At 45.3% G+C, this 57,671-nt stretch carries 40 protein-coding genes and 1 tRNA gene (2 of these 41 running past the window's edge); 32 read left to right on the plus strand and 9 right to left on the minus strand.

Going from position 1 to position 57,671, the window contains the following annotated elements; all coding sequences use genetic code 11:
* The 12 genes from DF182_RS28620 to DF182_RS28675 form a co-directional block, all read left to right on the plus strand.
* Positions 1 to 1,255: the final stretch of a T9SS type A sorting domain-containing protein gene (locus tag DF182_RS28620; protein ID WP_113619176.1), read on the plus strand. Its footprint begins 4,130 nt before the window's first position; 1,255 of the gene's 5,385 nt are visible here — the last part of the coding sequence; its start codon lies beyond the left edge, outside the window; it ends in the stop codon at positions 1,253 to 1,255.
* Positions 1,256 to 1,337: 82 nt separating this feature from the next.
* Positions 1,338 to 7,889, plus strand: coding sequence for a fibronectin type III domain-containing protein (locus DF182_RS28625; RefSeq protein WP_161964306.1), 6,552 nt, complete (start codon positions 1,338 to 1,340; stop codon positions 7,887 to 7,889).
* Positions 7,889 to 8,953: a hypothetical protein gene (locus tag DF182_RS28630; protein WP_113619178.1), complete on the plus strand. Its 1,065-nt coding sequence runs from the start codon at positions 7,889 to 7,891 to the stop codon at positions 8,951 to 8,953. Before DF182_RS28625 ends, DF182_RS28630 begins: the two co-directional genes overlap by 1 nt.
* Before the next feature lie 127 nt (positions 8,954 to 9,080).
* The gene (locus tag DF182_RS28635) at positions 9,081 to 9,617 is read left to right on the plus strand and encodes a YceI family protein (protein ID WP_113619179.1); all 537 of its coding nucleotides are present in this window, start codon (positions 9,081 to 9,083) and stop codon (positions 9,615 to 9,617) included.
* A gap of 5 nt (positions 9,618 to 9,622) precedes the next feature.
* Positions 9,623 to 10,033, plus strand: a complete 411-nt coding sequence (locus DF182_RS28640) for a hypothetical protein (protein ID WP_113619180.1) — start codon at positions 9,623 to 9,625, stop codon at positions 10,031 to 10,033.
* 81 nt (positions 10,034 to 10,114) lie between these two features.
* The gene (locus tag DF182_RS28645) at positions 10,115 to 10,540 is read left to right on the plus strand and encodes a hypothetical protein (protein WP_113619181.1); all 426 of its coding nucleotides are present in this window, start codon (positions 10,115 to 10,117) and stop codon (positions 10,538 to 10,540) included.
* A 48-nt stretch (positions 10,541 to 10,588) separates the two neighbouring features.
* On the plus strand, positions 10,589 to 15,613 hold the full coding sequence (locus DF182_RS28650; protein ID WP_113619182.1) for a DUF4132 domain-containing protein: 5,025 nt from the start codon (positions 10,589 to 10,591) through the stop codon (positions 15,611 to 15,613).
* A gap of 142 nt (positions 15,614 to 15,755) precedes the next feature.
* On the plus strand, positions 15,756 to 16,238 hold the full coding sequence (locus DF182_RS28655) for a hypothetical protein (RefSeq protein ID WP_113619183.1): 483 nt from the start codon (positions 15,756 to 15,758) through the stop codon (positions 16,236 to 16,238).
* Between the two features lie 25 nt (positions 16,239 to 16,263).
* Positions 16,264 to 16,869: a pseudouridine synthase gene (locus tag DF182_RS28660; protein ID WP_113619757.1), complete on the plus strand. Its 606-nt coding sequence runs from the start codon at positions 16,264 to 16,266 to the stop codon at positions 16,867 to 16,869.
* A gap of 95 nt (positions 16,870 to 16,964) precedes the next feature.
* Positions 16,965 to 19,268 carry a family 20 glycosylhydrolase gene (locus tag DF182_RS28665; protein ID WP_113619184.1) on the plus strand — a complete coding sequence of 768 codons (2,304 nt, stop codon included), beginning with the start codon at positions 16,965 to 16,967 and terminating at the stop codon, positions 19,266 to 19,268.
* A 202-nt stretch (positions 19,269 to 19,470) separates the two neighbouring features.
* Complete coding sequence (locus DF182_RS28670; protein ID WP_147243573.1) at positions 19,471 to 20,811, plus strand: hypothetical protein; 1,341 nt, start codon at positions 19,471 to 19,473, stop codon at positions 20,809 to 20,811.
* Between the two features lie 299 nt (positions 20,812 to 21,110).
* Positions 21,111 to 23,114, plus strand: a complete 2,004-nt coding sequence (locus tag DF182_RS28675) for a glutaminase family protein (protein WP_113619186.1) — start codon at positions 21,111 to 21,113, stop codon at positions 23,112 to 23,114.
* Positions 23,115 to 23,157: 43 nt separating this feature from the next.
* Here DF182_RS28675 and DF182_RS32415 read toward each other — a convergent pair whose 3' ends face one another.
* A complete protein-coding gene (locus DF182_RS32415) occupies positions 23,158 to 23,325 on the minus strand; it encodes a hypothetical protein (RefSeq protein ID WP_153260022.1) in 168 nt (55 codons plus the stop codon).
* A 249-nt stretch (positions 23,326 to 23,574) separates the two neighbouring features.
* Here DF182_RS32415 and DF182_RS28680 point away from each other — a divergent pair, with 249 nt between their 5' ends.
* From DF182_RS28680 to DF182_RS28770, 19 genes are all read left to right on the plus strand, one after another.
* The gene (locus DF182_RS28680) at positions 23,575 to 24,282 is read left to right on the plus strand and encodes a FadR/GntR family transcriptional regulator (RefSeq protein WP_113619187.1); all 708 of its coding nucleotides are present in this window, start codon (positions 23,575 to 23,577) and stop codon (positions 24,280 to 24,282) included.
* 560 nt (positions 24,283 to 24,842) lie between these two features.
* Entirely contained in the window at positions 24,843 to 27,998 is a 3,156-nt protein-coding gene (locus DF182_RS28685) for a SusC/RagA family TonB-linked outer membrane protein (RefSeq protein ID WP_245957583.1), read from the plus strand.
* A 10-nt stretch (positions 27,999 to 28,008) separates the two neighbouring features.
* Positions 28,009 to 29,865 carry a RagB/SusD family nutrient uptake outer membrane protein gene (locus DF182_RS28690; RefSeq protein WP_211327234.1) on the plus strand — a complete coding sequence of 619 codons (1,857 nt, stop codon included), beginning with the start codon at positions 28,009 to 28,011 and terminating at the stop codon, positions 29,863 to 29,865.
* A 33-nt stretch (positions 29,866 to 29,898) separates the two neighbouring features.
* On the plus strand, positions 29,899 to 30,303 hold the full coding sequence (locus DF182_RS28695; RefSeq protein ID WP_113619190.1) for a hypothetical protein: 405 nt from the start codon (positions 29,899 to 29,901) through the stop codon (positions 30,301 to 30,303).
* Between the two features lie 22 nt (positions 30,304 to 30,325).
* Positions 30,326 to 31,345, plus strand: a complete 1,020-nt coding sequence (locus DF182_RS28700; RefSeq protein WP_113619191.1) for a DUF4466 family protein — start codon at positions 30,326 to 30,328, stop codon at positions 31,343 to 31,345.
* A 171-nt stretch (positions 31,346 to 31,516) separates the two neighbouring features.
* Positions 31,517 to 33,454, plus strand: coding sequence for a heparinase II/III domain-containing protein (locus DF182_RS28705; RefSeq protein ID WP_113619192.1), 1,938 nt, complete (start codon positions 31,517 to 31,519; stop codon positions 33,452 to 33,454).
* Between the two features lie 92 nt (positions 33,455 to 33,546).
* Positions 33,547 to 33,619, plus strand: a tRNA-Lys gene (locus DF182_RS28710).
* A 252-nt stretch (positions 33,620 to 33,871) separates the two neighbouring features.
* Complete coding sequence (locus tag DF182_RS28715) at positions 33,872 to 35,134, plus strand: site-specific integrase (RefSeq protein ID WP_113619193.1); 1,263 nt, start codon at positions 33,872 to 33,874, stop codon at positions 35,132 to 35,134.
* A gap of 84 nt (positions 35,135 to 35,218) precedes the next feature.
* Positions 35,219 to 35,500, plus strand: a complete 282-nt coding sequence (locus DF182_RS28720) for a hypothetical protein (RefSeq protein ID WP_113619194.1) — start codon at positions 35,219 to 35,221, stop codon at positions 35,498 to 35,500.
* Between the two features lie 830 nt (positions 35,501 to 36,330).
* Positions 36,331 to 40,017: a hypothetical protein gene (locus tag DF182_RS28725; RefSeq protein ID WP_113619195.1), complete on the plus strand. Its 3,687-nt coding sequence runs from the start codon at positions 36,331 to 36,333 to the stop codon at positions 40,015 to 40,017.
* A 315-nt stretch (positions 40,018 to 40,332) separates the two neighbouring features.
* Positions 40,333 to 41,592: a hypothetical protein gene (locus tag DF182_RS28730; RefSeq protein ID WP_147243574.1), complete on the plus strand. Its 1,260-nt coding sequence runs from the start codon at positions 40,333 to 40,335 to the stop codon at positions 41,590 to 41,592.
* A gap of 158 nt (positions 41,593 to 41,750) precedes the next feature.
* Positions 41,751 to 42,029: a helix-turn-helix domain-containing protein gene (locus DF182_RS28735; RefSeq protein ID WP_113619197.1), complete on the plus strand. Its 279-nt coding sequence runs from the start codon at positions 41,751 to 41,753 to the stop codon at positions 42,027 to 42,029.
* The gene (locus tag DF182_RS28740; RefSeq protein WP_113619198.1) at positions 42,029 to 42,919 is read left to right on the plus strand and encodes a hypothetical protein; all 891 of its coding nucleotides are present in this window, start codon (positions 42,029 to 42,031) and stop codon (positions 42,917 to 42,919) included. The genes DF182_RS28735 and DF182_RS28740 overlap by 1 nt, the downstream gene beginning before the upstream one ends.
* Positions 42,840 to 43,523 (plus strand): P-loop NTPase family protein, encoded by a 684-nt coding sequence (locus DF182_RS28745; RefSeq protein ID WP_113619199.1) that lies wholly within the window; start codon positions 42,840 to 42,842, stop codon positions 43,521 to 43,523. Before DF182_RS28740 ends, DF182_RS28745 begins: the two co-directional genes overlap by 80 nt.
* An 18-nt stretch (positions 43,524 to 43,541) precedes the next feature.
* The gene (locus DF182_RS28750) at positions 43,542 to 43,913 is read left to right on the plus strand and encodes a hypothetical protein (protein ID WP_113619200.1); all 372 of its coding nucleotides are present in this window, start codon (positions 43,542 to 43,544) and stop codon (positions 43,911 to 43,913) included.
* Between the two features lie 314 nt (positions 43,914 to 44,227).
* Complete coding sequence (locus DF182_RS28755; RefSeq protein WP_113619201.1) at positions 44,228 to 45,976, plus strand: type VI secretion system Vgr family protein; 1,749 nt, start codon at positions 44,228 to 44,230, stop codon at positions 45,974 to 45,976.
* The gene (locus DF182_RS28760) at positions 45,960 to 46,856 is read left to right on the plus strand and encodes a hypothetical protein (protein ID WP_147243575.1); all 897 of its coding nucleotides are present in this window, start codon (positions 45,960 to 45,962) and stop codon (positions 46,854 to 46,856) included. The genes DF182_RS28755 and DF182_RS28760 overlap by 17 nt, the downstream gene beginning before the upstream one ends.
* A 26-nt stretch (positions 46,857 to 46,882) precedes the next feature.
* The gene (locus DF182_RS28765) at positions 46,883 to 48,361 is read left to right on the plus strand and encodes a hypothetical protein (RefSeq protein ID WP_147243576.1); all 1,479 of its coding nucleotides are present in this window, start codon (positions 46,883 to 46,885) and stop codon (positions 48,359 to 48,361) included.
* 23 nt (positions 48,362 to 48,384) lie between these two features.
* Complete coding sequence (locus DF182_RS28770) at positions 48,385 to 49,260, plus strand: hypothetical protein (RefSeq protein ID WP_113619204.1); 876 nt, start codon at positions 48,385 to 48,387, stop codon at positions 49,258 to 49,260.
* Between the two features lie 249 nt (positions 49,261 to 49,509).
* Here DF182_RS28770 and DF182_RS28775 read toward each other — a convergent pair whose 3' ends face one another.
* The 6 genes from DF182_RS28775 to DF182_RS28795 form a co-directional block, all read right to left on the minus strand.
* Positions 49,510 to 50,085, minus strand: a complete 576-nt coding sequence (locus tag DF182_RS28775) for a hypothetical protein (RefSeq protein WP_147243577.1) — start codon at positions 50,083 to 50,085, stop codon at positions 49,510 to 49,512.
* A gap of 95 nt (positions 50,086 to 50,180) precedes the next feature.
* Positions 50,181 to 52,439, minus strand: a complete 2,259-nt coding sequence (locus DF182_RS28780) for a ThiF family adenylyltransferase (RefSeq protein ID WP_113619206.1) — start codon at positions 52,437 to 52,439, stop codon at positions 50,181 to 50,183.
* A 9-nt stretch (positions 52,440 to 52,448) separates the two neighbouring features.
* The gene (locus DF182_RS28785; RefSeq protein ID WP_113619207.1) at positions 52,449 to 53,639 is read right to left on the minus strand and encodes a ComEC/Rec2 family competence protein; all 1,191 of its coding nucleotides are present in this window, start codon (positions 53,637 to 53,639) and stop codon (positions 52,449 to 52,451) included.
* 1,486 nt (positions 53,640 to 55,125) lie between these two features.
* Positions 55,126 to 55,284: a hypothetical protein gene (locus tag DF182_RS32420; protein WP_153260023.1), complete on the minus strand. Its 159-nt coding sequence runs from the start codon at positions 55,282 to 55,284 to the stop codon at positions 55,126 to 55,128.
* The gene (locus DF182_RS28790) at positions 55,271 to 55,741 is read right to left on the minus strand and encodes a PIN domain-containing protein (protein ID WP_113619208.1); all 471 of its coding nucleotides are present in this window, start codon (positions 55,739 to 55,741) and stop codon (positions 55,271 to 55,273) included. Before DF182_RS28790 ends, DF182_RS32420 begins: the two co-directional genes overlap by 14 nt.
* Positions 55,742 to 55,971: 230 nt before the next feature.
* Positions 55,972 to 56,187 (minus strand): SymE family type I addiction module toxin, encoded by a 216-nt coding sequence (locus DF182_RS28795; protein WP_113619209.1) that lies wholly within the window; start codon positions 56,185 to 56,187, stop codon positions 55,972 to 55,974.
* Positions 56,188 to 56,386: 199 nt separating this feature from the next.
* Here DF182_RS28795 and DF182_RS28800 point away from each other — a divergent pair, with 199 nt between their 5' ends.
* The gene (locus tag DF182_RS28800; RefSeq protein ID WP_113619210.1) at positions 56,387 to 56,698 is read left to right on the plus strand and encodes a helix-turn-helix domain-containing protein; all 312 of its coding nucleotides are present in this window, start codon (positions 56,387 to 56,389) and stop codon (positions 56,696 to 56,698) included.
* An 86-nt stretch (positions 56,699 to 56,784) separates the two neighbouring features.
* On the opposite strand, the gene DF182_RS28805 is transcribed toward DF182_RS28800, so the two are convergent.
* Both DF182_RS28805 and DF182_RS28810 read right to left on the minus strand, forming a co-directional pair.
* Positions 56,785 to 56,997 (minus strand): hypothetical protein, encoded by a 213-nt coding sequence (locus tag DF182_RS28805; protein ID WP_113619211.1) that lies wholly within the window; start codon positions 56,995 to 56,997, stop codon positions 56,785 to 56,787.
* A 50-nt stretch (positions 56,998 to 57,047) separates the two neighbouring features.
* On the minus strand, positions 57,048 to 57,671 hold the 3' portion of the coding sequence (locus DF182_RS28810; protein ID WP_113619212.1) for a hypothetical protein. 159 nt of this gene lie beyond the right edge of the window; only the last 624 of its 783 coding nucleotides appear in the window; the start codon falls outside the window, past its right edge — the gene reads right to left on this strand; it ends in the stop codon at positions 57,048 to 57,050.

Here is a 57,671-nt window from a genome sequence, read left to right on the forward strand (position 1 = left end):
ACAACAGCCGGCAGCGCCGCTGTCACTGGTTATTTCGAACATCGCACACCTGCCCTGTGGTGGCAGCCCTACCGGTAAAATCACTCTGCAAGCGGCAGGAGGTACCTTGCCTTATCAATATACACTCAACAATGGAGCTCCACAGCCTAACGGTGTATTTACAACATTACCAGCGGGGAACTATGCCCTTCAGGTTAAAGATGTGAACGGTTGTGCCGCATCGGCTACCACCGCAGTAACAGCCATGTTCCCACCAGTAACAGCCACAGCTACGGTAACGCCTGTACGATGCAACGGTGATGGCAATGGGTCTGTAGTGTTACTGCCGGCGGGTGGAGATGGCAGTTACAGTTACCAGTGGAGCAGCGCCGGGCTGAATGGTGCACAGGCACAACAGCTCAAAGCCGGCAACTATAGTGTGAAAATCACAGATGGTAAAGGTTGCAGCCAGTCCTACAGCTATGAAGTAACCCAGCCGCCGTTGCTCGCATTCACAGTGACAGGCTCCCGGATATGCGATGGCATAGACGATGGCACGATCACCACCACTGTACAAGGTGGTACCACTCCTTATCAATATGCCCTGGGCAGCGGTGGCTGGGGCAGCGATAATGTCTTCGGCAATCTGACAGCCGGGGACTATACCGTCAAGGTACAGGATGCAAAAGGTTGCGGCAATAGTCAGCCAACTTCCATTACAAAACTGAATGTTAAGCCGGATGCCAACTTCCTGGTTGCCTCCCGCAAAAATGCCTACGATACCCTGGTGATCAAGGAAATCAGCCTGCCGGCGCCCGACTTTGTCAGCTGGACCTTCGACCCGCAGGCCATACTGCTGGGCTATGACCGCGGTACACCACTGATAAAATTCACTAATCCCGGAACCTACTGGGTGGAAATGAAGGGTACTTTCGGCGAGTGCAGCTATAAAGTGCGCAAAGATATCCAGATCAGCGACTACGACCCGCTGGCAGGCCCGTCTAACAGTCTGCCGGTTCGTGTAATCGATACCGTGATGCTGTCACCCAACCCTAATGATGGCAATTTCCGTTTCCAGATTAAAATGAGCCGTAAACAACAGGTGATCGTATCGGTATTTGATCTGAATGGCAGGGTGCTGGCCAAACAACAGTATAGCCCTGCTTTGATGATAGATGACCGTTTGGCATTGGGGAATGCTAATTCCGGCATCTATATCCTGCGTGTGGTGGCTGAAAACGAGAGTAAGGATATACGCTTTATAGTAAACCGTTAATTTTTTATCAATCAATAATTCATCCGAGATGGGCATGACTCCAGTTTTTCGTTTCCTGTTATGTATGACGCTTTTGATGTTCATGCAAAAGCCGACCCACGCCCAACAGTATCCTGTTACTGCCAGCACACAGATCATTCCTCCTTACAGTGTATATCTGCCGGACTATGCAGTGCCAGGCAGTGACAAGCTACGGGTGATACTGGTACAGAACGACCTGACCAAGCCCTCTTACGACGTGCGGCTGCAGATGACCGTGGAGCGCAACGGCACGCTGATCATGCGAACAGCACCGGCGTTTAATCCACGCCCGCTGACACTCAGTGCCGGCGTGCCCACCATCATCAGCGGGGCCGACCTGGCGGATTATCTCAACACCAATAATATAGAGTTCAGCGGTGGTTTTAGCCGGGACAGCTACGAGCGTACCCGCTCCCTGCCGGAAGGTTCCTACCGCATTACCTTCACAGCTTTTGATTACCGCCGTCCGCAGGTACAGGTAAGTAACACCGGCGCCAATATCTTTTTCTTCCAGAAAAATGACCCGCCGCTGCTGAACATGCCTATCTGCGGCAGCCGCGTGGAGAAAAGAGATCCGCAGTTCCTGACATTCAGCTGGAGCAGTCGCAATACGCCCAACCCACTGGAAGGAGGCGGCACAGAATATATCTTCTCTCTCTATGAAATAAAACCCAAAAACAGCAACCCCGATTATATCGTCCGCAGCACCCGCCCGATCTATACCATCACCACCGAACAGAATACCATCGCCTACGGCCCTGGAGAACCGGCGCTGACAGACAGTATGGAGTACGTATGGATCGTACAGGCACGCGACAAGAGCGGCCGTGATATGTTCAGCAATCAGGGACTGAGCCAGAGTTGCCGGTTTACCTACCTGGGCAACAATCCTTTTGAAACTAACAAAATTGGTAAACCCACCCTTTCTGGTCAGGCTACCGGTGAAAGAACGATCAGACTTTCCTGGCAACTGGCTCCTGATAATGTGAATTATAGGGTAGATGCCTACCGCGTACAATACCGCGCCGCCAAAAAAGACGGTGTGGAATATGACTGGCGTACAGCTGAATCTCCGCGTGATACCGTCCTTAATGTAAACAGTCTCGAGCCGGGCCGCAGCTACGAAGCCCGCCTGCAATGGCTCGTAGCCGGCGTGTACGGCCCCTTCAGCGACATAGTAACGGTAACGACTAAACCCTCCCGCACTTTCACCTGCGGTGATCCGGCATTATTGCAGACACCACAGAATAGTACACCACTACCTACAGCCATGGCCGGTAGTATCTTCCGTATCGGCCACTTCGATGTGATGCTCACTGAGGTGACTGGTGGCGATGGCGTTTTCAGCGGCCGCGGTAAAGTGATTACACCTGGCTTTGGCACCGGTATGCTGCTGCAGTTCAACAGGATATCTGTAAATACTGACCTGGTAGTGACCCGCGGTGAGATGCAGGCCGTAACAGACGGTATCGACAAATTCGTAAGTGACGCTGTTAAACATCAACGTGGCGGCGACGAAGTAGGGCAGGTGAAAACCGGAGACCTCGTTCCGGACATCACTACCAAACTGCATCTGTTCACCAAAGAAAACATTGTAGTAGACACCGACAAAGGCACCATCACCCTGAAGGATTCCAATACCGGACAGGAGGAAGTGATCAACTATAAAGAGAAAGGAAAAACTTTGCCGCTGGTAATAGAAGATACTGATGGTAACCTTTATAATGTCGATAAAAGTGGTAAGGTAACGTCAGCGGGTACACGTGATAAAGGACTCGCAGGCAACCCGGAAGCACTGGCAGCTTTGAAAAAACTGGACCTGAGCAACGGTATGATCACCTTCTCAGTGAAAGACAGCAAATATGCCTTCGACAGCTGGAAAGACAGCTACTTTGGTAAACCGGTGCTCGACAGTAGTTATGAAAAACTGGCCGATGGCCGTTATCGCGTAAGTGCTAAAGCCATCGTTCCGGGTGAGCAGGATCAGGTGATCGCTACATTGGTCAATACAAAAGACATCGACAGAAGTAAAATAAAGTTTGTAAGTGGCAAGGGTATTGTCTATCCTGCCGATTCCACTAAAGATGGTTTTGTTATCACGCTGACTGGCGGCCCTGCCAGCGATGCGCAGGAAGTGTATGCCGTATACACCAAAGGCGGTAAATACATCAGCATGGGTAAACTGCTGGTGGCCAGTTATGCGCCCAAACAAAAACGAGTGGTACTGGTGCCGGTAGGTTACAGCACTGATGTGCCGGTAGATGCCATCAGCAAAGCCCTGAAAGATGCTTATGAAAAGATTGGTGTCACCTATACGGTGGTAAAAGATGAAAGCTTCCGCGCTAATAAAGACTGGGACCGGAACAAGGATACCATACTGCAGGACAGCAAAAGTGGTTTCCTGGGCAATGGTTTCACCGGTGAGGAAAAAGCCATGCGCAAGGCTTACAGCAAAAATCACGATATAGATAAAGATGCCACTTACTTGTTTGTGGTCAATGAAGTTGCGTTGACAGATGGTGACCTGTTGGGTAAAATGCCCCGTCAGAGTCAGTTCGGTTTCATCTTCACAAAAAATGCCACTCCGGAAAATATCGCCCGCACTGTAGCACACGAAACCGGCCACGGCGCCTTTACGCTGGAACATACGTTCAGCGCAGGTATCGGACTGGATAAAGGTAGCACCGACAACCTCATGGATTACAATAATGGCTACAGTCTGTTGAAATACCAGTGGGACGTAGTACATGACCCGGGCCATGTATGGGGCATTTTTGAGAATGAGGAGGAACAGGAAAGTATAGGCTTCGATAGTATCGGTGTATTTAAAGACCTGAGAAATGAGGCGACCAACACCTATACATTTATCACACCGGCAGGGACCTACATCACTTTACCGGCCACAGCTTCCAACCTGAAATTCTCTACGCTGGACAGAACTTTCTATAAACTGAATGGCGTAGTGAATACTAATCAGCCATCAGAAGATCTTATGCCATTGGGCGCTTTGTTGTCCTTTAGTCTTAATGAAAAGACATATACGGCTGATTTTAAGGGAAAAACATTTAATGGCTATGGTATAGGTGGCAAAGACTTCTATGAAGATGTGTATACCGGCCAGGAGCACCCCAGAAGCGGTATTGCCGTGTTTATGGGAGTAGGAGAAGATCCGGTGACAAGGGACCGCAGGTTTATTTCCTATGCTTCCAGATTCGGTGCATTACAGGCCACTATCAGTGTACCATCTACCTATTATGGTGCAGGTACCTTTAACAATAATCTGGCGGTTACAGATATCAATTTCATTGATGCCTTCCTGAATATGGAAGAGATGCTGAAAAGCAAAGCCGGCGAAAACAAATTGCTGGTATTGCCGATGAAGAATCTGTATCTGACTAATGCCAAAACAACATTCCCTTATAAAGGCGGCCAGACCGTCAACATCACGGAGTTCCTGTTGAGTGTACTCGCTCCCGACAGTCCGGTAAAAGACTATATCACCTTCTATACAGTGGCCAACTTCAAAGCCAATGAGCTGGAAGGGTTTAAAGACTGTATGGGAATGGGGATCCGGATAGAGGACTTTATTCAGTCTTATCGCAAAATGCAGCTGCAGACAGTTGATCCGTCTTATGGGCCGCGGGTGTTTGCAAAAGTGAAAGAGCTGACGATGACAGAGCTGGCGATGGCTGCAAAAAGCAATGTCAATCTGGTGACGGACCTGCATACAGCAGTCCTGGCCGGTAAATCAGCTGCTGATATTCATACCATTCTGGTCAATAATTACAGCAAGTGTGCAATGAATGCGCTGGAGCTGAAAGACAGGTTGTACATTCTGAATCAGCTGCTTGGAAAGGTAATGAACAATGATCTGTGGTATACGGATCCACACTGGTATACTTCCAATGATGGTTATTTCATTGTAAGGGATCTGCTGCAGACGACTCCGCAGAAAGACCAGCTGGAAATACTGAAGAATGGATTGATGGCCAACAATTATCAATGGCTGCGCACTTTATGGAGAGAAGGCAATAAATGGCTGAATGGCGTAGGGTACGATGATGTAAGGGGAGTTTTTGATCTGATCAACCCATGGGTGCTGGAGAACTATGCTGAGCTGGGCATTCAGCCGACTCAGAAAACAAGTACTGACCAGATGAGCGGTATGGGCCCTGTAAAATATTATCCCGGAGAAGAGGAGTTTTTGATAGGTGCAAAACCTGTAGAGCTGTACCATGTCAACAAGTTTTTTGACTACTGGACAGATTACAGCGGAACCACAGCGGAATTCAATGATAACGGAAAAGTAGTGCTGGCGCAGGAATATACAATGCGGGAATTACCCAATACTTTCCTGGATAAATTACTGGACGAGGCACCCCGTAATACCATCGTGAAAGTAGAACTGAACGAAGCCTTTAATCCGCTGGAACCGGTAACGATCACGGCTGTACGTAATTTCTATGAGAATGGATTTGAGATAGGAAAACGTCATGTTGTGCCTGCCTATATGGCCATGGTGTATGATACTGATGTGAAAAGAACTTTGAAAAGCAGAGCGATCAGGGAAGTCCTTGATTTTGTGGCGGTAGCAACAGCAGTATTGGCCGCTCCGGAAACAGGTGGTGGTTCCCTGGCGGCTTATTCGGCTTTTGCCATAAGGGCGGCCGCAGTAATCAGCTCCACAGATGTGTTAATACAGCGGTCAAGGAATGATCTCACACCTGCCAATTATGACAAGTATAAGGGCTTCTATGAGAGATGGGATATGGTGAAAGCCGCTTCCGATTATACGTCATTAATGGCAGCCGGAGCCAACGGATTGGCCTGGGGGGCCAGTAAGCTGAGAGGTTTCCAGTTATTTAACCGTACGATCGCAGAGGTAGGGCCTGTACTGGATGGTACACCAACGGCTTTAGGGGACTTGTCAAATGGATGGAGTACCATCAGAAATATTCCAAAAGACCCACCTCCCGGCGGTTGGGGCTTCTCGTTGGATAATTCCAGGCTGTTTAATAAAGCGTCCGGACTGAAGCTGGAAGGTGTAGCTGGGCAGGCAAAGATGGCCAGAGTAGCAGGTTTTGCTGAAGAAGCGCATGTAAATGCGTTCTTCTCCATGGGTGCAAGAGAAGGAGGGGTGGCAGAAGATTGGGTGATGATGTCTGAGCCGGGCAGCAAGTTGCTTGTTTCGAAGGCTGGCGTTCTCACAAAATATGTAGATGAAGTTGGAGATGCAGTCGGTGAAGTAACTGGAACAATGATAGGTAAAGGAGAGCTGGTGGAAACAGCAGGCGGGATGCGGGTAACGGTCGCTAATGGGCAGGGAGGTGAAAGCGTGGGTACGCTGACACCAACCATTTACAATGGTACCGCCACTGTTACCGGTTACGCTATCGCAGGATCTGCTTCAAACGGCATGGCTGATATCCTGGTGGCAACAAGGCCCAACTATGCGCCACAGCTGCTGTATGCTTCTGCCAAAGCATATGAGCTGATACTCACAAAGGTGAAGGAACAAGGAAAGTGTATCGCCTGTAAACGTTTTACAGAAGAGATCTGTAAGAAGTTTGATGCGCTTTATAAGAAAGCCGGAATTACCAACAGTGGAGGAATCCGTGAATTGTGTGCGAGGTTGAATCCCAAAAATGTGAGTAGCGTGCTGGATTACCTGCTGGCTATGCCACTGACAGATCTGACCTCCTTCCTGGGAGACATTAATGTAACATCTGATAATACAAATCATATCAGTCAGCATGTGGAAGAGCTGGACACCCAGTTACTGGAAGCCTGGATGGTGGTGGCTACAGCCAGAAGAGAAGTATCGGTCAACTATCAGGCCGACTTCCCCGCACTGAAAGAAGTTAAACTGGCCAGGGCATCATCCAGCTTCATGACCAACATTGGCCAGGACGAAGGTTTTATTGAAGCGTTGTCTCCCATAAAAGGAATGCCATGTAAGACCTGTAAAAATCCGTCCAAACCAATTAATCAGTATCTGAGTGAGTATGTCAAGGATTTCAAGTATTTTTCGGATAATTATAATTTCGAAGGGCTCTGGAAGGATCTGAAACAAGACTGGGTTGGTATTGTGTATGGCGCAGCTTTTCAGTTACGTGTCCTGAGAGCCCATCCCGAACTGTTTAATGGTAATGTCGTTTTTGACGCAAACCTGGATGAGACAGAAGATGGACTTGAAGGAGATGACGCGGATGGAGGAACGAGAACCAAATGTCGTTTTGATATCAAAGTCACTACACCCACGGGTATCAAATACATGGAATTTAAGAGCTGGGGCGCCAGTACCTTGAGAGACTTTTTAGCGAGTGCCAGCAAACGATCTCAATTTGAGAAACAGTTAGGCGTTTATCTCAAAAATGTGAGTAGTCTGAATCAGTTGTCCTGTATTTTTGATTCCAAAAAACTTACACTCGATAAGGCAAAAGGAGTGGTACAGGCGGCATTCAGAGACCGGTTCGCTGAATGGTACGATAGTGATGACAGTGGCCTGGGAGATACAAAAATGCAACAGCTGTTTGGTCTGAATAAAAGGGCTTTTCAAGCTGCTATAAATGACCTTAACAGTCCGATTTATCAATTCGTCATAATATTATAATGTTTATATTAAAAGAGCAACTAAAAGGATATACAGTTAAGAATGATAGCAGAGACGAGCTCTATTATCGTCATCATAAATCAGTGTTTTCACTGAACAAAGAGGGTTTGGACGTAAGGAAACTACAGGATAATGTTTCCAATTACAGCAAAATTTTCCGGTATCAGGATGCTTACCTGTTTAATTGCAACGGGGAGCTGCTGATGGTTGCTGTTGATGGAACAGAAACCAGATTGGGGAAAGAGCTGTATCCTGCCATGATACAGGAAACGAACATCATTGTTACCAGTCAGGCCGGCCCGGAAGATACACTCGCCAGAATAGATGCGGCAGGAAATGTCCGTTGGGAAGTGCCGGTGTCTCTGGGTAATCAGCACTTGCAGTATAAGGATATGCTGTACTATATACGGATTGATGATGTGTATAAGGTGAGAACAAGTATCATTAATAAAATGTCTCTGGACAATGGTGAATATAATGTGCTCATTGATTTTAATGATTATTACCGGGGAGATTTGGTTGGAGTGAATGCTCCGCCAGATACCTTTTATGAGCTGATAACCGTTGATGATGCAGCGATCGTGGCGATGGTAAATAATCGGAGGATCGTATCTGTAGACGTAAATACCGGAGAAATAAGGTGGGAAACGGATCAGTTGACGGATATGAATGGAGGTGTTTTAGAATATTTTGTTTCGGCGCCCATACCTGGCGGGATGTACAATGGTAAAAGATACATTCTCCAGGGTTCCGTTTTTGCCTGTCTGGATATACAGCAAAAGAAGCTTGTTCAGCGTCGGTTTAAGTTGAGTGGTACACATACCAGGGAAATATTTGTTTTTGACTGCAGGATAGAGGGCTCATGGCTGTATTTTGCCGGTAGGGAAGGAGCAGGAGCCCTGGACCGCATCGGTATCTTCGATATTGAAAAAGAGGCCGTCATCTGGGATGCAGTTCTGCCTGTGGCTCCCGGCGCCACTTTAAGGGCGGCCCCCTATGGCAGCGGTCAGCATATATTTGCCAACGACAGCAACAATATCCTCTACATCTACGAACGGACCTGAGCAGCTCTTGTCATTTAATGGGGTACATTTGTAATGTAAACAGACAACCTGGTAACCTTCCGGTAACCTTCTTCCGGCGGCGCCAGGTTGGCCTTATCTTTGCCTGCAAACTATCAAACTGTTACAAATGAAAAAGATCCTCTATCCGGCGGTAGCGCTGCTGGTGCTCGTGACGGCAGCATTTACCTTTATTACCGCACAGAACTGGAAAATCAACAATGGTTATTCCGTCAAATTTGAAGGCAAATATGCCGATGGCGCCTTTGAATCGATGAAAGGAATGGTTGTTTTTGATGAAAAAGACCTTGCTGCTGCCAAATTTGATGTACAGATAGATGTAGCTTCCATCAATACCGGCAACGGCCTTAAAAACAGGCATGCCCGCAGCGAAAAATGGTTCGATGCAGAGAAATACCCTTATATTCATTTCGTATCGTCTGAAGTGGTAAAGACGGCCACAGGCTATGATGCCAAAGGCACCCTGGATATGCACGGAATAAAGAAACCCTTTACCATCCCCTTTACCTTCGTCCGGAATGGCGATAAAGGTGTTTTTCATGGCGAATTCAAGGTGAACCGTGGGGACTTCGGTATTACAACACCCCGTGGTGATGAGTCTGATTATACCCATCTTACAGTAACCGTTCCCGTTACCGCTAAATAATACCCATGCGCCCTCAGCTTTTTTGGGTGGGTATAGCCGCCGGCGTTATCTCGGCCGTTCTTTCCCTGATATATGCAGCTGTTTATCAGACGGCGCTGGGAGCGGACTTCTCCGCGGTAGTTCCGGTGGCGGCCGTGGCCAGCGCCAATATTGCCGCCGGAGTCCTGATGATGCTGGCTTACTGGTTATGGGAACGCTGGTGTCAGGGAAAAGCGGTTCCTGTTTTTAATGTAATACTGATCTTTGTTTCCCTGCTGAGCAGCGCTATCCCTTTGGCTGTGAGCCTGCCCCTGAATATACCGGCGCCAGAACTGTTCCCTGGAATGGTTGTGCCTATGCATCTCTTCCCGGTGCTTGTATGGCTGGGACTTCAACCATTACTATCTGATAAGAACCGCACCAGTGGCGGAAGATAAATTTTTATAAATACGAATAATTATTGACAGGGTATTCCTATATTCGCTCTTCATTTGTTTGTAAACCGGAAAGCATACCGAATGGACCTGATTATAAATGCAAAGCAAGCCGGCAGAAAACATGCGTTGATAGAGAAACAAAAGATTGTCATTGATGATTTACCGTATTCCCCGTCTCTCCGTGTTTTGTTGAATGCCGTCGTAAAACAGCAGGTAACTGCTTACAACGATAAACCTTTAGAGAAAAACCTGTTGCCTTTTCTCTCCAATGAACAGATCGACAGTCAGACCAATACAGGAAAAGTGGGTTTTGGCTCCATCTACAATGAAAACAAGGCTAACCTGGCCAAAGCACAGGAGGTTGCCCTGCAAGCCTATGAAGATGGACTGTTCGCTGTTTTTGCTGATGAGGAAGAGTTACAGGGCCTGGATCATATCTTTGTACTAAAGCCGGAAACTGTCATCACCTTTATCCGGTTGACCTTCCTGGCCGGTAGCTACTGGTAATGCCAACATGATTTTTTTAACCCGTTTACCATATTAATTTGTTTAGCCATGGACGTGAAAGAGTTCCTGAAGACCAGGATCATACCCCATCACATGACCAATGTAATCACCGCGCTGAAAGCCGTTTTTACAGGAGAAACCACTGATCCGCTTCTGACGCGGGAAACCGCGGAAATCGCGCTGATTGTACTAAATGAAGTATTGGCCGATAAGGATGAAAATAATCCCTACTACCGTAATAGAAGTATTACCTATAAAGACCAGCGGTATCTCAGAATTGAAGAACTGATAAAAGACCGTTCCTGGGACACTGCCGAAGGCTTCAACCTCCTGGTGTATCTTTTTGGAAAGGAGAGGGCTGCCTATGTAAAATATGCATGGGACATGGTTCCGCAACGGATGTACCAGCGGGGCTATACCCGTCGTTCCTTCCGTGCACCTATGGATCCGGAAGTGTATTTTGTACTGCAACTGGAGTTTCTGTACCATGTCATCCCACAGTCCTGTGTGACAGAATACTATCCTAAAATGACATATACCAGCTACGACCTGAGTCTGGAAGAACAGGTCCGCTATGATCATCATCTTGGCAGTAATGATCTGTATAGGATATGGGCGGCAGCTATAGACCTGGGTAATGAGTCCCTGTTGAAGGTATGTGAAGACATCGTCTTTAACAAAGATCCGGAAGGAAAGGTGACCCGCAACCTTATCAAGGCGCTGCTTAATACGGAGAAACCAGCCGCGTGGGAACTGGTAGAAAAGCTGCTGCTGGCAGCCCAGCGCCAGGAAGGCCTGCGGCAGATCATCCTGGAATCACTGGACGAAACTTCCCTCGGGGCCATGAAACATATGCTGAAGGTGGTTCTCGACAATAAACTCACCCGCTTCTCTTCCGTAGTCCGTGCACTCGATGTATGGGCCGGACTTTACTGGGATTCGGAAAAAGAAAGTACCATACGGACTTTCCTCGAAAGAGCCAGCGAGTACCTCGAAACACCGGAAAAAATCCTGCCGGCCCTGTTAAGTAAAAATAACACAGACGTATATATGGCGCTCTGGGCTCAGGGTGTTATCAACGTGGCAGAAGCCCGCCCGATGGTATTTGAGCTGCTGGCGAAAGGAAACGTGGAAAAACGTTGCCTCGCCCTGAAGTTCGCCTACGAAACAAAATACTATAACATCGACATGCCTGCGGCCTATGAGGCCCTGCTCGACGAGGATCTGGCCGTAAATGCCAGGGCGCTGACCATCATCAACGAAAATGGTAACGCTGCTCATTTCGATCAGCATCTGCCCGCAATGTTTGACCGGCTGCATGCGCTTGTACAACGGGCACCGGAGAAAGAGAAAGTGTTTGAAGGAGTCGTGTTCTCCTGGATGAATTTCAAATTCGACCGTAATAACGTGCTCGATGCCATGATCAATTTCATCTGTAATAAACAGGAAAGGCTGGATATCGTACTGGGTTATTTTGACGGCATGAGCCTGAGTCTGCGTGAGCAGTTGTCCAGAAAACTGCTAAAAGGATATTCGCCTTACGGTGGGCAGCATGATAATACAGGCGACCCTCTTACGCCTTTCCAGCGCAACTTTGCGATGCGCTTGCTGAAAGACAGAGGTGAGTATGTGGTTAATATTGCCTTTAATGCATTGCAGAAAGAGATGTTTACAGTCGAAGAAATGGAAACGTTTATCGACATCCTCAAACGTAAAGGCGCCGGAGTTCGTAGCAAAGCGATTGAAATGGTGTTGCGCCAACAGGATACCATAGTAACGGCAGTAACGGAAAAACTATTACAGGGTGATGGAGAACAGCGCCTTGGCGGTCTGGATATTGCCTTGCGTCTTCAGAAGGATAATCGCCTGCAAATGCAGCGTACTGCATGGATTACAGCATTCAGGGAAAGAAAAAGCATCTCCCAGAAAGAAGAAATATTACTGACCCAGTTATCTGGTGAAAACAATGTACAGTCTTTTTCCAGGGAAAATGGTTTTGGCTTGTATGATCCTGCACTCATCTCCCCGGCAAAACTCCCGGCAGCAGATAAAAATGATTACTACAGCAAATGTACAGCCATCGCGCCTTATGGCTTCTCTATGTCCATTGCGGCTTTGCAGGAACAACTGATGCAGCTCAATGCGTTGCTGAAACAACATGCTGACCATGAATATGAAGTAGAAAACTATGATGGTACAAAAATTACCGTATTACTGGGTAATAACTTCCGTAATCCAATGGGATACAACCATAAGTTTGCTTCAAAGCAGGAAGAATATGTTTCCTATCCACTATCGGAAGTATGGGAAGCCTGGTATCAGCAAAGTGGGCTGACACCGCTGGACATCTTCATCTGTGCCAACTTGTTGCTGGAAGATCATGAGTTGCGGGATGAGGTACTGGGCGCATCGATCATGAAAAATTACATGCCCATGTATGAAGAGCTGATACCGGAAGAAATCAGAGGAGCCCGCCGGTATAAACATTCGGATCCATTGCTGAAAGTGATGGGAATACTGGAATTGATACACCCATTCGAAGAAAAAGATCAATATCTCCTGGGTGCCTGCAAGCAGGTATTTAATGCCCTTACACCGGAGATGCTACAGCATAGGACGAAAAAATATGATGGTGAACAGGGCTGGCAAAGCAGTAGCATATTGAACAGATTTCTGCGGGGAGTGGCCTATACCGGGCTGAAAGGCCAGCAGTTGGAAGACTACTGGAACCTTTATAACTGGCGCCAGTTTTCGGGGCTGCGGGAACAGGCAGACAGATATCTGCCACCAATGTCCGTCTTCGTAGATGCATTCCAGGCGGATATTATATCGGAAAGTGAACTATACAGAGGACTGATTGCTGCCGATAATCTCCGGTTCCTGTCAGCTGTACGGAAACCTAAGCCTAAAAAGGAACAGAACTACTTCGAGGAACATCCATCTCTGGAAGCGATGTTTGTAAAAATCAGGGAACACTTCCTGAACATAGAGCTGAAAAGGGGAGATTCTCCAACGGCTGTTACTACCATGGTACAGATGTTGGAGACCATTTATGGCGTAAAACGTTTCGCGGAGATATGGGCCGGGCTGGGCAAAACGTCGCTTAACCGTGGTTATATTTATTCCTATAACTCAGAGCCTTTAAGTAAGCAGAAAATTTTCAGTCTGTTGCTCAAACGTTGTTTCCCTTTACCGGAAGATACACAGGAGATGTTTGATGAACTGGTGAAGAAAATAAAGCTCACTGAACAGCAACTGATAGAAGCGGCCGTATATGCGCCACAGTGGCAAAAGTTTGTGAGTCAGCACCTCGGCTGGAAAGGTCTGGACTCCGCTATCTGGTGGATGCACGCCCATACCAAATCTGCTGGCAATGAACAGAATGCAGAAGCTGAAAGCGAGATCGCCCGTTATTCTGCGGTTGATTTACAGGACTTCAAAGATGGCGCCGTAGATAAAGACTGGTTCCAGAAAGCCTATAAGGAAATCGGCAAACAACGCTGGGGTATTGTATATGAGGCTGCCAAATATATCAGTGATGGTAATGCCCATCGCCGTGCGCGTTTATACGCCGACGTTATGACCGGTGAACTGAAGATCAAGGAGGTGACGCAGAAGGTGAAGGACAAACGCGACCAGGACTATCTGCGTCTCTATGGTCTTATCCCGTTGAGCAAAACCAATCCGGAAAAAGATGTGCTTGCCCGTTATGAATATCTCCAGGTGTTTAAAAAGGAGAGCAAACAGTTTGGTGCACAGAAACAGTCAAGTGAGTCGCTGGCACTGCGTATAGCCATGGAAAATCTGGCCAGGAACGCAGGCTACGCCGATCCGGTACGTCTTACCTGGGCCATGGAAACCCGTCAGGTACAAGGCATACTGTCTAAGGAAACGCAGGTACAGTACGATGATGTGCTGATCGGACTGGTGATTGATGAAGAAGGACAGGCAGATGTGGTGGCTTTCAAAGGAGATAAACAACTGAAAGCGATCCCGCCGAAATATAAGAATGATAAAAAGGTACTGGAACTGGCAGAGTTTAAAAAGACACTGCGGGAACAGTTCCGCCGCTCCCGCAAAGCGCTGGAAGATGCTATGGTACGCGGTGATGTGTTCTCTTCAGAGGAACTGAATACCCTGTTTGGTCATCCGGTGATTGCCCGCCATCTGGAAAAGCTGGTGTTTATCACGGACAACTCTCATGGTTTCTATCAGAACGGTGCTTTGTTGGATGCTAAAGGAAACACCGTTCCGTTAACAGCTGCAGACGGCATCCGTATTGCGCACAGCAGCGATCTGTATAAAGCCGGCGTGTGGAGCGACTACCAGCGTTATTGTTTTGAAAAAGAAGTACAGCAGCCGTTCAAACAGGTATTCCGTGAACTGTATGTGCCGCTGGAAGACGAGTTGAAAGCAGTGTCAGTATCCCGCCGTTATGCCGGTCATCAGGTACAGCCTACACAAACAGTGGCCCTGCTCAAAACCAGGGGTTGGAAAGTGGACTATGAAGACGGTTTGCAGAAAGTGTTTCATAAAAACGGCTTTGTAGCTAAAATATACGCCATGGCCGACTGGTTCTCACCAGCTGATGTGGAAAGCCCAACGCTGGAAACAGTGGTCTTCCATGATCTGAAAACGTACAAACCGGTTGCCTTTGAAACGATATCCCCGCTGATTTTCAGTGAGGTGATGCGTGACCTGGACCTGGTTGTCAGTGTGGCCCATGTGGGTGGGGTAGATCCGGAAGCCAGCCACTCTTCTATTGAAATGAGAAGGGTACTGCTCGAAGAAACCCTGCGCCTGTTTAAACTGAACAACGTGAAGGTGGCTGGCAGTCATGCTACCATCAAAGGAAAACTGGGTGAGTACAGTGTTCACCTGGGTAGTGCCGTGGTGCATCTGTTGCCAGGTAAATATCTTTCTATCCTGCCGGTACATTCCCAGCACAGAGGCCGTATTTTCCTCCCGTTTGTGGATGATGATCCGAAATCAGCTGAACTGATATCAAAAGTGCTGCTGCTGGCAAGGGACCACGAAATACAGGACCCAACCGTATTGGAACAGATTGCATAAATGATTTGTATATTATCTGCCCGGGGGAATGGATCGATATGGTCTGTTGCCCCGGGCTCTTTTGTAATGATCCGTTTTTTATCAGCAATATTCTGTATGTTTGGTTTTTGACCCTTAATCGCCAAGTTTAATACAGTCCTCCATGAATGGATTACAGGATGTTTCTAACGAACTGATGAACCATTTTTCCTTTATGCTGAAGTATGTGGTGGGTCTTAGAAACAATAGCACAGCGCCGCTGGATCCCCGGTTGCTGTTGGTGACTGCCTTACAACAGACGGTCCTGGATGCTGAAGGAAATGCTGGTGTTGCTGACGAATGGTTTGATCAATGTATCCGTGAAAATAACCCACGGTATGCCATATACGTAAAGGACGCATTGTATACCGGCGATAACAGACAGATACAGGGAGAAGCTTTTGTTTTTGTTATGTATGATCAGATGGTGGATAAACGTTTTATCGTTGCCCAGCCCTATGTGGCAGCTACTGCCGGACAACCGCTCCAGGAGGTAGGTACACTCGTATGGATAGGGTTGCTGTCCAACGAACCGCTGTATACCGGTAATCCCGCACTACTCCGTGTAACAGCTCCCAGGGATAAGCCATGGTGGAAATTCCGCTGAAATGTACCTATTTTGCAGCCGCATCATGGATCATCGTTATTTTCTTGTCTATAAACCGTATAAAATGGTCTCACAGTTTATCAGCCCCGACAGGGACAAGGTAAATCTGCTGGGAGACCTGGACTTCCCGTTTCCCAAAGGGACACATGCTATCGGCCGCCTGGATAACCATTCGGAAGGGCTGTTGCTGCTGACGACCAATCAGAAGGTAACCCGTTTGTTGTTTGAAGGAGAGCGCCCGCATGAACGCACCTACCTGGTAAGGGCCAAAGGCCAGATGTTACCGGAAACCCTGCAACGCCTGCAGGCCGGTGTACCTATCCTGGTGGCGGAAGATACCCATTACCTGGCCGCGCCTACCCGTGCAGTTATCGTCAACAAACCGGCCGGGCTGCAGCCTCGTCCGTCCGAACCACCAGACAAAGCGCCCCATACCTGGTTGCTCATCACGCTCACTGAAGGTAAATACCATCAGGTCCGCAAAATGTTGGGAGCTATCAACCACCGTTGCCAACGCCTGATCCGGGTGTCTATAGAAGATCTCGAACTGGGAGATATGCAGCCGGGGGAAGTGAGGGAAATAGGAGAGCAGGAGTTCTTCGGACGGTTGAAAATCAGGCAGTTTGTCTAAAATAAAATCCGAAAATGGGAATATCCCATTAGGATGCCGATACTTTTCTTGTTAGGTTTGCTTCGTTGGAAATCATGCTATAACAAGAAAATTTTATGAGAAGAGTTTTCGCACTGACGCTGTCACTGGCGTTAGGCATGGGGCTTGGCACTGCTGCCCATGCACAGGATCTGCGTTATCCGATTGTTCCTTACCCGCAACAGCTGGTCCCGATGGAGGGATCGTTTGTGATCACCGGCAGCACCCGGTTGGTCTTGCCTGCCAATACACGCCTGTTCAGCAATGAGGTGGCGCAGTTGCAATCGTTGGTACGCCAGGGTATCGGGACTACACTCAAAACCACTGCCAGTACCACTTCCGGCAATGTGATCGTTTTAAAGCAGGATCTTAGCCTCGCAGGAGAGGAAGACTACACCATGACGGTGAGCCCAAAGCAGCTGCAGATCAGCGCCAAAGCTCCGGCCGGCTTTTTCAGAGCTATCGCCACCTTACGGCAGCTGATGCCGCCGGCTATTGAAGGCCGCAGCACCGGTAGTTTGCGCGCACTAAATATCCCGGCCCTGCAACTCAACGATCATCCGGTGTACAGCTGGCGTGGCATGCACCTCGATGTATCCCGTCACTTTTTCTCTGTCAGCTATCTGAAGAAATTCATCGACCTGCTGGCCCTTTACAAAATGAATAAACTGCACCTCCACCTTACCGACGATCAGGGCTGGAGGATAGAGATCAAAAAATATCCGCTGCTCACTGAAAAGGGCGCCTGGAGAGAGTTTAACAACCAGGACTCCGTATGTATGGAGAAGGCCAAAGACAATCCCGATATGGAGATTGACAAAGAGCATATCATTCAGCGGGATGGTAAAACCCTTTACGGTGGCTTTTATACACAGGCCCAGATGAAAGACATCATCGCCTATGCCGCTGCCCGCCACGTGGAAATCATCCCGGAAATTGATATGCCGGGCCATATGATGGCAGCTATTCGCGCTTATCCCTTCCTCACCTGCGATGGTAAATCCGGATGGGGTAAGGATTTCTCCACGCCCATCTGTCCTTGCAACGAAACCACTTTCCGTTTTGCAGAAGATGTGTTCACAGAAATAGCCGCCTTGTTCCCTTCCAAATATCTGCACCTGGGTGCGGATGAAGTGGAGAAAACCAGCTGGGCTGCGTCTCCTGCCTGCACCGAAGTGATGAAAGCCAATAACCTGAAAAGCGTAGAGGAGCTGCAGAGTTATTTTGTGAAAAGGATGGAGCGGTTTTTCCATTCCAAAGGAAAAGTTCTTATCGGCTGGGATGAGATACTGGAAGGCGGTATCAGTCCTACTGCCATCCTGATGTATTGGCGCGCCTGGGTTCCGGATGCTCCTGTAAAAGCCGCCCGCCATGGTAACCAGGTAATCATGACACCTGGTAATCCGCTTTACTTTGATGCCACCCCCGACCGTAACTCCATCGGTAATGTATATCACTTTGAGCCAGTGCCAAAAGGGCTTACCGCAGAAGAAGCCAAATCCATTATGGGAGCCCAGGCCAATATCTGGACAGAATATATCCCTTCTGAAAAAAGGACCGATTATATGTTCATGCCCCGTATGACCGCGCTGGCAGAGGTATTGTGGACGCATAAAAAAGACTATGACAACTACCTTCAACGGCTAAACGTACAGTATGCGCGTCTGGACCAGCTGGGTGTACATTACCGACTGCCCGACCTGGATGGGTTTACAGAGGATAATGTGTTTGTTGACCAGGGTATGCTGGCTGTAAAAGCACCTTTAACCGGAATGACTATACGTTATACCACGGATGGTTCTATCCCTGGTATGCAATCACCCGTACTGCCTGCATCGCTGCCCATCACTACACCACAAACCATCCGGCTGGCGGCTTTCAGTCCGGCAGGTAACCGCGGTGATATCTATACGCTCCGCTACCGCCAGGAATCCTATATCAAACCGGTAACGACCAATCCTGCCAAACAGGGGCTGCAACTGGATTATTTCAAAGGTGCGTTCAAAACCACTACTAAAATCAAAGCTACTGCAGACAGCAGCATGCGGGTATCCAATGTGATCATCCCGGAAGGCTTGGGCCATGGAGATGCTTTTGGCGCTCGTTTGCAGGGATTTGTTTATGTTCCTGAAACAGCTATCTACAGTTTCTTCCTCACCTGTGATGATGGTGGCAGGCTCTATATCGGTGGCAAAGAAGTGGTCAACAACGACGGCTGGCATGCCCCGCTGCAAAAGAGTGGCCAGATAGCGTTGGAAAAAGGCTGGCATCCGCTGAAAGTGGATTTTGTGGAAGGCGGCGGCGGATACACGCTGAAGCTGGAATACAGTGTCAATGGCGGAAAACTGCAACCTATACAGAACAGCAATTTAGCACTGTGATTGATATGATACTACTGATGCTCACAGATGAGCGATGATTAAAGCGAAGAAAGGAGCGAGGAAAAACAAAAAATTGCATTTTATATTTTACTTTGCGTAATGATAAAGAGCCACCTGTATTCCGGTGGCTCTTTGTGGTTCTCAAGCCGGCTTTATTTGAGTTCATCAGGAGAATCAGAACCATCACTTAAATCACCGTTGAATGTATTTTTTAACCCTTCTTTGGTTCCTTCTTTGTTCATCAGGAACATCAGTACCATCACATACATCACAGTTAAGCTCATCAGGAGCATCAGACCCATCACATACATCACAGTTACAACTCGCTCAGACCCTGTCGCGCCTCTCTACCTCCCAAAAGAAATTACTTTATCAATACGGTACATTACAAACCTATGCGGGACAGCCGGTGGCTGATAGTTTCTGGCAGCATCACCGGCAGGAGCTGCCTGTCATGGGACAGGCTGATGCGGGTATACTGGCCCGGGAACTTCTGAATAATACAGAACTGGTTTATACGGTTAAAAAACCTTCAAAGCTGCAGGCGCTGAGAGGTGTGCTGACGACTTCCCGAATGTTATTAGGGCTGGCGGCACTGATAGCGGCTTATTCGCTGATACATTTACTGAGCCGCCACTGGAATAAGATTTTCGGGTGGCTGTACCGCCTGTTAAGGCCGGTGTTTGAGCGGCTTTTTTCCCCGTTGATGCTGACCTGGGAGATGTTGCTGTTAAGTATAGCCGGTATTTACTGGGGCGTGGCAATACCAGATCTGGTGTTGCGGACCATTATCATACATGTGTCGTTGTTTACACTGTGGGCGCAGTTAACGGCCCTTCTCAGCCGGCATTACCAGATCAAGTATTATTTTAACGAAATCACAGACTGCCTGGATCTAAAGCGTCCACCTGGCGAGGCGATGCTGAAGGTTGGGCTGCCTGCTCTGGTTACCACGCTGGCAGTGGTATGGCTGATGTTTCGTTTGCCAGAGCCCTGGTATGCTTATGAGGTAATCGTACCGGCGCTGATTGCGCTGTTTACGCTGCCACCGATGGTTTATATGCACGGGATACTGGTGCGGGTGCTGCTGCCGTTTCTGACAACAGTCTACAGGGCGGAAAGAAGGATGGCTGTATATACGGTCATTACACTGGTGGCCTGGCTGGTGCTGGTATTTTTACCGCCTGTACAACCGCCGGTACTGATCACATTGTCGGTAGTGGTGGGGTGTCTGTTGCTGTATCTGTCGATAGAAGATGTGACCCGCTGTGGCACACGCAATTTTATCTGGCTGCAGCTGATCACCGTAGGATGGCTGTGTGCCTGTGTACTGGCCGGTGGACAGCTGTCTATTCCCATGCTCAACTGGATTGGGTTGTATGGCCTGCTGGTATATGTAGTTATTAAATATTGGGAGATACCGGTGTTGCTGGGTTATTCCTGGAAAAACCGTAAGGCACTAGGCAGTCTGGGCCTGGCAGTTATCATCTGGGCGATCGCCAGCCTCATCCGGTGGCAGCCCCAGTGGTTTATATGGTTTTAATTGAAAATTTATTTTAATTGTTTAAATTTGCGCTCCTGAATATCAGAAAGTGATAATTAAAGATACGCGCAGATCCGAATAACGTACTAAAAAGGCTTCTCAGGGCCTCCAAGGCGTTTGCAGGGTCTGCGTTTTTTTATGCACTTATCTGCAGGGATTTCTGCTGTTTGTTTGCTCACTGCCTTGTCATTGCTTCACACCTTCGTTCTTTTGTACACACCAGTCATCATTTTTCTCAAATAATCCTATAAAAGTTACTATTTTTCATAACCGTATAAAATACGCTTAAAATTCCCGTTATGAAAAGAGTCCTGGCAATATTATGCTTAGGTGGTCTGTGGCATCAGGCGATGGCTCAGCAACAGGCGCCTGCTTACCCGCTGGTAACCCACGATCCTTATTTCAGTATATGGTCTGCTACTGACACCCTTCATCAGGCTTCCACCGTACATTGGACTGGTAAAGAGCAGGCGCTGGTTGGCCTGGTGAAAGTAGACGGTATCACCTATAGGGTGTTGGGTGCATTCAATAGTTCGGATGATGCCGGTGTATTGCCGGCCCGTCAAATAGCCGTCAGTATCCATGCAACGCAGACGGTTTATCAGTTCCAGTGTGGTAAGGTGGCTGTTACGCTCACTTTTACTTCGCCCTTGCTCATTCGTGACCTGATGCTGATGTCAAGGCCGGTCTCTTATATTTCTTACTGCGTGAATGCTACTGACAATGCCAAACATGCGGTGGAAGTGTATTTCGGGGCCTCTACCGATATTGCTGTCAACGGTCCTGCACAACCGGTGACTACCACCAGGTATGTTTCCGGTCAGCTTTCTATGATGAAGGCCGGGACTGTGTTACAACCTGTGCTGAAGAAAAAGGGAGATGATTTGCGTATCGACTGGGGATATATGTACGTTGCTTGTCCGGCTGCTTCCAGGCCTGTACAGTACTTCAGCAATACTGAAGATGCGATACTGTCTTTTGTGAAGAAAAGGCCTGCAACAATGAAGGGCGACAAACAGCAGTTGCTGAGTAATATTGTGTCGCTGGGAATGATAGGGCGGGAGCCAAAGGAGCAGGTGTTTCTGCTGGGGTATGATGACCTTTACGCGATTCAGTATTTTAACACCAACCTTAAAGCATGGTGGAAAAATTCGCCGGCCCAAACGATAGAAGGAGAGCTGAATGCAGCATGGAAAGAATATGCTACAGTGCTGCAACGCTGCGAAGCGTTCAACAAAGAGCTGCATGATGATGCCGTGGCAGCCGGTGGTGAGCAGTATGCTGCGTTGTGTGAACTGGCTTACCGGCAGAGTGTATCAGCTCATAAACTGGTAAGAGGTCCAGCCGGAGAGCTGTTGTTTCTCTCGAAAGAAAATTTCAGTAATGGCTGTATTAATACCGTAGATGTGACGTATCCGTCTGCACCGTTGTTCCTGCTGTACAACCCTGATCTGCTCAAAGGCATGATGACGGGCATCTTTCAGTATTCGGAAAGCGGACGGTTTGCGGAGCCATTTGCGGCGCATGACCTGGGTACGTACCCGCATGCCAACGGGCAGGTGTATGGAGAAGATATGCCGGTGGAAGAATCCGGTAATATGCTGATTCTGGCCGGCGCTATAGCTGTGGCAGAAGGTAATGCCAGTTATGCCAAAGCACATTGGAAAACGCTGGGCACCTGGGCGGCATATTTGCTGAAAGAGGGTTTCGATCCTGCGAATCAGCTGTGTACTGATGATTTTGCAGGACATATGGCCCGCAATGCCAACCTTTCGCTGAAAGCGATCATGGGACTTAAATCCTATGCGATGCTTGCAGGGATGTTGGGAGAAACGGCAACGGCTAAACGTTATGATAATAGTGCCCGGGAGATGGCAGCCAAATGGATACAGCTGGCTGATGATGGAGATCATTATATGCTGGCTTTTGGCAAGCCGGCCACCTGGAGCCAGAAGTATAACCTGGTTTGGGACCAGGTGCTTGGTTTTCATCTTTTTCCGGCAGCTGTTTATAAAAAAGAAACAGACTATTACCTGGCCCGTCAGCAGCCATATGGTCTTCCACTCGATAGCAGGAGGACCTATACCAAGTCTGACTGGATTATGTGGACTGCAGTTATGGCCAAAGATTTTAATGCATTTGTACAACCGCTTTACCGGTATATAACCGAAACGCCTACACGGGTTCCGCTGAGCGACTGGCATGAAACCACCAACGGCAAAAAAGTCGGCTTCCAGGCAAGAAGCGTGGTGGGGGGCTATTTTATGAAGTTGCTGGACGTGAAACTGAATAACGGTAAATAAAAAACGGTCCGGATTATCCGGACCGTTTTCTTTTAAACTGATCTTATTTTCCTTTACGGTGTTCACCGTGTTTCTTTAAAGGTTCGTTGGTCTGATCTCTGTTGGGTTCAGATTGACCTTGAGTCTGGTTGGCTGACCTTTCCTCGTTTTCCTGAGTCCGGGTCATATCCCGATGGGATTTAGAAGCCTTCCCGTGACGATTACGTTTCATAAAAACAGGTTTTTAAGAGAAGATGCGATAAAAACATGCCGAAAATTAATGTTCTGGTAATGAGTGTTTTATAAAGGTTGATGAATGTGAATTGATGCAAATATTTCACAGTACGCTGTCCACAATTCCCCGCTTTTAAGTTGTTTTTTCAGGCGGATGGGATACTGCTTTTTTGACTGTTGTGCTTATAATAAGCGCCACAAGGGTTATATTTAAGAACAGTTAAAAACCATAAATATCACCATATCGATGCAGAAGGATCTTACCCTGGCAGAACAAATTGAGCGGAAAATACTGAAATATATCTCCGAGAAAGGTTACAAAGTGGGGGATGCGTTGCCCAAGGAGAATGAGTTGGCAGATATACTTGGCGTGAGCAGGGTGGTATTGCGGGAAGCGTTGAGCCGTTTGCGTATCCTCGGGTTTATTGAAACGAAGCGTAAGCGGGGCACGGTATTGACATCGCCCAATATCTTTTACGGTTTTAAAACGATCCTGGCATCCGGCACCTTGGACAAGGATGCGCTGAAAGATCTGTATGAGGTGCTGCTGATGCTGGAGATCGGCATGGCTGATTTTTTATTCCTGCATAAGACAGACCGCCATCTGGATGATCTGCAGCGCATCGTTGAAGAAGAAAACCTTGCGGAAGATGCTGAGTTACTCACGAAGCTGGATATACGTTTTCACTGTACACTATACAAGATGTCCGGTAACAAGTCGTTGTACGCTTTTCAGAACCTGCTCAATACTTTATTTGCCTCGAATGCGCCACATCGGGATGATTGGAAGATAAAGCAGATTATTTCGCATCAGGCACTGCTGGAGATCCTGAAATACGGTACTCCGGATGCATTCCGTACCGCCATGCGTTTGCATCTGCATACACGTTTTGAAAGTATGGGTACTTTGTTTCCTGAAGTGGAAATACCAGCAGGGCAGGAGGTAGCCCGCTAAACATCTTGTTATAATTCGTTTACCAATGTTGTTTCTGCTATTTTTCTGCAAACGTATGCATTACGTGTATTCTTTACCGTTATTATTACTGAATCTCCTGTAATTATTTTTGTTGCTTGTTATTTTCTTTTTCCTATCTTGTAGGCCTGGCGCCTATATCAGATATTTTCTAATAAGTTTTCTGTCAATTGGTCGAGCTTAAAAATAAAATTATTACAATCGATTGTTTTTTTATATTTTTGAAAAAACACTGCCACGTTCACTGAAAGAGCATAGTGTATGCAGTACACTTAAAAAATCTATATCAACCAGAATAAAATAGCCGGCCTCAGACCTGGCAAGGCTTAACAGGACATTTTGTAATCATCATTTAAAACAACCAGCATTATATCAGCCACTATTAAGGGTAGCAGTTACACACAGGAAAAAAAAGAGGATTAATAAAAAATCAATAGTTTGAATGCAAACGTTTGCTTTCAATAGCTGGATATACGCCGGCCCGGGAGTGCTATATCCCTTATAGAGCTCTATCCCTTATACAGATTTAACAAATTCCAATTATGAATAATCAATCACCACGTTATCGAACATCCCGTAACGACTGCGTCAGATGGTGCGCTGTAGCTATCATGGCTACCACCGCGCTCTTTTACGCCGGAGGGGCTGCAGCCCACACCTCCGTCACATCGGCTGCCTTTCAGACGCCTCAGGATGAACAACGCTTCATTACCGGGGTTGTAAAAGATGAAAAAGGCCAGTCATTGCCAGGGGTAACCGTTACCCTGAAAGGCACCACGGCCGGCTCCGTAACAGACCCGGAGGGTAAATTCACACTGAAAACCGCTGCTAAAAACGGTACACTGGAATTCAGCTCCATGGGCTTTGTGAAACAACAGGTGGCCTACGCCGGACAAAAAACAGTCAACATCACCCTCGCCACCGACCAGAAAGCACTGGGAGAAGTGGTGGTAGTAGGATACGGTACCCAACGGAAAGTCAATCTGGTAGGCGCTGTCTCCGCCATCAAAGTAGATGAAAAAATAACCAGCCGCGCACTGCCCAACGCTTCTTCTGCACTCTCCGGACTGGTACCCGGCCTCTCCGCCGTACAGTCGTCCGGCATGGCCGGCAGAAACAGTGCCAGCCTCGTCATCCGCGGCCTCGGCACTGTCAACAATGCCAACCCCCTCATCGTAGTGGACGGTATGCCCGATGTGGACATCAACCGTATCAATATGAACGACATAGAAAGTATCTCTGTACTTAAAGATGCTACCTCGGCCTCTGTATACGGTTCCCGTGCAGCCAACGGCGTTATCCTCATCACCACCAAGTCAGGGAAAGGCCAGAAAAAAACAGCACTCAACTTCAACGGAATCTATGGCATTCAGCAACCGACGAGAGCATACGATTTCATGGCCAGCTATCCCCGTGCCCTCACGCTGGAACAACGCCTGGGACTGGTGGGAACCCTCCGTGACAACCTCACCTTCAAAGACGGTACCATCGACCAGTGGATGGCCATGGGCATGATAGACCCGCTGCGTTATCCCAACACCGACTGGTGGGATATCATCATGCGCACCGGTACCTCCCAGAACTATAACCTTTCCGCTTCCGGAGGCAATGATGTCTCTAATTTCTACCTCTCTGTTGGCGTACAGGATGAGAAAGGTTTGCAGATCAACAACGACTATACCCGTTACAACGCCCGGTTTAACTATGACTATAAACTGCGTAAGAACATGAATACCGGTATCCGCTTTAACGGCAACTGGTCTAAGTTCACCTACGCGCTGGAAGACGGTTTCACCGATACCTCTTCTACCAACACAGCTGGTTTTGATATGCGTTATGCCATCGCTGGTATTACTCCCTATGATCCGGTGACCGGTAAATTCGGCGGTGTAATGGCCTACGGGGAAGATCCGCAGGCTTATAACCCTTATGTGGTGTATACGAACTCTCTCAACAGGCAAAACCGCCAGGAGGCAAATGCAAACGTTTATCTGGACTGGACCCCAATCGCAGGGCTGACCGGCCGGGTGGATTATTCCCTTAACTACTACAACCAGTTTGCCTATTCTGCTGCCACACCGGCCACCGCCTTCAACTTCCAGTCGGGGATTAACGGCAGCCGTGTATACGTAGGCGATAATGCCGGCGTTTCCAATAATACCGCTACTGGTTACAAAACCATGCTGAACGGGCGTTTGACCTATCACAAAGCTTTTGGTACCAACCACGATCTGACTGTGACAGGTGTATACAGCGAAGAGTACTGGTACGACCGTTTTCAGGGGTCTTCCCGAAACGACAGGCTGTTCCCCGGTTTGCACGAAGTAGACGCAGCCCTCACCACCATACAGGGCACCAGCGGCGGTAGCTCTACGGAAGGATTACGGTCCTATATCGGCCGTATTAACTACACCGCTTTTGATCGTTATCTGTTTGAAGCCAACTTCCGCTATGATGGTTCTTCCAAATTTCTGCCCGGACACCAATACGGCTTCTTCCCCTCAATGGCGCTGGGATGGCGCTTTACAGAAGAAAGTTTCCTCAAACCTTTCCTCAGTAAATACCTCACCAGCGGTAAATTCCGTGCTTCCTATGGACAACTGGGCAATAACAGCGGTGTAGGCCGTTATGAACAACAGTCCACCTTGTATGGCAGCCACTACTACGTTGATGCCGCCATCGCCAAAGGGCTCGTATACCGCAAAATGATCAACCCTGACTTTACCTGGGAAAATACCGCTGTCTTTAACCTCGGTCTGGACCTGAGTTTCCTGGATGGCCGCCTCAATGCAGAACTGGATTATTACAACAGGCTTACCACCGGTATGGTAAGACCTTCCGATATGTCTATCCTGCTGAGCGGCGCTTATGCAGCTCCCCGCAAAAATATTGGCGACCTGCGTAACAAGGGTGTGGAGCTCAACCTCAACTGGTCAGACCATTTCGGGCCGGTACGTTACGGAGTAAATCTCAACGCTTCCTACAACAGGACCACCCTCGAAAAATGGAACGAATACCTGGGCCGTGGCTACACTTTCCTGAATATGCCTTATCACTTCCTGTATGCCTATCAGGATATGGGCATCGCACAAACCTGGCAGGACATATACAACAACACACCGCAAGGTGCTTCACCTGGCGATATCCTGCGTAAAGACGTGAATGGTGACGGTAGAATAGATGACAACGATAAGGTAGCCTATCCCAACGTACAACGCGACAGACCTACTACCAATTTTGCTATGGGCTTCAACGCTTCCTGGAAAGGAATTGACCTGGCTTTTCTGTTGCAGGGTTCTGCCGGCCGTAAAGATTTCTGGCTCAACAACTACAACGATGTAAACTTCAGTGCCAGCCGCTATGCTGCTTCCTGGTCACACTGGACCAATCCATGGTCTGTGGAAAACAGGGATGGTGGATGGCCTCGTATAGGCGGTCCCGGTGGTAACAGGGACGAATCTACGTTCTGGCTGGACAACCTGGCTTACCTGCGTCTGAAAAATATTCAGCTGGGCTATACGCTTCCGCTTAGTCTGATCAAACGAATCGGTATCAACAGCTTCCGTATTTACGGATCTGCTGAAAACATTGCTACCATTACTTCTTTCCGGGGCCTGGACCCTGAGCAGACGGGTAACAGAAGCAATGCCTATCCGTTGAATAAATCCTATTCCATTGGTGTTAATGTGGGACTCTAAAGCTGTAATCATGAAAAAAACAACATCAACGATACGTTTAATAGCTGCTCTCACAAGCTTTGCAGTGCTGGGCGGCAGCTGTACTAAAAATCTGCTGGACCAGCCTTCCACTACTGAAGTAGGTGAAAATGTTTTCTGGAAAACAGATGCTGATGCACTTGCAGGTATTATGGGTGCTTATGCAGATGTAAGACCACTCTTTGACCGGGATTATTATTTTGATGGTCAGGGAGAATATGTAAGAACCAGAGGTACCAGCACCGTGAAAGATGATCTGCAGCACGGCGGCGCTTATGTAGTGACCACCGGTTCTACCGGTTACAGTCCTTCCGGCTTTGGGCAGCAGTTTGACGCCATGTATAAATATCTCTATGGAGGAGTGAACCGTGCCAACTATGTAATCGATAATGTGAACAGAATGCTGGCTACCGGTACCAATGTGTCTGTGCCCAAACTGGAGCGTATCCTGGCCGAGGCAAGACTGCTGCGTGGCATGGTTTATTTCCGTCTTATCTCCATGTGGGGAGATGTGCCTTACCTGGATCATAGTATCACCTCTAATGATGAAGTGGCCGCACTGGCCCGTATGCCGATAGCGCAGATAAAAGATTCCATCATGGCGGATTTTACCTATGCTTTTAATAAACTGCCTGCTAAATCAGATCAGATGGGACGCGCCGCCAAACCCGCCGCTCTGGCCTTTCGTGGCAAGTTGCAGTTGTACTGGGCATGCTGGAACAAAAACGGCTGGCCCGAGCTGAGCACATTCAAACCCTCCACAGCCGCGGCTACTGCAGCCTATCAAGCCGCTGCAGAAGATTTTAAACACGTCATCAATGACTATGGTCTGGACCTTTTCCGTGGCGGATCACCAGGAGAATGTGACACCTTGGGCAAAGCCGAAAAACTTCCCAACTATTATTTCCTGTTTACACCGGTAGCGAATGGTGATGGTGAGATGGTCATGGCTTTTGCACATGGTGGTACCGGTACTTTCCAGGGAGAAGAACTGATGCGTGATTTTGCAGGTCGCTCTCATGAGGGCTCCCAGTGCTGGATAACGCCACGTTATGAAATAGCCGACAAGTACCAGTCTACCGTCACCGGTGATTTTGCACCTAAACTAATACCTACCAATCCTTCTACTGTAACGGGTGCCAGGACTAAACTGAATTCCGCCGTGAATCCGGCCAGTTATGCCAACCGCGATTATCGTATGAAGGCTTCCATTATGTGGGACTATGAAGTGAGCATTGGTATGGCTTCTCTTAAATCTACCGGTTGGGTACCTTATATCTATAAAACATGGGCACAACCTATTGTGATAGATGGTACTACTTTCCTTTCATATAATACCGATGGTACCAACTCCGGTTATGTGTTCCGCAAATTCCTGCGCAATTACGCCGGGCAAGGCCGCAGCGATGGGGACTACAGTTTCCCGGTAATGCGTCTGGCCGATGTTTTCCTGATGTATGCAGAAGCTACCAATGAAGCATATGGTCCGCAGGCCGATGCGATCGCACTGGTGAACAGGGTACGTCGCCGGGGTAATCTTCCGCCGCTGGCTGGTGGTAAAACAGCTGATAAAGTATCTTTCTTCAATGCCATCGAACAAGAGCGTATCGTAGAGTTGCTGGGAGAAGGTCAGCGCCCGTTTGATGTACGCCGCTGGAGGACCCTGGAAAAAAACTGGAACCCACCCGGAGGCCCTGGTGTATGGCGGCTGGACACCTGGGGTGCACAGGCACAACGTTACTTCCAGAACGCTACCGACAGAGATATCGCGCAGTGTTACATCTTCAAAATACCGCAGAGTGAGCGTGACCGTAACCCCAACCTGACGCAGAATACGCCGTGGATGTAGTGATTATCTATCTAACAAAAAAAACAACAAGCGATGAAGAAATATGCCATCATAAACTGTATCCTGCTGATGACAGCATTGGTTTGGAGCAGCTGCAAAAAAGAGACGCCGGTAGATGAAGACGGTCTGCTGATCACCGCCCGTGCGGAATGTTATGTCAGCAATTTTGAATTGCTGGGCGCCGATTTCCAGACGGTACGCTCCAAAGCACCGGTGATTGATACCGTTGCCTGCACTATTCAGCAGGAAGTGCTGTTTGGTACAGACCTGAAGAACCTGTGGCCACAGTTTACGCTCGTGACCGATGCAAAACTGGACCCGAAGATCACCGGTAAAGTTGACTTCTCCGATCTGGCAAACCCGAAAAAATATACCGTGGTTTCCGGCAACCGGCAGGTAAGAAAGACTTATACCGTTATTATCACTGTACAAAAGTGAGCAGTATTTTAAAACACGTATTATGACAGGTAAACATTTTTCATATATCCCGCTGTTCTTTGCTTCCCTGCTGCTGATGGCGGCCTGTACGAAGAACAAGGATTATAGTGTGCCTACGCCTAAAAATGAGTTGCAGAACGATTGTATCAAACGTTCACTGGGACCTAATATCGTAGGATTGAATATAGAATTTGCCTATGCCATCGCTATTCCTGCATCCAAAGGCAAGCTGGTGTCTGCACAGGTAGTAGCATCGATTCCGGGGCTTCAGATAAAAGCTGGTGATCTGCCCAATTCGGCCACCTATCTGCAGGACAGTTCTTTTTATACCAACGGAAGCGGGGTGGATGTGCCGGTAGGTGTTGGTACCCGCTCTGTTACAAAAGAAGGGGTGAATGTGACTACTTTCACCAAAGACACCAATGCGGTGACCCTCCGTTATTTTTACAGGATACCCGAAGAAGCAAGAGGCAAAACGGTGAAGTTCACTTTCAGCGCTACCAGCAGCAATGGCGAGACTGTAACTTATGAAATGGGGCCTTATACCATTGCTAAAATGGACATGAAGCTGAATCTCATTCCTACCAACAACGACAAGTGTTATCTGTCTATCGCAGACATGGCGTTGTACAATGCTACTGAGGCTGCTGCCAATCCCGGAAAGATAGACCTGGTATACCTGTACCGTAGCCTGTCTGTACAGTTTGGACATGCGCTGGTAGCACCTGCTGCCCCTAAAGACTATTTACCTGGTGTTACACTGCCGGCTAACGTCAACAGGGATACGAAATTGAGTAAGGCCTGGAATGTACAGGACTTCCATCTGGCAGGTCTGAAATACGGCACTACCTTCGTAGACGATCCCGACTTCGAAAAACTGGATATGTCTACGTCTCCGGATTTTGCACTGGGGCTGAAAGAAGAAGCCGGTGTGTGGGTGGAAACCGGCGATGGTAAATACAGGGCCTATATCTTCATCAACAAAGTTGATAATACCGGGCAATCCGCAAGAATCAGTATCAAACGTTATACGCTTAAATAGTAATTACGGGTTACGAATTACGAATGAAGTAAGTCAATCATAGTTCATAGTTCGTAACTCGTAATTGTATGAAATATCTTCTCTCCATCCTCAGCTGTGTAGGTTTGATTATAACGATGGCAGGCTGCTGAAAGCATGGATCATCTTACTCACCGTACTTACTGATGTTTTATGCGTAATTTTTTTTGCTGGACAATAGGGCTGTTGCTAAGCTGTATGATTTCACCGCAGGCAGTATCACAGCACCTCCTGAGCGGGAAATACAGTACCACACAGCTGGAGCAGTTGTTGATACCGCGTATCTCCTGGACACCTTTTCCACCTGCCGGTGATCCTGCCTGGGCAGCTATAGGCCCGGAACAGGCAACAGCTGTCATTAAAAAGGCAACCGGGTATCTGCACTATGAATGGCCCGGCATACCGGCCACCACTTCGCTGCTGATCGTGCGAACGGGTAACCGTAGCGATTATCAGGCGATTGCCAACCGTAAACGGGAGGCATTGGCTACTTTGTTGCTCGCTGAAATACTGGAACATAAAGGTCGTTTCACCGATGATATCATCAATGGGGTGTGGTCTGTTTGTGAAGAGTCTTTCTGGGGAGCTTCCGCTCATCTGCCCAAAGGGAAAGACTATGCGGGCCTGCCTGATGTATCTTCTCCGTTTGTGGAGCTGTTTTCTGCCGAAACAGCCACATTGCTCGCCTGGGTGGATTATTACGTTGGTGATCAGCTGGATGCTGTTTCACCGCAAATACGCAAACGTATATACGAAGAAACCGATAAACGTATCTTCCAGCCATTGATGACCAAACACCATGGCTGGATGGGCAATGCCAGCAGCGGCCGCCGTCCTAATAACTGGAACCCCTGGATTTGCTCCAACTGGCTCAACGCCGTACTATTACTCGAAAAAGATGAGAGCAAGCGTATAGCCGCCTTGCAACATATCCTGCTGACGCTGGATAACTTCCTGGACCCTTACCCCGCAGATGGAGGATGTGATGAAGGCCCCGGTTACTGGGGTGTCGCCGCCGCCTCGCTGTTTGATAACATCTCGCTGCTGGACCTGGCCACCCATAATGCTTTTAACTATGCCTTCCAGGATGATAAAGTGCGGAAAATGGGACAGTTTATCTACCAGGCACAGATCAGCGAGCGTTATTTTCTGGACTTCGCCGACGCAGATCCGCAGCCCGGTATGGATGGTATGATGATCTATCGTTTTGGTAAAGCGATTGCAGATATGGATATGATGCGTTTTGGGGCGTATTATTTCCGGGAAGACAGAACTTTCAGCGGCACCTATCATTTCTTCCGTAACTTCTTCTCCCTCTTCCTGCAACAGGAGCTGAAAGCAGCTCCCAAAGGGCTGCCGCTGCCACAAAACGTTTGGTGGCCTGATCTGCAGGTGATGGTGGCCCGCGATCATGGCGGCAATACCAGCGGCTTTTATGTAGCAGCTAAAGGCGGTAACAACGACGAAAGTCATAACCATAACGACATCGGTAACTACATCGTTTACTATGATGGTCTGCCTGTCATCATTGATGTGGGCCGTGGTACTTATACAGCCCGTACTTTCAGTGATAAACGTTACGATATCTGGTTCAACCGTTCAGATTATCATAACCTGCCTGACGTCAACGGATATACGCAGTTACCGGGCGCCCGTTATAAGGCTACCCAGGTGGAGTACAAGTCCGCTACAGGCTACAGCCAGCTGTCACTGGACCTGACGGCTGCCTATCCGGAAGCAGCCGGTATTGCGCAGTGGAGGCGAAACATCCGGCTCGACCGCCGGCGTTCTGTACAGATCGAAGACCTGATTTCCCTGAAAGCCACCGGGACCTTCATTCAACACCTCATGACCTGTTATCCGGTGAGTATCCTTCAGCCAGGAAAGCTGGTCATCCATAGTACAGCCAGAGATTTTCTGGTGTCTTATCCAGCCCGTCAGCTGGAAGCTTCCATAGAAAAGGTAACCCTGCAAACCATGGAAGACCAGGGGATCCGGCAGAAATGGGGCGATAATATTTACCGAGTGAGCTTTAAGTGTGTGACTCCTGTAACACAGGCCCAATCGGGACTCACTATAGTCACACGATAAGCTCTTTTTTTAAGTGCTTGCAAAATATATGGTTATATATTTGGTAGAAATAAATTATTTTCTATCTTTGCACTCCCTTACAAAAAGGGAATGATTCCGTAGCTCAGTTGGTAGAGCAATACACTTTTAATGTATGGGTCCTGGGTTCGAGTCCCAGCGGGATCACAGACAAGAATATCAAAGGTTATTAAAGCCGCTTAAATCATAGGATTTATGCGGCTTTTCTGTTTTTACCATAGAAAGGTAAACCATATCAAACGAATCTGAAAGGATACAAAAAAGGATACACAGAAAAATAATAAGTTTACTGTATCCTTTTCGATAAGATGCTTATCAGTAAAGGGTTTTAGGACTTGCAAGCCGAAACAAAACGCACCAAACAAAACCAATAATCGGTAACCTAAAACTTATTGGACTATGAAAGTAAGTCAAGATTTATCAATTCTTTTTCATCTCCGGTATGATAACCAAAGCCCTGACGGAAAAGCTACCATCTGCGTCCGAGTCACTGTTACAGGGTTTCCCAGAGATGGCTTTTCACTTGGTTACAAAGTTGACCCATCCAAATTTAATAAGAAAGCCGGCGCGGTAGTTGGTAAGTCAGCAGAGGCCATTGAAATTAACAATCAGATTCAACACGTCAAAAATGAGCTGCTTCGACATTACAACCTATTAAAGAAGCGCGGAGCAACTGTTACTCCCACTATGATTAAAAATGCACACCTGGGAGTTAATCAGGAAAAACAAACGTTGCTGCAGGTCGCAGACTTTCACAATGGAAAATTCAAAGAAAAGGTCGATAAGGAAAAGAGGAGGGACAGTACCTATAAGAAATGGCTGACGACCAAAGACAAGATTATCGCCTTCCTCTCGCATGTTTTCAAAATGAAGGATATTCCCCTGGAAAGAATCGAATTTGCGTTTGCCGAAGACTTCTTCGATTACCTCACCCTCACAGAAGGCATCCAGGATAACACCGCCATGAAGTACCTGAAGAATACAAAACAACTGCTGAAGCTGGCTGTCCAGCGAAAGTGGTTACAGTGTAATCCCCTACAGGATTATGTATGTTCCTATATTAACCCCGAAAGGGACATACTCACCATGGATGAACTTTGCACATTGTATTATAAAGAACTCCCTATCCCCCGGTTACAGGAGGCAAAAGATTCTTACCTGTTTATGACCGTAACCGGTTATGCTTATAAAGATGCTTTCATGCTTGGCCCGGACCACATTGCCAAGTTCTTCGATGGAGAAGACTGGATAGTTAAGAACCGGGAAAAGACCTGGTGCCGGGAGAACGTTCCGCTGTTGCCGATGGCGAAAGAAATTATACAAAAGTACAAGAACCATCCGCATTGCGTTGCCAACAACGTGTTACTGCCGATCAGGAGCAATCAACGCTTTAACGGCTACCTTAAAGAAATCGCTGACATCTGCGGTATTCAAAAGAACCTCACCACACATACCGCGCGGCATACCTTTGCCACCACAGTAACACTGGCCAACGGGGTGCCTATTGAAACCGTGAGCGCCATGTTGGGGCATAAATCCATCCGTACCACTCAGATCTATGCAAAGATTGTAGCCAGTAAAGTGAGCGGTGATATGAAGGCGCTGAAGAACAGGTTTAACCTTTCGCTACCGGATTCGATGCTGAGTAAGGCAGTGGCATAATTAACCTGATATGCTATAATGCTTATCTACCTTGATGATTTACTGATTAATGTTTGTTAACTCAAAATATATAAATATTCTGTTATGGGAACGGAAAAGAAACAAAATATCTTGTTTTGCATTCATGAAGAGTTGGGTAGTTTTCAAGAAAAGTTTAGGGAGCGGGTTTGTCTGGATTGTAACTGGAGTGCTCCAACATACTATAGAAAAATGCGTTCAGCAAGTTTACCCGGTTCTGGAAGGAAGAATTCTTGTTTAAGCAATGCAGAAAGGGAAAAAATTATCAGTATAAGAAAAGAAATATTTAGAGAGATCACCGAAGAAATTGGCAATGAATCAATTTCTTACCACTGGATCAGTTTTTAAATCCCTCACTAAAAAATATAGGCTGTAAACATCAAAGCAGTTCAAATAATACGGATGATGTTTTCACATCACCCTTTTTGTTTATTAAATGAAATACTCTGTTGGCAACATCATAATGTCTCAAACGGAGAGTAATAGGGGCATCAAAGGGATGACAAGACAAAATGTGACTCAAGGTTAATTTATGATTACATGATAAATTGGGTTCGAGTGGAGATAAACAATGTAATGTCTTTAATATGTGTTAATATTTGTAACATATGTGAATGGCAGTGAATCTTTAACGGAATTCTGTAAATTGAAAAAATAGTTTGGGTTTGTCATTTTAAAATGAGGCTATTTGACCCGGATCTATACGACTATGATGTAGTTTTCGTTAATGCGTATTAGAGGGTTCGGCTCAATTTCCAAAAATAACCATTAGGTATAATGAAAGAAGCATTATTTTCTTTGAGTAGGGTTGGTATGGATAATTTAGATCCGGATGCTGGAAGAAGGATCGTTTTTATCGTCAATGTTCTTGCTTTGCTTACTGCATGAATGGTGGGGGTGAACCTGGCGGGCTATTTTATAGAGCTGGCTAAGACATCCAGCTTCGTTCCATATCTGATGTTTCCGATTACCTAGACAAGGTCACAGCTTACTGGCATATTAGGCCGCTGGGCAAATAGCATCATCAATATAATGAACGGTAGCATGCTGGCAGCATTAACCTCATGACGGTACATACGAAAGAAGAGTCGTTGAGTACTTTTTTTCTTTTTAACAGTCTTGCAAACAATGATTACATTTTATTATATTTCTAATTTTACGCTAATTAAATACCGCCAATGGCTTATACCGTTTTTTTTGCCTATCAATCTGATATTCCCAGCGAGTTTGGACAACAATTTATTTCCAAAGCATTAAAAGATGCTTCCAAAAAAATAAAGGAGAAAAAGAAAGTCGAAGTTAAGATTGAAGTGGGAAGCCGAGGAACACCCGGAACGCCGATCCTTATTGAAGAGATGTTGAGCAAAAGTCGCAAAGCGGATATGGTGATTGTTGATTTGACATTTACATCTTCAAAGGTATGGGCAAATGCAAAGAAGTTTAGTATTGGAAATAGAGAAATACGTATACTAAAAAACGTAGAGGACAAACCATCTCCAAATCCCAATGTGCTTTTGGAGACAGGATATGCATGGGCTCAAAAGGGATTTTACAGGACGTTAGCGATTATGAATAATGCGTATGGAAATCCTAAAAACCTGCCAGTTGATCTAAAGGGCTTTAGATGGGGTATCACATACAATTTAAACGAAAAAAATTATGGTGAAATCAATAATGAAAGAGAAAAAACAGTAGAAGCTCTTTATACAGCTATTGCAAATGCAATTAACTCAGATACTGAATATCAAAGGGATAGATACGCTCCTATAAGAATCTCAAAAGACTGGAGTCCAAATAGCTTTAGGTCAAAATTTTTTGCGAGTGTTAGCACCAAAAAGATTATATCGGATTTACGGACTGCTTTAGATGATTCCAATAACCCTCAGAGAATATTAGGTGGAACGAAATCAGGGAAAACACGTTTAGCATATCAATTATACAGAAAAATTGATAGCATGCTCCCTGAACATGAAAATATAGAGCATGTGTTATTTTATGACCTAAAGTTGGGAAACTATGCTTCAATTGAAGCGAAACTACAGCAATTAAAGGTGCTTAATCAAAAAAAGCTGCTGATTCTCGATAATTGTCCAATTGAAGTCCATGATACGGTTTTCTCTGAATACACTGCTGGAACTAATGTTAGCCTTTTAACCATCGATGAGTATACCCCTGGGAACCGTGGAACCATTTCTTTGGGGCCGATTTATTCCAAAGAGATAGTTGTCGAACTTACAAATCACCGTGGTCGACCTGAACTGGGGTATGAACTATGGAATAAATACGAAGGGAATCTCAGCGAGATTATTACAGTATTGGGTGCAATACAACCAGGTCAATTCAACCTTCCAAATGATTATTTAGCACGTTGGACACAAATTATTGGACAAGGACCAACGAATTTAGGAGCTTTAAGACTATTAGAATCGTTGTCACTTTTTTCATATATCGGATTTCAAGGTCAATATCAGAAACAGTCTGAATTTTTAATAAAATTCGCTAGCATCGATTCATCCGATACTTTCCGAAATATTGTTAATCATCTTCTAGGAAAAAGTCTGGTCAAATCTGTTGGTGATTTTATTCTACTGGAGACTTTCGATGAGGAATTATCTGCAGCAAAGCTGCAACAGATGGCAGATCAAGACATTGATTTGTTTTTACAGTCTATAACAGACTTCAATCTTGTAGAACCATTTTCAAATAAGCTTACCGAATTAAGTATTAAACCGAATTTTAAAAAGCCATTCAAGGAGATTTGGAGAAAAAGTGCACTGTTCAAAAATGTCAACTTTCTTTCAACAAATGCGGGAGGGAAAATTCTATTAAGTATTTCTGAAACTCAGCCGGATTTAGTCCTGACAACCCTTGAACAAGTTATCGAACAGCATGATTCGGGCGTGTTATTTGCAGGGGCTGGTAGCAGAAGGTATTTAGTTTGGTCGCTTGAAAGAATTGTCTTCAGAAAAGAAATGTTTGAGCGTGCTGCCGAAATCTTATTCCATTTCGCAGAATTTGAAAATGAACAAATTCTAAACAACGCTACTGGTCAATTTGAGCAACTATTTCAGATTGGCCTTCCGGGTACTGAGGCCTCTTTGAAGAAAAGACTGGACTATATTACAAAATTGTCCCAAAGAGTAACTTCGGAAAGGGGAACTTCTGTAATTAAAGGAGCTCTAACCAAAGCACTAAATAATCATGGTTTTATTAGAATGGGGGCTTCTGAATTGCAGGGAGGTGAGCAACTGAAAGATTATACCCCATCGCCACCGGAGGTTTTAGATTATCAAGCTGGTGTCATATCATTATTGCTGTATAATGGAATGTATGATGTATTAATTAACCAGCTCCCCTCATTAGCAAGAACTGATAAGGCAAAAGTAATCTTGGATGCCATAGAGCAAATAATAAAGAATAATGGTTCTATTTCTGATGACCTTCGGTTGCAGCTAGAATCAATTGTTAACGATGAAAATAATTATGGAACTGAAATAAGAAAAAGAGTACGGTTGCTTATAGAAAAAAATACAAGTGATTCAGTTAAGGATCTATTTCGCTTTAAGGTTTCACTGCCAGCCTATTCGTCATTCAAAGATGAAAGAGGTGAAATAATAAATCGAGCAAAGGACAACGCCGAAAAATTAGCGTTAGAGCTTAGTAATGTAGACAACTGGCTATCCGAAATTAACGTTTTACTTAATGGAGAACAAAGGCAAACATACAATTTCGGATATGCTTTAGGCCAAAATAGGAAATCGGACCTACAGCTCATTAAAATGATCACAAAAGAGCTTGAGGAAATTCCTCTTGGAGAGCGAAATATATCATTGCTAATAGGTTATTTGCAATCTCAAGATGAAGATTTTATAAGGGAAGCTATTTCAGTAGTAATTCAGGAATCATCCCTTATAAATTTTGCGATTCGCCTTTATGGTCTTATCTCTATTCGGCCTTCTGATATTGCAGAATTAAAGCCCATCATAAATGCTCAACCCCAATTGGTAATTGAACTTGAGAACCTCAAATTCAAGACATATCCTATTGACCAAATGGGGGAACTAATTGATTGGCTTTGTTGTCTAGAACCTTGGGGAAAGAGCATCGCACTTGAGATTTGTGCTGGTGGATTTGAGAAAATTGACGAAATCCCTAATAATATCCGCATAAAGATAGAAAGGTTGCTAGCAGACCCAGGTCTATTAAAAGGAGATGAGAACCATAAGCCCTATTCCCTGTTCGATTACATTAAGTTGCTTAAAATATTAAGTGAGAAAGACCTTTCAGAGGATATTATCGAAAAGATCACAAGCAATATTTTGGATGTGACAGAAACAATTTTCGACTTTAACGACTTTTATTTCAATGCTATTTTCAGAATTTTGATCCCCCAATACTGGCAGAAGGTGTGGTTCATTATTTCCGAAAGAATGATCAATCCTGATTATTCTGGATGGTACCATTTGAGACAGCTTTTAGAGCAACAGTCGAATCTAAATGAAGATGATATAGTTGAATGGATGAGTCGATATCCGCAGAGAGCCCCCCAGATGGTAATCGACTTTATAAAGCTATATGAAATAAAGGAAGGTAACGCTGCTTGGTCCCCAATAATGTTAAAGATGATCAACATGTTTCCTGAAAATGAAGAGCTTTTCGATAAGATATCGAGCAAACTTCATTCCTTTATGTGGTCGGGTAGCCTTATTCCAATGTTCCAAGAGCGATTGCAACTTGCACAAAGTCTATCAGGGAACCCATCTACAAGAGTACGGAGTTGGGCAGAGGAAGAAGTGAAGTATTTTCAAGCGAGAATCGAAGCGGAAAGGAAAAACGAAGAAAATAACTCTGTGAGGTTTAAATAGTTTTAGGAATTGTCGATAATATTACTCCTTCAAAGAAAAATCTTTTTTGCCATTACTTACAATTTTCGATGCGATTTTTGGGTACCTCACCTCTAAGAAAAATAAACTTATCAAGCTAGATAAGACGTAACGCTTGTCTGGCTTGATAATTAACTGATTAACAATTTGTTAACGTCTTTGGGCCACCGAAAAACCTTTATTGCAGACCTTGTTGATGCCCAAAGTATCACGATCCCGATCGATCATGTGAACCATACGAATGACCTATTACACAACCAAATAATCTATACTCGCGCACTTCCTAAATCTACCAATATGCAACAGTATTACCCATTGTCCTTTTTCGAAAAACTTATACATGTTGACCTACAACAAATGTCGCTCAAACAAAAACAACCCGACAAAAACTTTTTCTCACAAGCTGTTATCGACATCGTTAATGAAAAGAACAACATCCTGGAACGAACCGGAAAATACCTTTATGATCTCCGGAAGAAAAAGCAGGTAGGTTGGTTTATCCAACATAGCCAGCAACACCTGGTAATATTGATGGACAAGGTAGCTGCAAACTTGTCTGTCGAAAACCTCCTAGATGCTTCCACATCCAGAAGAAAGAACACCTGGTCAGATCTTTACAAAATCACCTACACTAATCTTGCAGAAATTCTGGCTTTCCTTGAACAAAAATTTGAACGGTACCTGGATATTAACTGTAAAATTCCGGCTTCCTATCTGCTGAAAGCCCAGGTAAAGTTCCAGCAGGACGTAGAGCCACTAAAAGAAGGATTCAATGCATCCGGTATCGATGAGCAGCTGCAAAAAATTGTATTCATGCCATTCCTAGAGTTATCAAGAACCTGTCATACAACTGCACAAATCACTTATCTGCAGCTCCATTATTTAACGGAGATGAATAAACGTTTATTTGAATTGCTTGATGCTAGTGAAGAAAAACAGGAGCTTTGTGAAAAGTTACATGATCTTTTATTGTTTATCAACTTCAATAGCGTACATTATTTTGAATATTGGGTAAAAATGGTAACGGTAGAACTCATGGACTTTCCCACAATCAGGGAAAAGCTGGATAGGCTGATGTTCCTCCAAAAGAAGGCAAGTCAGGCTACTTCGAGGCCAGCGATAGTGTTCAATACTCTGCGACCACCTCTCCAAGGCAAAATGCAGTCGTGGCTTGCGGAGGAAATTGCTTATTACAAAGAGATAGGTGCCTCACCTATGAGTATTCATCTTCCTGATGAATTCAACCGCTGGAAAGATTTTAAGATACAGACTGTTTTCTCGGTTCCCCAGTTGGGCCATATTCTAAAGCTACTGCTCGATAGCGGCCTTTATCTAAACAAGAACAGATCAGAAGTATTGGATTTCTTCTCCTACTTTTTTACTTCTGTAAAGCAGGATAACGTTTCTCCCGGCAGCCTGCGAAGTAATTTTTATAAAGATGACGCTGCGGTATCCAAAGCAGTGAGGGATATTTTACTCGACCTGGTTAACCGGTCGCACCGGGGAATGAACGTGGCCGCCTGCTTCCTACTGGATTATTTTCTGCAACAATTCTAAATGTTCTGTTTGATAGGAAAGTTGTATGATGAAAATAATTATTTCAAATTATTTCCTTTAATTATCAGACAGTTACAGGGGATACTGTCACCCCTGTGACTGTTCTTGCCTGAGTAATATTTTTTCTTTTGCTGCCATAACAAACAAACCCAAAGTTTATGGCAGCAGAAATCCTCACCCGTGAAGATCTGGCGATCTTCAAAACAGAATTGTTCCAGGAGCTACGGGAACTTGTAAACGCTCCCGCCATCCAGCCCCGGAAATGGCTAAAGTCCTACGAAGTCCGCGACCTGCTAGGAATCTCTCCCGGCACTCTTCAAAACATGCGTATCAAGGGTACGCTATCCTTTACCAAAATCGGCGGCTTAATCTTCTACGAGTACGACGACATCCTCAAACTGATGGAAGGCACCAAGAAACCCATTAAGCGTTCCTGATGCCGGCGCCAGCAGCTCATACCAACTACATCAGGCACCTAAATGCTTTCTTCGTACAGGTGCGGAAAGAAACCCGTTTACAGGCCAATCATGTAAGCCTTTACTTGGCACTGTTTCAAGTATGGAACTATCATCGTTTCCAAAATCCTTTTCCCATCCTGCGTGAAGAAGTCATGAGCCTTTCCTGCATCGGCTCCCGGAGTACCTATGTGCGTTGCCTGAAGCACCTGGACTATTGCCGCTACATCATTTACGTACAGGCCCGGCAAGCCTACGCCGCCAGTTATGTGTCCATCATTCCGCTCACAGATTTTATGGCAGATGCTCACCGGGAACAGCTGTTTCTGTTTCAGGATGAAAACGCCGCCATGTGGCCCAAAAGTGAGCCACATGACCTGCTCAAAACTGGGCCACACATGAGGCCCAATAATGGGCCTGACACGTGGCCTAAAACTGGGCCACATACAGGCCCAAAAGTGGGCCACTTTAATAAACATATAAACAATAGTAAACGTGGGGGAGAAAACAGGCTCCCGCCCCCAACAAAAAAAAATAAAACTGAAAACCTCCCACACGATCCGGATGCACCCGGCGCGGAAAATGCACCCGGCGCCGCGCGGATTCTTCCCACCTTGTCAGAGGTGCAGGAATTCTTTAACGCTCACACCTACCCGGAGATGGAAGCCGACAAATTCTTTCATCACTACCAGGCTAACGGCTGGCGGCAAGGCAGTAAAACGCTGATCACCGACTGGCAGGCCGCAGCCCACAAATGGATACTCAACATTCACCCATCAAAACCGGAACATCATGACCAACATACCAGACCATCAACCGGGGCAGGAAGGCTCCACACCAACGAAAACAAAAGCTACTCAGACCCCTTATGATTACCATCTGCTGATGCAGCAGCTGGAAGAACACGGGAAAAACGTCTACGGACCGACCTTTCACATCGAAGAGATAGACCGGCCGATAGTGCTCAAACTCCTGGCTTATTTTCTGCAAGACCAGGCGGTGGCCATCACAGAAGGCATTGACCTGCACAAAGGGATTCTGCTTACTGGAAAGATCGGATGTGGCAAGACTTCCCTGATCAGCCTGATGCGGCCCCTGTCAGCCGATTCTTACCGACCACACATGGTTTCCTGCAGGGAGATCAGTTTTGAATTCAGTAAGATAGGGTATGATGCTATCAACCGGTACAGCACCAATGCCTTTTTCCCGTACACCAACGTACCCAGGGTACATTGCTTTGATGATCTGGGCCTGGAGCAGACGGTGAACTACTGGGGGAATAACTGCAATGTCATGGGCGAAATACTACTATCGCGATACGACCTGCTGATTTCCCATAAAATGCTTACTCATGTTACTACAAACCTCAACAGCCAGGAGCTGGAAGATCTCTATGGTAACCGGTTGCGTAGCAGGATGAGGGCTATGTTCAATCTCATAGCTTTCGACTCCGCTACCACGGACAAAAGACGTTAACACTCAAACCCAAAGATTATGTACCCCTCCTTCATCAACTTTATCGGCACAGAAGCTGCCGGCGGCCGGAAGTTAAAGATCTGCGGCCAGGATTTTACAGCATACAGTTATGACTGGTATATCGACGATGCCATCACGCTGGCAAGCCGCTGGCCGTCGCATCAGGTGACTTACCGCCGGATTCTTCACCTGCGTACATGGATACGGGAAAACTATCAGCATGGCCACGATATACCGTATAAGTACCTCCGCAGTCTGCAAGGTTGCCGGTGTTGGGTGGAAAGCGTTATTCATGCTGAATATAAAGGTGCGGATGAGATGTTTCAGGAAAGTTATAAAGAGCAATTAGCGGGAAATAAAACTATTTTTTCAAAAAGTGGCGCCGGATAATAGGTGGCGCCAACAAATAACAGGAGCGCCAGGAAAAATCCGTATTTATACTTATGAATAGTATGTCATATATGTCTATTGTGTTATGTTAAATATAGCTATCCCTGCCATTTTTTTGAATTACAGGCAATAAGATGCATTAGAAACCAATTTTATACCAATAACATTTTCTTGATTTTAGCTTCGTAGTAATTAAATATCATATGCGATTATTTTCTTAATCGTTTTTTTATAACATAAAGGAGTAAATTAATATTGTTATCAACTACCTGCGGATAGATTTTTAATACATCCATCATTCCTAAAACCCGAAAATGTTACATACTTCCACCACCATATCTATTGCCGGAAAACAGTTCCATCAGTTTATTTCTCTGCGGCTCGAACAAACTTTAGATAAGCATCATTTTTTCGAACTAAAAATTGGTTACGACTGGCTTTTAGATCTAGATATTGGAAAGAATATCTTCTCTGCCAGTAAAGCATTGCTTGGAGAAGAGGTGAATATTGTTACTTACCCGGTAGAACAAAATTCAGCAATGGAACCGATGACTTTCTCTGGTATAATTGCAGCCATCAATTCTGGTAAAGATGATGATGGGATACATGGATATTGTGTTATACATGGATGTAGCCCAACTATTTTAATGCAGAATAACCCGCATATCCAGTGTTTTGAATCTCAAACACTGGCAGATATTGCTCAAAATGCTCTCAAGGTTTGTACTCCCTATACATCTGCTCCGAAAGTAGAACCGGTAACAAGCGATAACCTGAAATACATTGTTCAATATAAAGAATCCAACTTCGATTTTTTGCACCGGCTGGCAAAGCGGTTTGGAGAATGGTTTTTTTATACAGGACAACAGATTGTTTTCGGTAGATATTCAGGTAAAAGGGTAAACCTGGTTCATATGATTGACCTTATACATTTTGATATAGCTCTTAAAATTCAGCCCAATAACCTTGTAATGAATGGGTATGACTATCGTGAGCACCAGGTGGTACAGGATAGTACTTTAAACCAGCCATCGGGTAAAATGGATCTTTATTCGCAGCATGTTCAGGCACTGAGTGAAAAATTATATAGCAGGCCCTCTTTGTACAAAATTACCTATGCATTCACAAGTAATGCAAAAACAGAGCTAAATAGACTGTTAACCCGCCAAAAGAAAGGTACAATTGCCGATATGGTTCATTTAAAGGGAAAAAGCAGAAATACTTCCATTCGTATAGGCGATACCATTGCAATTAAAGAGAATGTATATAGTCAGGAGGATCATGGACAGTTCTTTGTCACCGGCATTACTCACTATTGTAACGGTAATGGTGAGTATTACAATGAATTCAGTGGTATTCCGATAGAGGTGGCGGCCCCCATCGTAGATATTGATGATTACCCTCATTGTGAGGCTCAGAGCGCAAAGGTAATTGACAACCATGATCCCAAAGGTTTAGGTCGTATAAAAGTAAAGTTCAAATGGCAGGAGCAGGGAAGTACCCCATGGCTGCAAATAATATCTCCACATGGAGGAGGTGATAAAGGTTTCTATATGGTACCGGAGAAGGGAGAGGAGGTAATGGTGGGCTTCGAAGGAGGCAATCCTGAACTGCCTTTTGTATTGGGAACAACCTATAATGGGAAGGCCAGAAGTACTTTCGGTAATGCAGGCAACGACCTCAAAGCCTTAAAGACCAGGAGCGGCATTTCTGTTTTGATGAATGATGCCAATGGTAGTGTAACCATTAATGATCCAAGCGGGAACCAGGTAGTGATGCATGGCAATAAACAGATCACGCTGAATGCTCCGGAAAAACTGATTATTAACTCGAAAGACATTGTTATTAACGGTTCCAATTCAATTAAAATTGGCAAAGGGACTAGCCCTACCCATGTTGTAATTGACACATCAGGAAATACGATCAGTATTAAAAGCGATGCTAATAGCATTCATGGTAAAGACAATACCATTACCGGTACCAACAGTAACCAGGTGAATGGACAAAAAAACCATATCAAGGGAGAATCAAAACTCGATGGTGGTAATGTTTTCATCAATTAATGACCTGGATATGTTTGGTAATCATAACTCTGAAAAACAACTTTTCTTCCGTCAACCGTTCTCTGATAAATATACATTAACCATTAAAGCTGATGTACTGGCGGGTTCAGTTCCTATCCAAACTACTACTGAAATAAGGTGGGACCTCCGGGTAAAAAATATTCAGAAGGACCTTATCGAAATAGAGCTGTTGACGCTGGATAACGAATTGCTGGCGACCAATAATCCTGCCCTGAAAGAAATGGCCAGGATGAACCAGGCTTTTGCCAGGATGTATAGTGAAATACATGTTCTTATTGATAAAAGCGGAAAGGTCAAAAAGGTCCTGAATGAAGAGCTGATAAAACGTAAATGGGCCAGCACCAAAGCAGAAATGGAGGCAATTGAAAATCAGGTGGAGGCAGTCAAAGGTATTATTATCATGAATGATGAGATCTTCACCTCACCGGAAAAAATTATTACCGCTGTACAGCATAACGAATTTTTCAGTATTTACTTTCATCAGGTATATGGTAGAAAACTACCCGGTGAAACGTCTGTGGAAACTAAGTGGAACCATTTTCAGCAGGCGCAGATGGACTGGTATTACAGCCTGCGGCCCAATATCACATTACCTGTATTACAGGAACAATCTTCTGTAACGGTTGATATAACCGGTCATCCGGTGACGAGGGTAGACAATAACTGGATCAGGAAGGCTTATGGCGCGTTTCCGAACATAGATACCGGTACAATTAAACCCAGGTTTTCCGAATTGGGGAGGTACAATATTGAACCACAAACCGGCAGGTTAAAAGAAGCTTACCTGTTGAAGGAAGAAATAGCTCATCCGCAATTTATTTCTTCAAAAATAGAATATACAATGAAGGCCGTTGGTTAATTACCTCTAAAAGAATCAGTAAGGTTATGGGAGCAAAGATTATTACGGAGAAAGAGTTCTGGCAATGTAGCGGGGGCCTTATGCCTGCTCCCCTGCAAAGCACCCAACTGGTAAGTAAAAAGAAGGATGGTAATAAATATATTACTATCACAGACAAAAGCACACAGAGCTTTGCCGATTTTGTATGTCGTAAACTAATGCTGCTAATGGCTATTGTAGCAGCTATTGTGGCGATCGCCGTGGTTGCCACCGGTGGCGCTGCGCTGATTGCAATCGGAGCTTTGGCAGGAGCCGCAGGCGCCGCAGTGGGTGCTGTGATGGGAAGCCTGATCTGCGGGCAGAAAGTTGCTATCGTAAGGCAATGGATAGGAGCGAAAAGTAACTTTAAGATTTTAGGAAATCCAACGGTGACAGGAGATCATATGATGCTTTGCCCTATATTTGGAGAACAAATCACTTATGCTCCCCATATCAAGAACTGGTGGCAGGCCATTTCATTAGGCGCAGCCAATTTTATCGGCGGAGTGCTTGAAGGTGCAATGGTGGGTGCTGCTATCGGAGGATCTGTTGCCCTGATAGAAGGCGGAGTCGCTGCGTTAGCAGAAGGGGGAATTGGTGGACTGGGGCGCAGTGCATTACAATTGTTTAAATCCTTACCCGGCAACCTGCTGAAGAATTTCGCAGCCTCCTGGACATCTGGTGTGGGTATAGGACTAAGGGCAACAACAGCCATACAACACACGGCACAAACCTATGGAGAAACCGGTGAAGCGAATGGTGGTGATTTCCTGAAAGGCGTCTTTGGCATGGAAACAGGTACCGGCGAATCTGCCAGGAGGGTTTTTACCGGTCACGGAACAGTGATGGATTTTATTGGCCTGGCATTATGGTTTACGCCAGCCCATAAAGCCGCAGAAGAAGCCCGGAATGGCAAAAACGGAGCAAACGAGGAACGTCCCTCCGGTGAAGAAACGAATATTGATGAAACTGGCCGTAATAGTCATACAGAACCGGAAAGTGAAATTACAGGTAACGATGGAGAGGCATTTGAAGATCCCGTCCCACTTGATAATGCCATTGTAGGAGATATTGGAGAACAAGCAGTAGTTGATAGATTAATTGCAGATGGCTATATAGAGATTTTACAAATACAGAATAATTCAGGGCATGGAGTGGATATTATAGGCAGAAATCCTACTAACGGAAATGTCAAAGCAATAGAAGTAAAGGCCAATTCTTCCAGATTAAATGAGGCACAAAAAAGAGGTGGGGAATGGTTTGTAGAAGATCGATTGGAAAGAGCTGCCAATGGAAGGCGAGGGTATGGGGTTCCTCCTAATCCTCCTGAATTGCCTGGCAATGCAATACGTGCTCAACAATGGATTGAAGATGCTCCTCAAGTTGATTATGAGGTTCATCGTGTACCTGTTGATAGATTCAACGGTACCGTAGGACAATCTGATGTGACTCCGTGGGAGCCCGAACCCAATGAGCCTAATGAGTAATGATAAATGATAAATAGTATTTTATGTCCATAATAAATCAGAAGATACAGGAAGTCACTAATGAGCTTAAAGCATGGTTAGATAAACCGAATGCGGAGAATTTACATTTTCATGAACCAACAGCAGAATTGCAGACTGTTCTTACAGAGCCCAAGGTTAGGAAAAGTATAATGGTGGCAATTAAAAACATAAATACCTGGTATGGGATTAATTATGTTTATCAAGGGTTGGCAGACAATGCAATTTCTAAGCAAAATGAATATTTTGTAAGTAGCTATTATGTTGCCAGTATCGCAAATGCCTTTGCGCTGGGTTATCCGGCGAATCCTCCAAAGCTGCAATTCACTGTTATAACAAAGTTCCTTGCTAATACTTTACAGGCAAAATGGTACGATAAGAGCAATGAACTTATTAATATGATAAATAAGTGGCTCCCTACCAAATTCTTAAATGGAGGTCTCGATTTTGCAAAAGCTTCCTGGTTCATTTTGACAATTGCCAACAAATGCTTTGATATCAAAGTTGATTACTCTGCTTATAGAATTCCGAAAACGCTCGGTATTTATGATGAGATACTTACGAAGTGGGATACTTCAGATCTAAAAGAAGTAGATCGTCTTATAAATGTAATGTGTGATTATCATATTAACGAAGCTGGATTTAATGAAGAAACACCTAATGAATTTAGTTTGGAAGAAGAGTTTGTATATACCTATGAGATCGCTGCATGGTTGTCGGTTCGTGAAAAAATCGGGTTAAAAAATCCGGAAATATTCTCTCATCCGATAGCCCAGCTGATTATCAACAAGCTGCCAATACAAGCACTTCCCTTTCATCCTATCCCTTCATTTGATACACTTTTACAGAAACTCAAACATGAATTTCCGGATGAGCAATAAAATGAAGTGTCAGGAGTTTCTAAATTATAGATGTGGGCATAGCAGAACAAAAAATAGAAAAGGTAGTTGAAAAATTACAAACATGGTTTAATTGACTTAATATAACAGCATTTTCAATGTCAGGAACCACTGGACGAAATTGAGCGTGTATCTCATTTAGCTAAAGTGCCTAAAGTATAATAGCTACTACTTGATCTGACAGTACAGGAAATTTTGTATGGTTAAATAAAACTCTTTTTTGAGCGATTTTCAATGATGTAGGTATTGTTCAAAAAGTACCTTTGCATAATTTCTTCCAAGCATTTCAGTTAAAGGCTTGCTCAATAGTAATAATAATAGGTAAGATATTCCTAGACCTAGACTTAAATTAAATCCCGTTGTATTGATATTTATATTCCGGAAAAAATATAAATTGAATATACAGACTAAGAAAGCAACTATAGATCCTCCCAGGAGATTTCTAATAAAACCGTATTCATAATTATGCTGAAGTAGCAGCTCGTTTCCTCTTGTGCTATTTCGCATTTGGGAGACCGCGTAGATAATTTGCTTTCTGGATTTGTCGATATTTTTAGCTTCATCTCTCGCAGATGGTAGGTCTATATTGAAATCATTTTTTAATTTATCTCTAATTGCCTTCTTCATACTTGGACTCAATGTGGTGTCACTTGGTAATAAGAAATTGGTAGTAGGCATTTCGTTTTCGTTTTTGAAAAATAGCGTTTGGAAAATTGCTTTACCTAATAGGCGATTGATGAATGCAAAGAACCACACGATTGCAACGCCGACAGTCATTCGCATAATTACGTTTACAATAAACATCATTTCAGTGTTATTTGACAGAAGTAGTAGTACCAATGCCGGTATGAATGTCAGCAGGGCTGGAAATAGTTTTGCATACCTGTTATATTTATTGAACATCATAAAAAAATAAAAGGTAATAAATTTGTTTTTGTTACGATAAGAGAAAGGGTTGGAATTGGAGATAGACGGTTTAATGGAAGCAGTTCGTTTACAGTGTCGATGTCTCGTTGACTCAGTTGGTTAAGGTTCATTGGATGTGTATGCCATTCTCCAATATATCCAATCATTCCTCCCGTTCTCTCCTTTATTAGGTCTACTTTTGCTTTTAGCCCATTTTTACTTCTGATAAAAGAACTAGGTGATCCTTTACTTTTGGGTGGCGCATTCCAGACATCATATATGTGAATTGTCTGCGTCTTATAGTTACAAACACCTATTAAAATGCCTCCTGTTTCATTAGGGCTGTTTTGTTTGCATTGGGAAAGTAGACGGTCTTTTAAGCCCGCCATCATTCTTACTTCCCAACCACTCCCCGAGCAGCACTGATGAATACTAAAAGGAGGTACGGTTTCATGTTTTGAAAGGGTTTCAGGTATACCCGCATTAGATATTGTCTGGATGTATAATAACCCATTTTCTTGGATATTTACTCTTTCACTTTCAGAATGTAAAACTTTTGAGAATATAGCAGCATGGGATGAAATTGAGTCGTCTGCTGTTACAACAGTAGTCGAGCTACACCCAAGCCCAATTTCGAGAGTTTGTATATCTCGCACAGCATCATTTCTTCTCCACTTTTCGAGGAAGGGGTATTTTAATGCTCTGAAATGGGCGAGGTTTGCTAGGTCATCTACTCTTGGATTGCGTGATTCTCCTTCAATATATAGTAAGCCAATTTTTCCCTCATCAACCAATTCACACTTAGCAATGTTTATTTGTTGTTCGAAGTCTTTTTGAACCAACCAGTTTCGGACGTTTAGTGATGCAGTGGAATCTACAAGCCATGAATAATTATTGAAATCCGATGTATTGAGGAAATGTGCAGGTGCAGAGTAAGATTTAATTGATTTTTCCTGGGTGAATTCGAACATCTTATCTAACTCTACTTCCAAAGATTGAGATTTTATTTTCCCTATATGGTCAATGAGTAGGCTGTGTCTGGTTATATTATGTTCTAGAAGTATGTCATAATCACAAATGCCTATGTGTGCGCATCCACTTCTTGCGTGGTGAAGAATGATTTTGGATCCTAAAGAACCTCCGCCAATGAATAATATTTTCTGATTGTATTTTTCTCCAGACACTTTCGCCGCGGTAGTGGAAGTAAACGGCTCATTCTGACTTAATGATTCAACCTTGCTTAACATGTGAGGGATGTCTTTTGCGTCCCGGGTTAACAGAAGTCCGAAATTTATGAATTCATAACAGCTGCTAAAGCCTATCAATTTTCGTGGTCTTTTTATCGCATGAATGATAGGGATTATTGATGTCTCTATGGGAAATTGATCACGAAGTGTCTCTACTATTGGGCAGATATCAATATCATATTTCTTAAAGTATTCAATAAGCTCTGTATAGGATTCTGGAAGATTTGTTTCGTAATTAGCAAATATCTTATCCGAAGGGTGCCAAACTAAAATCGATAAAATGGATTTAGTGTTGTTGGCTTGTGTTGCTCCGAAATGTCTAATTAGTTCAAGAATGGTATTAACCGTTACGAGATGTACAGGTACCTTTGTTTTTAGGGTTAATCCTGTTTGAAGATGGTTGGGGCTAAGTTCTGTTTGTGTAATAAAACATGCGAAGGCGCCGCCAGGGAAAAAAGCATTTTTGCTGCTTACCGTTTCAGCCATTTGGTCGTAGCGATAAATGTGAAACCCACCACATTTTTCAATACGCATAGGATCAAACTCCTCACCGTCTTCGGCCAGCAACCCATTCGCAGCCTTAAAGAACCATTCGTCAATTACCTCTAGAAATGTTTCAATTGGTCTTTCTGCGAACCATTCATCCATGTTTCCTCTCACAAGACATAGTTTCGCTGCAGGGTCCTCGGTCCCTGATATGTATAAATGTGGAATTCTATCTTTGGGAAAATCCTTTCTGTCACTGGATACTCTAGGTGAGTTGTGCGGATAATGTTGAATGTTTATTCTAATTAAAATCGGCTCAACTTCCCTTATATCTATTCCGCCAACGGTACCGTTAGGCGGAATAGATACATTGATGTTGATTGGTACTGCTATCGTATGAGGATTCAGCGATAGTACTTTTAATTGCTCCAAGCAATAGAACTGTTGAATGGCACCAACTGCATTTTGTACCTGCAGAGGAAGATCTCCAGCATATTCTATAAGATTCTCACTGTATAGCATTACGAGAGTTTAGCCTTGAGTAATTGAGCGACCAGCGGCACCAGCTCCACCGGCAGCCGTAATTGAGCTGCCACTGGATACCTTTGGAGCTTTTGAAGGACCATTTTCAGTGATGACGAAGATAATTGGCTCAGGCTTACTGGAATTTGGATGATTCGCAGTATTTAAAAAATCTGAATCCTTATCCAGTTTATCTAGGTACTGTTCTTTGGCTTTGTAATGAGGAGGATTGTCGTCATTATTTTCAATTAATTTGGAAGAAGCAACGACTTTTCCGCCTTTCCTACGGTAGCCAAGAAATTCAATGGAAGTGGGGGCTGGATCGGGGTTCTTGTCCTGTGGGCACTCGTTGAAGAACGTCCAGGAGCAATGGTGAGGTGCAATCAGAATGTCCCAATCGAGAGCTCGTTGGTTAACATCATTTTTGTATTTTTTGGTTTTCTCCAATATAGTTGCCCATGCTTTGTGGTCGGCATCACCACCAAACATAGCCAAAGTCGAGAAGTTGGTGTCAGTAGCTCGAGCTTTGAAACGCGCTTGGAATACAACACTAACTCGATTTTTATCTACTTCATCATCAGTTAGATGTTGTTGGTAGGGGCTGTGAATAAAGATAGAAAACGTTTGAAGATCACGTTCATTGAATCTGCTTACAACATCCCCTGGTACTCTTCTTACAAGATCGAGATCATCAAGCTTTTCATTTGCATCATAACCAATAATTACAATTCTATTTCCAGGTAGGTCCTTCGCAGCATCTTTGTCTTTATGAAGCTTAATGCGGCGTTTTGCTTCTCGATTGAAGCAGCGTTCGTCATCATTAGTAGCAGTACCCATTACCATTGGAGAAAACCACAATACGTCAATCAGAATTTCTCCTTGGTCTTTATGCTTTTGTTTGTATGCTTTTGGGTCACCCTGATAAAAATTCTTCTCGAATCCATGTATGTGATCATCATCACCATGAGTTAGAATAAAGATGTCTGTGTATGGTACCCCATCAATGTCATTGACCTTTCTTCGTTTCAGTGTATTGAGTAAATCCTTCTTTACATCATACTGCGATGGGTCACTGTCATCCATACTGCTGTCTCTAATGTTACAGTCCACCATAATGTTGGTAGTAATACCATTTTCTTCAATTGTAATCAGGGATTGATCACCGTTGTCTACTGGGTAGTTTTTGATTTGATTGCCCATTGGCGAAAGAGAATTTGGTCGGCATGTATTTCAGCTAATGCCGTGAAACCAGAGACGGTTCCCTGGAGTTTTAAATAATAAAATACCATTCTCTAAAAAGGCCAGATTGCAATCTCATCGTTCAATTTTATTTGCCGGCTATAAAAATAGATTTGGCAAAATGAATTTTACGTATATTTTTGCGTCTCAAACCTAAAATCAGTAAGATGTTTCATCCTTTAAGGATGGGATGGTTGGAGAGCCATTTTCCTACTGAAGTTAAAAGCTCCGGTTGCTGAAATCAGCCGGAGGCTTTTGTTTTTTTTAAAGAACAATTTCTAGGTTTCAAATGTTACGCCAACCTCCGCCATTATTTCTCCTTTGCTAAAAAAATTACCATTTTCCCCTCAGTGAATGACGCATTGTGCCCTTCGTATAGCTAAAATGTCAAATTTACTTGCAAATGAATGACAAAAGTTTGCTTGTTTAAGTAATAATGTCAGTTGTTGCTGTCAGTTTGGTTATTTTCATCAGTTATAATGGCAGAGTTTTGTCAATATTTGACAAGTCGTAGTAAACTAAAAAAATTAGCTATTTTCTGAGTTTGATACTGAACAGGGGTAAAAGGTCTCGCTACGGCGCCAGTCGGCAAAAAACAGCGCCAGGCTCCGCTGCGCTCCGCCTGTCACAGTTTTTGCGCTCCTGTCACCTTCGCTCGGGTAGCTCTCGGCCTGGCTTAGCTGTTTTTATAAGAGGGCTGTTTCTTTGGCCGCCATTCCTTCGCTACCCACTTTGTCCGCCCCCCGCCCGCCACCCCCGGCCTTTCATTTTTGATTTTGCCGTCCGCTCCGCTCCCGGCCAGACATAGGTCGAAGGCGCGGCCTGCTGCGGCTCGCCCTCGCTTGGCCCTTCCGCTACGCTCCAGGGCCTGCGCTCTGGCTACCGCCGCAGCGGCCGGGGGTGGAAGGGCGGCGGGGGCGGGGCGACAGTAATTCTATTTACCGGAGATTATAGCACTGGAGGATAGAACTATGATCAAGCAACCAACGGGAGAACCAAGCGCGCGAACACCAGCATTTGTACCTTGATCGGCATTGTACTATCGCGCGGCGTCCGGGATGGTGGATGATGGGGGCAACAGTTGAATATAGGCTCAACAGCATCACTTTAACCAGCGAAACAGCATGGGCTCAACTTCTGTTACCCATCATCTACCATCCCGGACGTTTACCGTTTGCTCTAGTATTATTTTGTCAATTATTCTTTCACTGTAGCTACTGATTGCCTCTCCGAAAAGCAGTCCATTCGCGGCAGCCTCCGGACCGCAGCGGTTCCCCCTGTGGATCGGCTCCAGCCTGCACCGTCGCATAGCATCCCCGTCGCCTGGATAAGCAGATGATCATAATGAAAACAGAAGCCAACCGGCACAACAAATATTGTTGATCTGCCATGCCGGCAAGCCTTTACTACTACTGATGTGAATTTGGGAAAAGGAAGGTGGGGAGGGTTAATGCTTTTTTAGGGCTTTTTGTTCCAGGTGAAATTTTTCCCTGGCTTCTTTCAGGTCTTTCAACAATAAATCAGGATGGCCCCAGTATTTCAGGCTTAATTCTTCCCTGATTTTTCTTACTTCAGCCACTGCGTCATACTTTTTACTTTTTTTCATGGTCATTTGGCTTTAAGATTTCGCGCGGGGTCCTGATTTCTATTAACCGGTACCCCATACGCAAATTTATGGAATTATACAGTTTAATCCGATCAAGATTTACAATATGTTTAAAGTTCCAACTGGCAAGGATATCAGCGCCGTGTAGCGTTGCAAGCGCAATATGCAGCGCATCGTTGTAACATTTGTTACTCAAAGCGCCTTCCGCAATGTATGTTTCCGCCAATTTTATCGCTTTAGGATGGCCTTTGATCTCAACCTTATAACGGTTCGGGATTTCAGCTAATTTGGCCTTCACTTCGGCTTTAGCAGGGGCCAGTTCTATCATTACTACATCAGACAAAACTAGCTTTTTTATACCCCGCCTGAACTCATTAAGCAGCGCATTGCTATGTTCTTTAAATTCATTATCAAAACAGCCTCCAATTACTGAGGTGTCAGTATAAACATGAATCATAAAAATGGTTGGAGAGGTTAAAAACAATGTTGCATCCCCGGTCTGTATTCTATTGGGGGTAACTGTTGTTAGAATACGGCTTTCAATGCCAGACTAAGCTGGTGCCTTGCGGTGTTTCATTAGATATGGTTTTGGGTTAACTATTAGTTGCCGGGTGTCCTGCGGGCGGCGGTTCATGATACGGTCCGCCCTCAGTCACCTGGTGCTCTGGTGGAAGTCGAGTCCTATTTTTACCAGTATGGTTTTTCTGGCGGTGCTTTACTGGTTACTTTGATCACCAGCTTTTGTTTTTCAATAGAAACAGATATGCTATCGCCGATATCAAAGCCGGCTTTTTGTAACCACAGGCCGGACAAGTTTAACCACGGCACTTTTACGTATTCGCAGAGCCGTTCCGAACTTTTATAATGCAGTTTGGCTTTTCGTTCTTTTGGTCGGTTTTTCATGATGTTGATTAATTTCTACAAATATAGTTAAAATGTAGATAATAGTAAACTTATAATGTAGCGTTTTGTAGCTTTTTAGGTCATTTTATTGTCATTAAAAGTAGATGATTGTCTACTTTTGGGGCTGTGCGTGTTCCTACTGGTTCAGCCACTTCATATTAAATTTTAAATCAGTAGTTTAGCGCGAAAATCATCCATTATGACGTTTGGTGAAAAAGTTACCATTGCAAGGAAGCAAAAGAAGTTAACACAGACCGAGCTGGCAGATGCGACTGGCACGTCCAGAGATATTATTGGAAAGTATGAACGTGATGAATCGAAACCATCAATTGAAATAGCAGCGAGAATTGCGGAAGTCCTGGATAGTTCATTGGACTTTTTGATAAGAGATATTACCCCCGAAGATGCACTAGCTAAAAAGATCAAACAACTTTCCCCTATCAATAAGGAATATGTGATGGCTGTAATTGAAGCATTTGAAGCTAAAGAGAAATTACAGGGTAAAAGATAAAGGCTCCCGCTTGCGCGAAAGCCTTTACACCAAACAAATCCGAAAGGTAACCACACCTATGGCCGGAAGCTATTTAATGGGGTGGCCTAGCCACCTTCTTCTTTTTGAACTGCTGCCTGACTCACGCCGCTCATAACCGTACCGGCAACAGCCAGGTAACCGGCTACTTTGACAATGATTGCCGGAATCGCCGGAACACCCATCAGGGCTCCGCTAACCACAGTCAGGATTAAACCTATATTGCGCACCCTACTGAAAAAAGGTGGCGTTGATGCTGTGAGACGTTCTGTAAATCTCATATGCTCATTTTTGAGGTTAAGAAATCGGGCCATAACAGGCCCGGGATTCGTTATGCACTACCACCGCCAGGAGACGCCGGCATACCTGAAATATCCACCAGAGCCAGGGCATTGTAAAGGCCGTTTTTCAGGCTATATAGTGCCCCATTGACCTGCTGATAGAATTCTACGCCCAGTATGAGGAACAGCGGCTTAGTGCTGTTTGCTGTTACATTAACAGCCAGATTCATAACTGTCGTAGGCGTAGCATCGATGGGTAACTCTGTGCTGGCAGCACTGCTGTTGACGAACGTTTCCGCCTCGAAATCAATCTCCGCACCGGCAACCTGGACTTTGAAATGCGTGGACCCGGCGGGGCTGGCCAGCATGTTGACCGGAATAAATGCCGGTATATCTACTTTCAGCGTTCCTGCAGTACGATCAATGGCCGTAGTAAATGGAGCGTACAGCGTTCCTCCCAGGCGCCCATTGGAATTAAATTCAAAGCCTTTGAGCAGTTCCGCCTCTCCGTCGATGACATTCCGCTTGCCGCGCACATTGGTGGCATCCGCCTGGATCACCTTTACCATTTCACGGGTCAGGCGAGAGGACATATAGCTGTCGCTGATGTTCATCAACATGGCCCGGAAGGCTGTACGAAGCAGTTTGCCGGCTTTGCCTGCGCGTCCGAATTC

Source organism: Chitinophaga flava, assembly GCF_003308995.1.
GTDB classification, from domain to species: domain Bacteria; phylum Bacteroidota; class Bacteroidia; order Chitinophagales; family Chitinophagaceae; genus Chitinophaga; species Chitinophaga flava.

Bases quoted from the DNA above. Each gene is read 5' to 3' on its own strand.
- DF182_RS28625 (WP_161964306.1), top strand. From the start codon at position 1,338: ATGCAAAAGCCGACCCACGCCCAACAGTATCCTGTTACTGCCAGCACA.
- DF182_RS28630 (WP_113619178.1), top strand. From the start codon at position 7,889: ATGTTTATATTAAAAGAGCAACTAAAAGGATATACAGTTAAGAATGAT.
- DF182_RS28635 (WP_113619179.1), top strand. From the start codon at position 9,081: ATGAAAAAGATCCTCTATCCGGCGGTAGCGCTGCTGGTGCTCGTGACG.
- DF182_RS28640 (WP_113619180.1), top strand. From the start codon at position 9,623: ATGCGCCCTCAGCTTTTTTGGGTGGGTATAGCCGCCGGCGTTATCTCG.
- DF182_RS28645 (WP_113619181.1), top strand. From the start codon at position 10,115: ATGGACCTGATTATAAATGCAAAGCAAGCCGGCAGAAAACATGCGTTG.
- DF182_RS28650 (WP_113619182.1), top strand. From the start codon at position 10,589: ATGGACGTGAAAGAGTTCCTGAAGACCAGGATCATACCCCATCACATG.
- DF182_RS28655 (WP_113619183.1), top strand. From the start codon at position 15,756: ATGAATGGATTACAGGATGTTTCTAACGAACTGATGAACCATTTTTCC.
- DF182_RS28660 (WP_113619757.1), top strand. From the start codon at position 16,264: ATGGATCATCGTTATTTTCTTGTCTATAAACCGTATAAAATGGTCTCA.
- DF182_RS28665 (WP_113619184.1), top strand. From the start codon at position 16,965: ATGAGAAGAGTTTTCGCACTGACGCTGTCACTGGCGTTAGGCATGGGG.
- DF182_RS28670 (WP_147243573.1), top strand. From the start codon at position 19,471: ATGTATTTTTTAACCCTTCTTTGGTTCCTTCTTTGTTCATCAGGAACA.
- DF182_RS28675 (WP_113619186.1), top strand. From the start codon at position 21,111: ATGAAAAGAGTCCTGGCAATATTATGCTTAGGTGGTCTGTGGCATCAG.
- DF182_RS32415 (WP_153260022.1), bottom strand. From the start codon at position 23,325: ATGAAACGTAATCGTCACGGGAAGGCTTCTAAATCCCATCGGGATATG.
- DF182_RS28680 (WP_113619187.1), top strand. From the start codon at position 23,575: ATGCAGAAGGATCTTACCCTGGCAGAACAAATTGAGCGGAAAATACTG.
- DF182_RS28685 (WP_245957583.1), top strand. From the start codon at position 24,843: ATGAATAATCAATCACCACGTTATCGAACATCCCGTAACGACTGCGTC.
- DF182_RS28690 (WP_211327234.1), top strand. From the start codon at position 28,009: ATGAAAAAAACAACATCAACGATACGTTTAATAGCTGCTCTCACAAGC.
- DF182_RS28695 (WP_113619190.1), top strand. From the start codon at position 29,899: ATGAAGAAATATGCCATCATAAACTGTATCCTGCTGATGACAGCATTG.
- DF182_RS28700 (WP_113619191.1), top strand. From the start codon at position 30,326: ATGACAGGTAAACATTTTTCATATATCCCGCTGTTCTTTGCTTCCCTG.
- DF182_RS28705 (WP_113619192.1), top strand. From the start codon at position 31,517: ATGCGTAATTTTTTTTGCTGGACAATAGGGCTGTTGCTAAGCTGTATG.
- DF182_RS28715 (WP_113619193.1), top strand. From the start codon at position 33,872: ATGAAAGTAAGTCAAGATTTATCAATTCTTTTTCATCTCCGGTATGAT.
- DF182_RS28720 (WP_113619194.1), top strand. From the start codon at position 35,219: ATGGGAACGGAAAAGAAACAAAATATCTTGTTTTGCATTCATGAAGAG.
- DF182_RS28725 (WP_113619195.1), top strand. From the start codon at position 36,331: ATGGCTTATACCGTTTTTTTTGCCTATCAATCTGATATTCCCAGCGAG.
- DF182_RS28730 (WP_147243574.1), top strand. From the start codon at position 40,333: ATGCAACAGTATTACCCATTGTCCTTTTTCGAAAAACTTATACATGTT.
- DF182_RS28735 (WP_113619197.1), top strand. From the start codon at position 41,751: ATGGCAGCAGAAATCCTCACCCGTGAAGATCTGGCGATCTTCAAAACA.
- DF182_RS28740 (WP_113619198.1), top strand. From the start codon at position 42,029: ATGCCGGCGCCAGCAGCTCATACCAACTACATCAGGCACCTAAATGCT.
- DF182_RS28745 (WP_113619199.1), top strand. From the start codon at position 42,840: ATGACCAACATACCAGACCATCAACCGGGGCAGGAAGGCTCCACACCA.
- DF182_RS28750 (WP_113619200.1), top strand. From the start codon at position 43,542: ATGTACCCCTCCTTCATCAACTTTATCGGCACAGAAGCTGCCGGCGGC.
- DF182_RS28755 (WP_113619201.1), top strand. From the start codon at position 44,228: ATGTTACATACTTCCACCACCATATCTATTGCCGGAAAACAGTTCCAT.
- DF182_RS28760 (WP_147243575.1), top strand. From the start codon at position 45,960: ATGTTTTCATCAATTAATGACCTGGATATGTTTGGTAATCATAACTCT.
- DF182_RS28765 (WP_147243576.1), top strand. From the start codon at position 46,883: ATGGGAGCAAAGATTATTACGGAGAAAGAGTTCTGGCAATGTAGCGGG.
- DF182_RS28770 (WP_113619204.1), top strand. From the start codon at position 48,385: ATGTCCATAATAAATCAGAAGATACAGGAAGTCACTAATGAGCTTAAA.
- DF182_RS28775 (WP_147243577.1), bottom strand. From the start codon at position 50,085: ATGATGTTTATTGTAAACGTAATTATGCGAATGACTGTCGGCGTTGCA.
- DF182_RS28780 (WP_113619206.1), bottom strand. From the start codon at position 52,439: ATGCTATACAGTGAGAATCTTATAGAATATGCTGGAGATCTTCCTCTG.
- DF182_RS28785 (WP_113619207.1), bottom strand. From the start codon at position 53,639: ATGGGCAATCAAATCAAAAACTACCCAGTAGACAACGGTGATCAATCC.
- DF182_RS32420 (WP_153260023.1), bottom strand. From the start codon at position 55,284: ATGAAAAAAAGTAAAAAGTATGACGCAGTGGCTGAAGTAAGAAAAATC.
- DF182_RS28790 (WP_113619208.1), bottom strand. From the start codon at position 55,741: ATGATTCATGTTTATACTGACACCTCAGTAATTGGAGGCTGTTTTGAT.
- DF182_RS28795 (WP_113619209.1), bottom strand. From the start codon at position 56,187: ATGAAAAACCGACCAAAAGAACGAAAAGCCAAACTGCATTATAAAAGT.
- DF182_RS28800 (WP_113619210.1), top strand. From the start codon at position 56,387: ATGACGTTTGGTGAAAAAGTTACCATTGCAAGGAAGCAAAAGAAGTTA.
- DF182_RS28805 (WP_113619211.1), bottom strand. From the start codon at position 56,997: ATGAGATTTACAGAACGTCTCACAGCATCAACGCCACCTTTTTTCAGT.